Here is a 57,671-nt window from a genome sequence, read left to right as displayed (position 1 = left end):
CCGGGTGCGGGCGGCGATCTGTTCGAGCTGGGCGACCAGGCCGTCCTGCGGGGCGGCGACCAGGTAGTGCGGCAGCACGAGGAGCGCGTCGGCGCCGGCGTCCTCGGCGATGCGCGCGAACCGCACGGCCTGCGCCCAGCCGTATCCGATACCGGCCACGACGGGGACGCGGCCCGCCGCCTCCTCGACGGTGATCGTGACGACCTGCCGGTACTCCTCCTCGTCCAGCGAGAAGAACTCGCCGGTGCCGCAGGCGGGGAAGACGGCGCCGGGCGAGGCGGCGAGCCGCTCCGCGACGTAGGCGCGGAAGCCGTCCGGGTCGAGGGTGCCGTCGTCGCGGAAGCTCGTCAGCGGGAACGACAGCACGCCACCGGCCATGCCGTCCCGCAGCCGCCGCGCGACCGCTTCCGGTCCAGCGCCAGCGCTCACGGTCATCTCCTTATGTAGACGTCATCTATATATGAGAATGGCGGTTGGATACGCGAACGTCAACCGCCCGGGCCCGCCCGATTACGATCGGCTCATGTCAGACACAGGGGGCGTCCGCGAAGTGAAGTCCGCGGCGCGCACGGTCGAGCTGCTGGAACTCCTCGCGGCACGCGGCGACCGCCCGGCCCGGCTGCAGGAGCTGGCCGACGAGCTCGGCGTACCGCGCAGCTCGATGTACGCCCTGCTCCAGACCCTGATCTCGCACGGCTGGGTCCGCACCGACGTCACCGGCTCCCTGTACGGCATCGGCATCCATGCCCTGCTCACCGGCACGAGCTACCTCGACTCCGACCCCCGGGTGCGGGCCGTACGGCCGCATCTCGACGAGGCGTCCGAGGCGCTCGGCGAGACCATCCACATGGGGCGCCTGGACGGCCGGGACGTGGCCTATCTGGCGACGCGGGAGTCGCACGAGTACCTGCGCACGATCAGCCGGGTGGGACGCCGGCTGCCCGCCCACGCCGGGGCCCTGGGCAAGGCGCTGCTGGCCGAACGCCCGGACGAGGAGCTGCCCGAGGGGCCGTACGAGGCGCTGACCCCGAACTCGCACACGAGCCGGGAGTCCCTGGCGGCCGACCTCGCGCGGGTCCGGGCCCGCGGCCACTCCGTGGACCGGGAGGAGGGCGTGAGCGGGATCGTCGGCTTCGGATTCGCGCTGCGCTACGACTCCCCCGCACTGGACGCGATCAGCTGCTCCGTCCCGGTCGCCCGGCTCACCCCGGAGCACGAGGAGAGGATCGTCGCCGTGATGCGGGAGATCCGGGCGAAGGCCGAGGCGACGGTCCCGGCGGGGCCCGGATCGGTGCACTGGCGCTAGCGGGAACACCCGCCGCCACCTGGCGAAAGGCGCTCGTTTACCCGGGCTTCACCACGCCAAACACAACGTGATCCAGATCACGCTCTCTCAGTTCACGCGTTCGACTGCTTGCTTGATACAAATTGCCCGCGCGTTCCTGTCCGTCGACGGTCGTCGCCCCTCCCCCCTCTTCCCGCTCCTTTCGCATGCCCTGGGAACGCCCGTGTTCGCCCCCCGCACCACTCCCTGGTCCCTCGTCGCCCTTTTCACGGCCGGGTACCTCGCTCCGTATCTGCTGCCGACCACCGTCGGCAGGCTCGATTCGGGCCTTCCGCTCTCCGCCACACAGGCCGGCGCCGTCGGCAGTGCGCTGCTGCTGAGTTCGGCCGCCGCCGGATTCGTCCTGGCCTCACGGGTCGAACGGATCGGCGCCCGCACCCTCGCCCGCATCGGACTCGCCCTGGCCCTGATCGGCTACGGAGGCGCCGCCCTCACCACCACTGTCCCGGCCGTCGTCGCCGGGGCCGTCCTCGGCGGCTTCGGCTCCGGCACGGCCACCACCGTCGCCGCCACCCTCATCGCCGGACAGCGGGACCCGCACCGGGCCTCCACCGCCGGGCTGCTCACCGTCTCCGCCCTCGCGGGTGCCGTGTATCTGACGGTCCCGCACCTCGGCCCGGGGCACGGCCTGCCGCTGGCCGCGATCGCCCTCACGGCCCTGGTCGTATGGCCGCTGACCGGCCGTCTCCCCGCCCGTGTGCCCGCCGCGCCCACCCGGCACGACAAGGCCCGGTTGCCGCACGCCCGTTCGGGACTGGTGCTGGCCGCCGCCATGCTGTGCTGGTCGCTCGCCCAGAACTCCCTGTGGGGCGTGAGCGGCCGGATCGGCCTCGACCAGGCCCACTTGAGCGAGGCCACCGTCGGTGCCGTCTTCGCCGTGGCCCTGGGCGCAGGCCTGACCGGCGTCCTGGCGGCGGGCGCGCTCGGCGCCCGGCTGGGACGTGCCGTGCCCATCGGCGCGGGCACGGTCCTGATCGCCGGCTGCATCACGCTCAGCGCCTCCTCCAGCGACCTGACGAGCTTCGCGACCGGCGAGATCGCCTGGAACACGATGTACCCGGTGGTGCTGTCGTATCTGATCGGGCTCGCCGCCTCGCTCGACCCGCGCGGCCGCTGGGCGGTGCTGGTCGGCTCGGCGTCCTCGCTGGGCACGGCCGCCGGACCGCTCACCGGCAGTGTGCTGTCGGCGCAGGCCGGGTTCCCGGTCATGGGCGCGATCCTGGCCGCCGGGCTGCTGGTCATCGCCGTGCCGATGACCGCCGTCGCCCTGCACACCGGCGGACGCCCGCTGCTGCCCGGCGCGATCCGCCGCCGCGGCGGCCACCCGGCCGCCCTGGTAGCCGCCGCCACGGGCACGCCCAGCGGCGCGGTCCCCGAGATCGGCGCCCCGGAACAGCCGGTCGTGGAGATCCCCGTGGAGGCCGCGGCGATTCCCACCCAGCGGGCCTACGACAAGGCAGGACCCCGGCAGGCGGGTGCCTCACCGGGGTCCGGAGCCCTGTAGCTCTGTAGCTCTGTAGCTCTGTAGCTCTGTAGGTCAGCCGAGAGAGCCACGGGCGCGTCGGTACACGACCCAGCCCGTGGCCGCCAGGGCCGCCGCCAGCGCGGCCACCGTCAGGACGGTGACGCCGGTGGAGGCGAGGCTGCCGGAGGACCCGGTGGCCGACGTCCCGGTGCCGCCACTCGTACCGCCGGTGCCGCCCGTCGTGCCGGTGCCGCCGTCCGTACCACCGCCTCCGGTGCCACCGCCGGTGCCGCCCCCGGTACCCCCGCCGTTTCCGTCGTCGGTGTCCACCGGGTCCTGGCCGACGAAGGCCACCGGGACCTTGACGTCCTGGGAGCGGTCGCCGGAGAGGGTGTGGTCGGCGCGGGTGGCCAGGACACAGGTCGCCTTGAAGCAGTCGGTGTACTCGTCCTTGGCGTCCACCGTCAGCTCGACCTCGAAGGTGCCGCCCTTGCCGTACGGGGTCGCCAGCTCCTCCCCGTAGTCCGGCGGGTTGGAGGAGATCCAGGCCGAGGAGTGCGAGGTGCCGGACATGTCGACGCCGCCGATGCACGGAGTGGGCAGTTCGCCCTCGCCGTTGTCGACGCACAGGGCGACGTAGACGCCCTTCTTCTCGTCGTAGCCGGAGCCGGTGATCTTGAGGGTCTGGTCCTCGGTGGAGAGGTGGTTGACCGGGGTGACGGTGAGCTTCTGCCCGTTCGGACCGGTCACGGTCCTGGTGCCGGACGGCTCGGTGTCCTCACCCCCGTCGCCGCCCCCGGGACCGCCCCCGGCCTCCTTCACTGTCAGGGTGATCGGGGAGGTGCGGGTGGTGCCGGCGGTGTTCTTGAACTCGGCGCGGTACCGGTAGCCGTTCTGCCCCGCCTGCGCCGTGAAGGAGTACGAGGTGCGTGTCGCGCCCTCGATCGCGGACCAGGTCTGGCCGCCGTCGGTGCTGACCTGCCAGCGCACGGTCGGTCCCGGAGTGCCCTCGGCCGCCGCCACGAAGGTGACCTTGTCGCCCGGGGCCACGGTCTGGTCGGTCGGGGCCTGGGTGACCTTGGGCGAGACCCGGCGGTCGAACCGGAGGACCGAACTCTCCGCCTGGTGGGTGAGATAGACGGAGGCGGCACCCGGGGTGACGGCGACGCCGCCGAAGCCGCCCGCCAGGCTGCCGGGCAGGGCGACGGGCAGGGCCGCCTGCTGGAAGGTGGTGCTGTCGTACACCTCCAGGACGCCGTTGTTGTCCGCACCGTCCTCCGCGCTGCCGTAGTCCTCACGGAGGAGGAACGCCTCACCCGTGGTCTTGTCGAAGGCGACCGCGGTGGGCCGGTCCTTGCCCTTGAGGGTGGTCAGGAGCTTGGCGTCCTTGTCGTAGACGAGGACCGAAGAGCCCGTCCCCACCCAGACGTTGCCGGTCTCGGGGTCCACCTCGACGAAGGCGAGGATCTCCCCGGGCAGGACGGCTTCGGCGGTCACGGCGAGAGACCCGGCGTCGATGCGGCGGAGTTTGCCGCCGGTGGCCTCGGCGGACCAGAGGGTCTTGCGGGCGGTGTCGGCCGCGAGGTCGCCGCCGCCGTCGAGGGTGACGGTCCGCTTGACGGCCCCGGTGGCGGTCTCCACCTCGGACAGGGTGGCGCCCTGGGAGATCAGGACGGTGTCCGTGCCGCTGCCCGGAGCGGCCCCGGTGACCGCGCCGCCGGGCGGCCAGACGCCCTTCGCGGCCGTGTCGCCGTCCTTGGCGGTGCCGATGCCGCGCACCGGGTACTGGAAGACGACCCCGTCACCGGCGAGCGGCGCGATGATCCGCTGCACGGCTCGGGGCTGCATCGTGCCGGTGGAGCCGGGGGCCTGGGCGACATGGCTGAGCAGCCTGCCGTCCTCGGGGTTCAGGACGTAGAGGCCCGCCTCGTTGACGTCGGCGGTGTCGGGGATGTTGTCGGAGCCGACGTACAGCTTCTTGGAATCGGGGTGCAGCAGAAGGGCGTTGGGGCGGCCGACGGTGGTGATCTCGGCGGAGCGCGTGTAACTGACGGTTCCGGCCGGGACGTCCACGCCGTCGCCGTCGCCGCCACCGGGCTCCTGGCCCTTGAAGGTGATCGGGATCCGGACGTCCTGGGAGCGGTCGCCCGCGGCCCGGTGATCGACGCGGGTGACGACCGAGCAGCCGACCTGGGTGCAGTCGAGGCCGCCGTCCTTCGCCTCGGCCTCGATCTCGACGTCGAAGGTGCCGCCGTCGCCGAAGGTCTCGGTGAGCGGGCCCTCGTTGGCATCGCCCTTGGGGACGATCCACTTCGAGGCCCCGCTGCCGCCGCTCTGGTCGGCGCCGCCGAGGCAGGGGGTGGGGATGCGGTTGTCGCCGTTGTCCTTGCACACGGCGACGTAGATGCCCCTGTCGGTGCCGTAGCCGGAACCGGTGACGCGCAGGGTCTCCCCGTCCGGGTCGAGGTTCGCGGAGGCGGAGACGGTGAGTCTCTGGCCGTTCTTGCCGAGGCCCGTCCTCGGGGTGTCGGCGGCCTGCGCGGCGGTGCCGGCGCCCACGGCGACCGAGGCGGCCACCAGGGCGGCGACGCCGAGCAGCGCCGCCGGGCGTCTGTGATGCATAAGCAGTTCCTCACTTGGTCGGGTGGGCCCGTACGGACGCCGAGGGCCGGGCCCCGGAGTGCCCCGGGGCCCGGCCTGTCGGTGGGTCAGTCAGCCGTCACTGGAAGGTGACCGGGACGTGGACGTCGTACTTGCGGTCGCCGCTGTCGAAGTGGTCGGCGCGGGTGACGACGGCACAGGTGACGTCCTCACCGCAGACCTGGCCGTTGTCGAGGGTGGCCTTGACGAAGATGTTCACGTTGAAGGTGCCGCCGGCGGTGAACTTGGAGCTGTTGGCGAACATGCCGCCGAAGGTGTTGTTCACCCAGTGCGAGGCGCCGGTGGAGCCGCTCTCGTCCTGGCCGCCCAGACAGGGGGTCGGCTTGGCGGCCCCCGGAGCGCCCGAGACCACGCACAGGCCGACGTAGATGCCCTGGCCCGGGTTGAAGCCGGAGCCGGTGACGTTGATGACCTGACCGGCCGCGGAGGCCGTGTTCGGGGCGGTCACCGACAGGTTGTACGTGGTGCCGCCGTCGGTGATGGTGCGGGTCGAGGTGGCGGCGGAGGCCGAGCCGGCCAGGCCCAGGGTGAGGGCGGCGGACGCGGCGACGGCCACGCCGGCACGGGCGGCGGTACGGGCGGAGAAGGCGGATCTCATGGGGTACGAGCCCTTTCTCATCGGTCGACCTCGCTGGTCGACAGCGAGCAAAGATTAGGTAAGCCTTACCTAACTAAGCAAGAGTCAATTCGCCGTACGGACCGTGAACTGCGCTACAGCGGCACCCTGTTGCCCGGTCACGGCCGACAACTCGACCGTGTGCCCGCCCTCGACGGCCGTGGCGTACACCGGGAAGGCCCGGGCGACACGGCCGTCCTCGTCGGCCACCGCCTGGTAGCGGGTGTCGCCGTCGATCGCCACGAGCACGACCGCGCCGGGCGCGAAGCCCTCGCCGGTGACCCGCTGTTCCTCGCCGGGAGCGAGGGCGGAGTGGGCGACGGAGGCCACGGGCGCGCTCGTTCGCTCCCGCTGAGGTTCGGGCGCGGGAGTGTCCGGGGTCGTGGGGGTCGGCGACGGCGGTACGTCACCGGAAGCGCCGTCCCCGGCCCCGGTCCCGGCCGTCACGTCCAACACCCCCAGCGCGTCCCCCGACGCGAACCGCTCCCCGCTCCAGTCGGACAGCAGCACCGCCCCCTCGTCCGTGAGGGACGCCCGCAGGCCGGTCCAGGTCATCCCGCCCGCACGGACGGCGGGTTCGGCGCCGCCCGCCGCGAATTCGGCGAGCGTCACCTCCTGGGCTCGTCCGTCACGTACGGCCCGGACATGCAGCGCACCGCCGTCCCCGCCGCCGCTCAACTCCAGCCGCAGGCCGCCCAGGACGAGGGGATCGCCCGGCCCGGCGGACCGTTCGAGACGGGCGATGCCGCCCAACTCGACCTCCGCCGCCCCGGTTCCGGGATCCGCGCCGCCTCCCGTCGCCGGGAACGAGGACCGATCGGCCGCCCCCTGTACGGCCGGCCGGTCCGCGGTCAGCGCGATCCCTCTGCCGGTGAGGCCGGGCACGTCCGTGTCCCAGTTCGCGTACCCTCCGGACACCTCGCGCGGAAGGGCCTCCCCCTCCTGCGCGGCCGCCGCGCCCGGCGACAGCACCGCGCACAGGGCGGCACCGACGGCCAGGGCGACGGCGCCGGGTCTTTTCGCCATCTTCGTATCCCCTTCCGGGACATGCCGTGCCGGGACGGCAGTCGAGTCAGCTCACGTCCGTGCGCCCGGCGACCCGGCGCCTGCGTGCCCAGAACCAGGTACCGGTCCCGGCGGCGACCAGCCCGCCCGCGGCCAGCCCGAGCGGCAGCGCGGCGGAGCCGGTACTGGCCAGTGGACCGCCGGAGCCCTCGTCGCCGCTCCCGCCGCCACCACCGCCGCCGTCGGAACTCCCCGTGCCGCCCCCGCCGGTCGTGCTCGCCCCGGCGGTCGCGCTCGGCGTCGCCGACGCACCGCCGTCCCCGGACGAACCGCCGCCGAAGGTCACCGGCACCCGGACCGTCTGGCTCTGGTCGCCACCGCGCGTGTGGTCGTTGCGCGTGATGACGGCACAGGTCACGCCGGTCTTCGTGCAGTCGGTGTTGGCGTCCTTGGCGCGCACCTTGAGTTTCACGCTGAAGGTGCCGTCGTGCCCGCTGCCGCCGTACGGCTTCGCCAACCCGTCCCCGTACGAGGGCGGGTCGGAGGAGATCCAGGCCGAAGCGCCGGACTCGCCGGACATGTCGACGCCGCCGACACAGGGAGTGGGGGTCTTGCCCGGGCCGTTGTCCACACAGAAGGCGACGTAGATGCCCTTCTCCGTGTTGTAGCCGGAGCCCGTGACGGTCACCGTCTCGCCCGCCGATTTCAGGCCGGAGGACTTGGAGACGGTGAGTTTCTGCCCCTCGGGACCGGTCGCCGAACCACCTGCGGCAACGGCCGGAGCGGCGGCCGAGAAGAGCAGGGCCGCGACGGCGCCCACTGTCCCCCAAGCTCCCCGATATCGGGCAACTTCCTTGCGGCGCAGGCCACTTGACGATGGCATGAAACACCCCCACCACGGATTATTAAGGTGAGCCTAACCTAAACTAACCGTCAATTGTGCGTCGCGAGAGAGGAAAAGTGGAGCCATGCTCAACTCAGCGAGATGCCGTCCCCCCGCCCGCAGGCGCACCCTCGCCGCACTCGCCCTCACCCTCGGACTGCTGACCGGCGCCTGCGGCTCGGGCGGCGGCGCATCGCCCTCGGGCGGCTCGGACGCCTCACCGGCCTCCGCGAGCGCCCGGGCCGCCGCGGCCGAGAAGCAGCTCGCGAAGAACACGATCGTGCCCCTGAAGGGCAAGGCCCCCACCCCGAAACTGCCGGTGACCGTCGACTCCTCCGACGGCCGGAAGGTCACCGTCGAGGACGCCTCCCGCATCCTGCCGCTCAACGGAGGCGTCGCGGAGATCGTGTTCACGCTGGGTCTCGGCGACCAGGTCGTGGGCCGCGACATCACCGCCACCTTCGCCGAGGCGAAGAAACTCCCCCAGGTCACCAAGGCGCACGATGTGAGCGCGGAGAGCGTGCTGTCCCTGCGGCCGACCGTGGTGCTCGCCGACACCGACACCGGCCCCGACGAGGCCCTTGAGCAGATCCGGGACGCCGGCATCCCCGTCGTCGTCCTCGACCCGGCGACGAAGCTGTCCGACGTCACCACGCGCACGACCCGTATCGCCGAGGCCCTCGGCGTCCCCGACGCGGGCAAGGCGCTCAACCGGCGGATGAGCTCCGACCTCGCCGCCGCCCGGGACGCCGTGCCCGCCGGCAGCAAGCCCAAGGTGGCGTTCCTCTACCTGCGCGGCAGCGCGGCCGTCTATCTGATCGGCGGCAAGGGCTCGGGCGCCGACTCCCTCATCGAGGCGGCGGGAGCGGTGGACGCGGGCACCGAAGCCGGCCTGGACAAGCCCTTCACCCCCATCACCACCGAGGCCCTCGCCCAGGCCCAGCCGGACGTCATCCTGATGATGTCCAAGGGCCTGGAATCGGTCGACGGCATCGACGGCCTCGTCAAGATCCCCGGCATCGCCCAGACCCCCGCCGGCATGAACCGCCGCGTCGTCGACGTCGAGGACGGCGTGCTGCTGGGCTACGGCCCGCGCACGCCGCTGGTCATCGACATCCTGGTGGACCGCATCCACGAGAAGTGAATAAACCGCACCGGACCTACAGGAAGGTGTAGGCCTCCACCTCGGCGAGATACCGCGCCCGCAGCTCCTCGTCGTCCTCCAGGAAGGAGGCGAGGAAGGAGTTGCGGGCGAGCTCGCGCAGCCGCTCCTCGCTGAGGCCGAGGGTGGCGCGCACGGCGTCGAAGTTCTCTCCGGCGTACCCGCCGAAGTAGGCCGGGTCGTCCGAGTTCACGGTGCACATGAGCCCGGCGTCCAGCATGGCGGGCAGGGGGTGGTCGGCGAGGGTGTCGACGGTCCGCAGCCGTACGTTCGACAGCGGGCACAGCGTCAGCGGCACCCGGTCCCGCACCAGCCGCTCCACCAGCGCCGGGTCCTCCACACAGCGCAGGCCGTGGTCGACCCGCTCCACGCCGAGGATGTCCAGCGCCTCGGTGATGTACTCCGGCGGCCCCTCCTCACCGGCGTGCGCGACCCGCCGCAGCCCGAGCGCGGCGGCGGCCTCGTAGACCTCGCGGAACTTCACCGGCGGGTGCCCGACCTCGGCCGAGTCGAGGCCGACGCCGGTGATCCGGTCCAGGTACGGCTTCGCCGCGTCCAGGGTCGCCAGGGCCGACTCGGCGGACTCGTCGCGCAGGAAGCACAGGATCAGCCGGGTCGAGACACCGTGGTTGGCCTCGCTGCTGCCCAGCGCCCGCCACAGCCCCTCGACGACCGTGCCGATCTCCAGCCCGCGGCTGGTGTGGGCCTGCGGGTCGAAGAAGATCTCGGCGTGCCGGACCCCCTGGGCGGCGGCGCGGGCGAGGTATGCGTTGGCCAGGTCCTCGAAGTCGCGCTCGGTGCGCAGGACGGCCATGAGCTCGTAGTACAGGTTCAGGAAGGACTGCAGGTCCTCGAACCGGTACGCCTCGCGCAGCTCGTCCGTGTCGGCGTACGGCAGCGTGACGCCGTTGCGCGCGGCGAGCTCGAAGGCGAGTTCCGGTTCCAGGGTGCCTTCGATGTGAAGGTGCAGTTCGGCTTTGGGGAGGGACATCAATTCATCGTACGGCTGATTCACCGACGCTTCGGAACCGGCACTCTCAGTAGATCGTGCGCGACGGTCAGCTCACCCTCGTAGCCGGCGGCCCGCGCCTGCCGCTCGAACTCCTCCGGGTCCGTGTACCGCTGACTGAAGTGGGTCAGCACCAGATGCCGCACCCCACCGTCCCGCGCCACCCGCGCGGCCTGCCCCGCCGTCAGATGCCCGTGTTCGACGGCGAGTTGCTCGTCCTCATCAAGGAAAGTCGACTCGATGACGAGCATGTCGCAGCCCTCGGCTAGCGCATACACCCCGTCGCACAGCCGGGTGTCCATGACGAAGGCGAACCGCTGCCCGCGCCGCACCTCGCTCACCTCGTCGAGCGCGACCCCGCCGAGCGAGCCCTCCCGCTGGATCCGTCCGACGTCCGGCCCCTTGATGCCGTGCGCGGCGAGCCGCTCGGGCAGCATCCGGCGCCCGTCGGGCTCGACGATCCGGTAGCCGTACGACTCCACGGGGTGCGACAGCTTCCGGGCGTCCAGCGTGTAGGTGCCCGTACGGGCGAGGGGCCCGTCGGCGGAGACGGGCGACTGGGTGATGTCGACGGTCTCGCGGTAGGCGGTGGCGTACCGGAGCCGGTCGAAGAAGCGCTGCCCGGAGCGGGGGTAGTGCGCGGTGATCTCGTGCGGCACCTTGTCCAGGTTGATGCGCTGGATGACGCCGGCGAGGCCGAGGCTGTGGTCGCCGTGGAAGTGTGTGACGCAGATCCGGTTCAGGTCGTGCGCGGCGACCCCGGCCCGCAGCATCTGGCGCTGCGTGCCCTCCCCGGGGTCGAAGAGGATGCCCTCGCCGTCCCAGCGCAGCAGGTAGCCGTTGTGGTTGCGGTGCCGGGTCGGCACCTGGCTGGCGGTGCCGAGGACGACGAGTTCACGTACGGACAAGGCGCACTACCCGGGGGGCCATTCGAGGCCGCGGCCGCCGAGCACATGGCCGTGCACGTGCCAGACGGTCTGGCCGGCGCCGCTGCCGGTGTTGAAGACGAGGCGGTGGCTGTCGAGCTTCTCCTCGTCGGCGACGGCCTGGGCCTCGCGGATCACGTCCGCGGTGAGGCCGGGGTCGGCGGCGGCGAGGGCGGCGGCGTTCTCGTAGTGCGCCTTGGGGATGATCAGGACGTGGGTGGGGGCCTGGGGGTTGATGTCGCGGAACGCGACGGTGGTGTCTGTCTGCCGCACGATGGTCGCCGGGATGGTGCCGGCGACGATCTTGCAGAACAGGCAGTCTTCCTGGGGCTCCCCTGCCATGTCTCCTCCGGAGGTTGGGCCGTGTGGTCCGACTTGGGCATCGTATCGTCGTCGGGTGCGGGTGCGTTGTGGCTGGTCGCGCCCACGCGGCGGAGCCGCAAATCGACACAGCCCCGCGCCCCTAGAGGGTTGGCACAGCCGGGGGCGTTTTTGCGGGACTGGCTTCCAGTGCCTCCAGTGCCAGGCGGATTGCCTCGTCCAGTTGGGTGTCTCTGCCCGCCGCGTAGTCCTGGGGGCGCTGGACGACCTCCACATCCGGGTCCACCCCGTGGTTCTCCACTCCCCACTCGTAGCCCTCCAGCCAGAAGGCGTACTTGGGTTGGGTGACGAGGGTGCCGTCGACGAGGCGGTAGCGGCTGTCGATGCCGATGACGCCGCCCCAGGTGCGGGTGCCGATGACCGGGCCCAGGCCCAGGGCCTTGATCGCGGCGTTGACGATGTCGCCGTCGGAGCCGGAGAACTCGTTGGCGACGGCGACGACGGGGCCGCGGGGGGCGTCCTCCGGGTAGCTGTAGGGGCGCATGCCACGAGGCACGGCCCAGCCGACGATGCGCCGGGCGAGTTTCTCGATGACGAGCTGGGAGGTGTGGCCGCCGCGGTTCTCGCGGATGTCCACGACGAGGCCCTCGCGGGCGACCTCGACGCGCAGGTCGCGGTGGATCTGGGCCCAGCCGGGCGCCTGCATGTCCGGGACGTGCAGATAGCCGAGGCGGCCGCCGGACTTCTCGTGGACGTAGGCACGCCGGTCGGCGACCCAGGCGTGGTAGCGCAGTGGCTCCTCGTCGGCGACCGGGACGACGACGGCGTGCCGGGGGTCTCCGCCGCCGGACGGGGAGATGGTCAGCTCGACCGGCTTGCCGGCGGTGCCGATCAGCAGCGGGCCGGGCCCGGCGACCGGGTCGACCGGCTGTCCGGCGATGGCGAGGATCGCGTCCCCGGGGCGTACGGCGACACCGGGTGCGGCGAGCGGGCTGCGGGCGTCCGGGTCGGAGGTCTCCGAGGGCAGGATGCGGTCGACGCGCCAACTGCCGTCCTCGTGGCGGGAGATGTCCGCGCCGAGCAGGCCCTGACGGGCGCCGCGGCCATAGCCGCCGCGCGGGGTGACATAGGCGTGCGAGGTGCCGAGTTCGCCCTGGACCTCCCAGAGCAGGTCGACCAGGTCGTCATGGGTGGCGAGGCGGTCCACGACCGGGCGGTAGCGGTCGAGGACGCCGGACCAGTCGACGCCGCTCATGTCGGGGCGCCAGAAGTGGTCCCGCATGATGCGGCCGTTCTCGTCGAACATCTGCCGCCACTCGGCGGCCGGGTCGACGAACTGGCGTACGCGGCCGAGGTCGACGGTGATGTTGGAGTCGCTGTCGTCGTCGTTCGAGGCGCGCCGGTCGCTGGGGACGACCTTCAGCCGCCCGTCGGTCCACAGCAGCACCCGCTTGCCGTCGCCGCTGACCTCGAAGTGGTCGGCGTCGACGGCGAGATGCTCGACCCGCTGCTGGGCGAGGTCGTAGCGCTCCAGCTCGGACTTGGGCTCGGGGTCGTCGGGGGTGGCCCTGGAAGCGCCGAGCACCCCGGAGACGGGGTGGCGCAGCCACAGGACGCCGTCCTTCGCGGCCCGCAGGTTGGAGTAGCGGGCGGCCTCGACCGGGAAGGGCACGATGCGGTCGGCGAGGCCTTCGATGTCGATGCGGGTGGTGGGGGTGCCCTCGCTGTCGGGGGTCTCCTCCCGGTCGGGCGTCTCGAAGGACCGGCCGTGCCGCTGCGGCCCGAAGGGCGACGGCGTGGTCGCCGCGAGCGTGATGAGATGCGGCCTCGCCCCCTCCACGAACGCCAGGTCGAAGACGTGCTCGTCGTAGACCGGGTCGAAGGAGCGGGTCGACAGGAACGCGAGGTGCTTGCCGTCCACGGTGAACGCGGGCGCGTAGTCCTGGAAGCGCAGCGGGGTGGCCTCGGTGACCGACAGGTCGGTGGTGTTGGCGAGCTTCAGCTGGCTCAGGGGACGCGGCCCGGGATGGGACCAGGCGAGCCATCCGGAATCGGGCGAGAAGACGAGCCCCGACACATCACCGTCCTCGCTGCGGTCCACCTCCCGCACCTCGCCCGTCTCCCGCTCGACGAGCAGCAGCCGCCCGTCGTGCGAGGCGACGGCCGCACGGCTGCCGTCGGGCGCCATGGCGAGGTCCAGCACCCGTCCGAGCTGCCCGGCGGCGAGCCGGCGCGGCGTCGCTCCCGGGGCGAGCCCGGTGGCGGGCGCGAACTCCAGGGCGTCGTCGCCCTCGGCGTCCGTCACCCACACCACCCACTCCTCGCCGTCGGCGCGGAAGGCACGCGGCTGGCGGGCCCGCACGCCGGGCGTGGCAGCGAGGGCGCGGGCGGGGCCGGCGCGGTGGGTGACCCAGTGGACGGAGCCGCGCACGGAGACGGCACTGCCGCGCGCGGTGTGGTCCGGGGACGCCGACCCGAACGACCGGGAGGCATGCAGCGGAAACGGCTGAAGATCGACGCGCTGTCCCCCCAGCCGCACATCCAGCCGACGCGGCTCGGCCCCGTCCAGATCATCGAGGACCCACAGCTCACCGGCGCTGGAGTACACCACCCGGGCGCCGTCGGTCGCCGCGTGCCGGGCGTAGAACCCGTCGAGCGGCGTGTGCCGCCGCAGATCGGCCCCGTCGGCAAGGGAGGAGTACAGCGCGCCGACGCCCTCGTGATCGGACAGAAAGGCGATCCGCTCCCCGACCCACAGCGGATACTCGACGTTCCCGTCCAGCTCCTCATGCAGCCGTACGAACTCCCCGTCCCCTTCCCGGTCGATCCACAACTTCCCCGCGCCGCCACCCCGGTACCGCTTCCACCAGGCGGCCTCACGCCCCATCGGCGCGGACAGCAGAACCACACTCGGCCCATAGGCGACATCACCGACGGGCCCGTACGGCAGGGTCGTGGCCGGACCACCGTCGAGCGGAACGGCACGCGCCCAACTGCGGCGCAGGCTCGCCTGCCCCTGGGTGCTGACGGCCAGGACCTCGCCCTCCGGCGTCCACCCGCGCACCTGGGTCTTCGAACTCCCCCAGTACGTCAGCCGCTTGGCCGGGCCGCCGTCGACCGGGGCGATATGCACCTCGGGAGCGCCGTCACGGGTGGAGGTCCACGCGACGGTGGTGCCGTCGGGCGAGATACGGGGCTGGGCCACCGGCACGTTGTCGGCGCTGACCCGCCAGGCCCGGCCGCCGTCGAGAGGGGCGAGCCACACGTCGTCCTCGGCGGTGAAGGCGACCAGGTCGCCGTGCACGTGGGGGAACCGGAGGTAAGCAGGCGATGCGGACTGAGTCACCCGATCACCCTATGCAGGGACGGCCCCACGCGGACAGACTTCGGATCACTTGCCCTCGACAGGACGGCAGTCCGGATACTTCTCGCACCAGATGGTCTGCGTGACGGTCACGGTGACGGCGGGCCCGGGCTGCCCGTTGGTCGGCCCGCCTCCCACCGGCGACGGAGTGGCATCACAGTTGCCGAGCCCGTCCACCTCGAACCACACCTTGCCGTCGACCTTGGCCGTGATCTTCCCGCGCACACATTCGCCGTCCACCGCGTGAGTGACCCTGCCGGTGACGGTGATGTCCTTCCCGTCCTCGGTCTCCCCCTCACAGTCGACGGTCGCCACGGTCTTCTCACGCGCCGAGGGCGATGCGTTCCCGCCCTTGCCGGAGTCGCCGTACGAGGCGGTACACGTCAGCCAACGCACGCCCGCCTTCTGCCGGTTGAGCTCCTTGGTGACGGTTTCGTCAGTGGTGTACGCAACAGCCGCCGAGCTGATCCCCGCCCCGGGTTCACAGGCGACAGCACCGCCCACGCCGACCACCGCGAACGCGGCCACGGCCGCGACCCTTTTCAATGCCCCCATGAAGGGCAGCCTCCCACCGACGGGGTCGGGACGGTAGAGGGCAACTGGCCACCAAGGCATCACCGCCGGGGCCGGGTGGGTCCGCAACCCGGCGCAGCGGGGTACCGCTGCGCCCACCCGTGCCGCCCCTAGCGGCACGCATGCCCGCAGCTAGGCGGGATGGGGCGGCGCCCGCAGCGGCGGCCTGCGGCAGCTAGGGCGGGTGCGGCGGCCCGCGGCTGGGCCGGAAGGCGGGAGCCGGTACGCGCCCGCAGCCGCCGGATCACGGAAGGGGACGTGTCGGGGGGGTGTCCGCCCGCAGCGGTTGGCGCGTCAACGGACAGTCAATTGGTCCCCGACCCCATCGCGCCGTTCCGAGGACGGACACCCCCCGACGCGGCCCCGACCCACCACCGGCGACCAGGCGCGGACGCGCACCCCCACCGAAGCAGCCACAGGGGACTCAGGACCACCGACCGGTCCGAGCCAGCAGCACAGCCGCAGCCGCCGTCCCCGCAGTCGACGTGCGCAGCACACTGCGCCCCAGCCGATACGCCTTCGCCCCGGCCTCCCCGAACAACGCCAACTCCTCGGGCGACACGCCCCCTTCGGGCCCCACGACCAGCACGATCTCACCGGAGGCCGGCAGTTCAGCGGTCGCCAGCGCCTCATCCCCGCTCTCATGGAGCACCGCGGCAAAGTCGGCCCCCGCCAGCAACGAAGCGACCTGCTTGCTCGTAGCCACCTCCGCGACCTCGGGAAACCGCACGCGGCGCGACTGCTTCCCGGCCTCCCGAGCCGTCGCCCGCCACTTGCCCAGCGCCTTCAGCCCCCGCTCGCCCTTCCACTGCGTGATGCACCGCGCAGCGGCCCACGGCACGACCGCGTCGACACCGACCTCGGTCATCGTCTCGACGGCCAACTCCCCCCGGTCCCCCTTGGGCAACGCCTGAACGACGGTGACCCGGGGCTGCTCCAAGGGCTCCTCGATCACCGAGTCCAGCTGGACGATCAGCCGGTCCTTGCCCTCCGTATCGAGCACGACGCAGTCCGCCCAACGCCCGGCCCCATCCGTGAGAACAACGTCCTCACCGGCCCGCAGCCGCTTCACGGAAACAGCGTGCCGCCCTTCCGGACCATCAAGGACATACCGCCCGCCACCACCCGCGTCGAAATGCTCGACCACGAACACCGGCGCCGTCACAGGACGCCGCCCCCACCCGACAACACCGCACGCGCCGTGGCGAGTTCACCGGCCAGCACCTCCACCAACTGCCCGGCGGGCAGCTCGCGGGCCATCCGGTGCCCCTGCCCGGCCCAGAGGGCCATGCCCTGCGCGTCCCCGGCCTTGGCGGCAGCCTTGCGCAGCGGCGAGGTCAGGTGATGGATCTCGGGGTAGGCGGGAGGCGCGTACGGCCCGTGCTCACGCAGGAACCGGTTGACAAGGCCACGCGCCGGCCGCCCGGAGAACGCCCGGGTCAACTCCGTACGTACGAACAGGGGGTTGGTCAGCGCCTGCTTGTGGAGGGCGTTCGCGCCCGACTCGTGCGTGGCGAGGAACGCGGTGCCGAGCTGGGCCGCACTCGCGCCGGCCGCGAGGACCCCGGCGATCTGGCCGCCGCGCATGATGCCGCCGGCGGCGACGATCGGGATGCTCACGGTTTCCCGGATCTGGGCGACCAGCGACAGCAGCCCGATGCCGGAACCGTCCGTCTCCGGTATGTCCCGGTGCGTGCCCTGGTGGCCGCCGGCCTCGACGCCCTGCGCGATGACACCGTCCGCACCGGCCAGCTCGACGGCCCGGGCCTCGTCGGGGGTGGTCGCGGCGGCGAGGACGAAGGTGCCGACGCGGTGCAAGCTGTCGATGACCTCACGGCTCGGCACGCCGAAGTGGAACGACACGACCGGCACGGGGTTGTCGCGCAGCACCGCGAGCTTGGTCTCGTAGCCGTCGTCACGGCCGCTGTCGGGGTCGCCGAGCTCGGCCTCGTACCAGGTGGCCTCACCGGCGAGCTGGTGGGCGTAGACATCGACGGCGGCGGGGTCGGCGTACTCGGGCTGCGGCATGAACACGTTCACACCGAAGGGCCTGCTCGTGAGGCTCCGGAGCTGCTTGATCTCCTGGTACACCCCGTCGGCGGTTTTGTACCCGGCGGCGAGGAATCCGAGCCCGCCCGCCTCGCACACGGCGGCGGCGAGCTGCGGTACGGAGACGCCGCCCGCCATGGGGGCCTGCACGATCGGGTGCGGAAAGAGATCGGTCAGCGCGGAGGACATGACCGCATGTTGTCACGTCCTCCGAACAACTCCGAAACCGGCCTGCCGTGTGGCATAGACCAGAGGAAAAGGCGCCCGAAGAAACCGATCAGCGCCCGTTGAAGGCGTCCTTCAACCGCGAGAACAGCCCTTGCTGCCCAGGCTGGAACTGCCCCGTGGGCCGCTCCTCACCCCGCAGCTTGGACAGCTCGCGCAGCAGCCGCTCCTGCTCGGGGTCGAGCTTCGTCGGCGTCTGGACCTCGACATGGACGATGAGGTCGCCGCGCCCGCCACCCCGCAGGTGCGTGATGCCCCGGCCGTGCAGCGGGATCGACTGGCCGGACTGGGTGCCCGGGCGGATGTCGACCTCCTCCATGCCGTCCAGCGTCTCCAGCGGCACCTTCGTGCCGAGGGACGCCGCCGTCATGGGGATCGTCACCGTGCAGTGCAGGTCGTCGCCGCGCCGCTGGAACGTGGAGTGCGGGAGTTCGTGGATCTCGACGTAGAGGTCACCGGCGGGACCGCCACCGGGCCCGACCTCGCCCTCGCCGGCGAGCTGGATGCGCGTGCCGTTGTCGACACCGGCGGGGATCTTGACGGTCAGGGTCCGCCGGGAGCGGACGCGGCCGTCGCCGGCGCACTCCGGGCACGGCGTCGGCACCACGGTCCCGAAGCCCTGGCACTGCGGGCAGGGCCGGGACGTCATGACCTGGCCGAGGAAGGACCGGGTGACCTGGGACACCTCACCGCGGCCGCGGCACATGTCACACGTCTGCGCGCTGGTCCCCGGCGCGGCACCCTCGCCGCTGCAGGTGGTGCAGACGACGGCCGTGTCGACCTGGATGTCCTTGGTCGTACCGAAGGCGGCCTCGTCGAGCTCGACCTCGATACGGATCATCGCGTCCTGGCCGCGGCGGGTGCGCGAGCGCGGACCGCGCTGCGACGCTGTGCCGAAGAACGCGTCCATGATGTCGGAGAAGTTCCCGAAGCCACCGGCTCCGAAGCCGCCCGCGCCGCCGCCGGCGGCCTGCGAGAGCGGGTCGCCGCCGAGGTCGTAGACCTGCTTCTTCTGCGGGTCCGACAACACCTCGTAAGCGGCGTTGATCTCCTTGAACCGCTCCTGGGTCTTCGGATCGGGGTTGACGTCCGGGTGCAGCTCGCGTGCGAGCCGCCGGAAGGCCTTCTTGATCTCTTCCTGCGACGCGTCGCGGCGCACGCCGAGTACGGCGTAGTAGTCCGTGGCCACTACGACTCCGCCAGGATCTGTCCGACGTACCGTGCCACTGCGCGTACCGCTCCCATCGTTCCCGGGTAATCCATGCGGGTCGGTCCGACCACGCCGAGCTTGGCGACTGCCTCGCCGCCCGAACCGTAGCCGACCGACACGACGGACGTGGAGTTGAGTCCTTCGTGGGCGTTCTCATGACCGATTCGCACGGTCACGCCCGGATCCTTCGCCTCGCCGAGCAGCTTGAGGAGCACGACCTGCTCCTCGAGTGCCTCCAGCACCGGCCGGATCACCAGGGGAAAGTCATGCCCGAAGCGGGTGAGATTGGCGGTGCCGCCGATCATCAGCCGCTCCTCGTTCTCCTCGACGAGCGTCTCCAGAAGCGTGGAGAGCACCATGGAAACCGTACCCCGGTCCTCGTGCTCGAACGCCTCCGGCAGATCCTCCACCAAACTCGGCACATCCGCGAAACGGCGGTTCGCCACACGGCTGTTGAGCCGCGCGCGCAGATCCGCGAGCGAGGCCTCGCCGAAGGGCGCCACGCAGTCGACCACCCGCTGCTCGACCCGCCCGGTGTCCGTGATCAGCACGAGCATCAGACGCGCGGGCGCGAGGGAGAGCAACTCCACATGCCGCACGGTCGACCGGGTCAGCGACGGGTACTGCACGACGGCCACCTGTCGGGTGAGCTGCGCGAGCAGCCGCACCGTACGGGCCACGACGTCGTCGAGGTCGACGGCGCCCTCGAGGAAGTTCTGGATCGCGCGCCGCTCGGGCGCGGTCATCGGCTTGACGCCGGCCAGCTTGTCCACGAACAGCCGGTAGCCCTTGTCGGTGGGGATGCGCCCGGCACTGGTGTGCGGCTGGGCGATGTATCCCTCGTCCTCGAGGGCCGCCATGTCGTTGCGGACGGTGGCCGGGGAGACGCCGAGGCTGTGCCGCTCGGTGAGGGCCTTGGAGCCGACGGGCTCCTCGGTGCCGACGTAGTCCTGGACGATGGCGCGCAGCACCTGCAGCCTGCGTTCACTGAGCATCGCGCACACCTCCAGAAGTCGTCCGTCTGCTGCCCTGCCTGTCGTGGCCTGGCACTCTGCGCGTGCGAGTGCCAGCATTCCCCGGCCCAGTGTACGGCGGTGGGGTGCGCCGCGGGCAAGGCTGGTGGTGCGCTGTCGTGCCCGGAGCGGGGCGCACCCGCTAGCGTCGCCGTATGACGGTGACTTGGGAAGACCTCGGATGGGAGCGCTTGGCCGCCGGTGTGGGGCGGTGCCGGCTCCCAGTGTGGGACTGCACGATCGGGCTGGTCGCCGGCGAGGGGGCGGTCCTCATGATCGACGCGGGGTCCAGCCTGGCCGAGGGCGCGCAGTTGGGGGCGCAGGCGCGGGCACTCACCGGTCACCGTGTGACACATCTCGCGCTGACCCATCCGCACTTCGACCATGTCTTCGGCGCCGCGGCGCTCCCGGACACCGAGGTGTTCGGCGCGGTGGGCGTGGACGCGCTGCTGACGCGGGTGCGGGACCGCGAGGAACTGCGCGAGGACGGGGTGCGCCAGGGCCTGGCGGCGCCCGCTGCCGAGGAGGCGGCGGAGCGGCTGGTCCCGCCCGGCCATCTGGTCTCCGGCGAGTGGACGCTCGACCTGGGCGGCGGGCGGCAGGTGCTGCTGGCGAACGTCGGCCCCGGACACACCGCGCACGATCTGGCGGTGCTGGTGCCCGGTGATCCGGAGGTGGTGTTCTGCGGCGATCTGGTCGAGGAGTCCGGAGAGCCCCAGGCGGGCCCCGACGCCGTGCCGTCGCAGTGGCCTGCCGCGCTGGACCGGCTGCTCGACCTGGGCGGTGAGGACGCGCTGTACGTGCCCGGTCACGGAGCGGTGGTGGACGCGGCGTTCGTCCGGGCCCAGCGGGACGCGCTGGCGGCGCATTTCGGCGTGTCGCGGTGATCGCCGTACGCCTTCTCCTATCGTCATTCGAATGCGCCAGTACTCCGCCGATCTGACCCCGCCGTGGAAGAAGCCGAAGCCGGTGCCCGAGGTTCCGGCGGATCCGGGCCTGGTGGTGGAGGAGCCCGGGAGCGGCTTCTGCGGGGCGGTGATCCGCTGCGAGGCGGGCACGGTGACGCTGGAGGACCGCTTCGGCAAGCACCGTGTGTTCCCGATGGAGCCGCGCGGTTTCCTGCTGGAGGGCAGGGTGGTGACGCTGGTCCGCCCGGCGTCCGGCCCCGCCCGCCCCACGCGCACCGCCTCCGGCTCGGTGGCCGTCCCCGGCGCACGCGCGCGTGTCGCCCGCGCCGGTCGCATCTACGTCGAGGGCCGGCACGACGCCGAACTCGTCGAGAAGGTGTGGGGCGACGACCTGCGCATCGAGGGCGTGGTCGTGGAGTACCTGGAGGGCGTCGACGACCTCCCCGCGATCGTCTCCGACTTCGCCCCCGGCCCGGACGCCCGCCTCGGCGTCCTGGTGGACCACCTGGTCCCGGGCAGCAAGGAATGGCGCATCGCCGAGTCGGTGACAAGCGAGCACGCCCTGGTGGTGGGCCACCCGTACATCGACATCTGGGAGGCGGTGAAGCCGTCGGCCCTGGGCATCGATTCCTGGCCCCGCATCCCCCACGGCCAGGACTGGAAAACGGGCGTCTGCCGGGCCCTGGGCTGGCCGCCCAACACGGGCGCGGCCTGGCAGCGGATCCTGTCGGGGGTGCATTCGTACAAGGACCTGGAGCCAGAGCTGCTGGGCAGGGTCGAGGAACTGATCGACTTCGTAACGGCACCGGCGTAGCTGCCGCTGCGGCCGCCGAATCCGCCTGTGCCGCGCGCCACGGAACCCCGCTCAGCCGCGGACCGCTGCTCCCGCCTAGCTGCGGGCATGCGTGCCGCTAAGGGCGGCACGGGTGGGCGCAGCGGCACCCCGCCACGCCGGGCTGCGCACCCACCCGGCCCCAGCACGAACCCCGAGCACCTCAGTCGACGAGGTCCCGCACAACCCCATCCGCCAGCAACCGCCCCCGCAAGGTCAACACCGCACGCCCCTCCCCATACGGCCCTTCCTGAAGCAACCCCTCGGACAGCGCCCGCCGCGACGCGGCAAGCCCCTCCTCCCGCAGCAACGCCAACGGCACCCCCTCCCGCAACCGCAACTCCAGCAGAATCCGCTCGACCCGCCGATCCTCCTCCGCCAGCACCTCACGCCCGGCCCCCGGCGACCGCCCCGCCGCAAGTGCCCCCGCATAAGCGCCCGGATGCTTGACGTTCCACCACCGCACGCCCCCCACATGGCTGTGCGCCCCCGGCCCGGCCCCCCACCAGTCGGCCCCCCGCCAGTACAGCTCGTTGTGCAGACACCGCCCGGCCTCCGAGGTCGCCCAGTTGGACACCTCGTACCACTCGAAGCCCGCCGAGGACAGCGCCTCCTCGGCGATGAGATAGCGGTCGGCGTGGACGTCGTCGTCCGTCATGGGGACCTCGCCCCGCCGGATACGACGGGCCAGCTGCGTCCCCTCCTCGACGATCAGGGCGTACGCGCTGACATGGTCCGGCCCCGCCCCCAGCGCCGCGCTCAGCGTGGCCCGCCAGTCGTCGTCGCTCTCCCCCGGCGTGCCGTAGATCAGATCCAGATTGACGTGCTCGAAACCCGCCGCCCGCGCCTCCGCCACACACGCCTCGGGCCGCCCGGGCGTATGCGTACGGTCCAGCACCTTCAGCACATGCTGCCGCGCGCTCTGCATGCCGAACGAGATCCGGTTGAAGCCGCCCTCCCGCAGCGCCTCCAGATACGCCGGATCCACCGACTCCGGATTCGCCTCCGTCGTGATCTCGGCGTCCGGCGCGAGTCCGAACTCGTCACGGATCGCGCCCAGCATCCGTACGAGATCACCGGCGGCCAGCAGCGTGGGCGTCCCCCCGCCCACGAACACCGTACGGACGGGCCGCGGATCATCGCCCAGCGCCTTGCGCGCCAGGCGGACCTCCTCAACGAGCGTCTCGGCGTAGTTGTCGCGGGAGGCCAGCACACCGCCGCTGCCGCGCAGCTCGGTCGCCGTGTAGGTGTTGAAGTCGCAGTAGCCGCAGCGGGTCGCGCAGTACGGGACGTGCAGATAGAACCCGAGCGGGCGGTCGGCGGCCCCGGCGAGCGCGGAGGCGGGCAGCGCGCCGTCGTCGGGGACGGGCTCGCCGTCGGGAAGTGCGGAAGGCATGCCTTCCATTGTCCAGCACCGGGGCACTCACTCCGCCTGGAGCACCAGCAGCGCGAGATCGTCGGCCGGCGGCCGCGCCCCGAACTCGTGCACCAGCCGCTTGATCCGCTCGGCTATGAGCTCGGCGTCCAGCCCCGCGCACCCGGCCAGCGCCGCCGCGAGCCCGTCCTCGTCGTCGAACTGGCGGGAGCCGGAGCGGCGCTCGGTCACACCGTCGGTGACGCACAGCAGTGTGTCGCCGGGCCGCAGCTCGAAGGTGTCGCTGGTGTACGTGGCGTCCTCGACGACGCCCAGGAGGGTCTGCGGCTGCGCTGTCGTGTTGACCTCGCCGCCCGCCCCGAGCAGCAGTGGGAGCGGGTGCCCGGCGGAGGCGACGGTGCAGCGGACGCCGCCGTCGAAGGGGACCAGTTCGCCGTAGAGCAGGGACAAGAAGCGCGTCTGGGGGCCGTCGCCGGGCAGGGTCGGCCGGGCGCCCGCGGCCACCAGCGCCCGGGCCGCCGCGTCGGCGGCCTCCGTGGCGTCGTCGAGCAGGAGCTGGTTGAGGCGGTCGAGGACGTCGGCGACCCGGTAGCCCTCGCGGGCCAGCAGCCGCAGCCAGGGCCGGGCCAGGCCGATCACGACGGCCGCCTCGGGCCCCTTGCCCTGGACGTCGCCGACGGCGAAGCACCAGCGGCCGTCTCCGGCCGGGAACAGGTCGTAGAAGTCGCCGCTGGGCCCGCCCTTGTCGTACGGCTCGTAGACGAGGGCGCTGCGCACCCCGGGGATCTCGGCGACGGCGCCGGGCAGCAGTCCGCGCTGGAGTACGGCGCTGATGGTGGCCTGGCGGGCGTACTGGCGGGCGGCGCCGATGGCGAGGGCGACGCGGCGGCTGAGGTCCTCCACGAGGCCGGTGATCTCGTCGGGGAAGCCGGCGGCGCCGGAACGGCCGATGACCAGGGTGCCCAGCGGGCGTCCCCCGGCGACCAGCCGGTAGGCGAGTGCCGAGCCCGGTTCGCCCGGCGCGTCACCGAGCGCCTCGCCCGGCCAGGGGTAGTCGACGGGCCCGGACCCGGGCGGGTCGGACGGGTGCGGCGGGTCTTTCTCCAGGGCCCGGCGCAGCTCCTCGATGCGGTTCTCGCTGCCGTGCCAGACCCGGGCCAGTCGCGCCCCGCCTCCTGCCCCGCCGCTCCAGCCGCCGGTGGCCTCGTCCTCCAGCCACACCGCGCACCAGTCGGCCAGCCGCGGCACGATGAGCTGCCCGGCGAGGGCGGCGACCAGATCCTCGTCGAGCTGTCCGGCGAGCAGGTCGGAGGCCTCGGCGAGGAAGGAGAGGGCGCCGCGGCCCAGCCAGGCACCGTCGCGTCCCTCCCCGCCGCCCTCGTGGCGGTCCCGCCAGTCCCGTACGTCGTTCCAGTCACGCCAGTCCCGTAAGCCGCGGGAGTCCCGCGGGTCGTGACGGTCGTGCCGGTCACGCCACCGCCGCCCGGTCTCCCCCGTCTGTCCCGGCTCCTCGGTCTCCCACCCCTCGGGCGGCTCAGGCGCCAGGATCTCCGCCACCCGCAGCCCGCGCGCCAGCGCCTGCTCCTCGGCGTACGCCTCGATCTGCTCGCCCGCCGCGCACCCCGCGGCGGGCAACCGCGCCCACACGGTCTTGCGGCCCGTGCGGTAGGTGATGCCCCAGGCCTCGGAGAGCGCGCCGACGAGCCGCAGGCCGCGCCCGTACTCGGGCATGTCGTGCGGTGTCTCCGGTTCGCCGCCGCGCGGGGCGCGCGAGGGATGGTGGTCGCAGACCTCTACGACGAGGGCGGCCGTCCCCTTGCCATCCCTGTCATCGCCGTCACCGTCCTCCAACCGGCACTCCAGCTCGACGTCCGTGCCGGCGTGCACGACGGCGTTGGTGACGAGTTCGCTGACCACGAGCGTGGCGTCGTCGGCGAGGCGGTCGGTGAGGTGCTCGGTGCCGGGCAGGCCGAGCCGGGTCCACTCGGCGAGCGCCGAGCGCACGAGGGCGCGTGCGGTGCCCGGCGCGAGCGAGCTGCCGGACAGGGTCGCGTGCGCCCGCGCGCGCTCCTGTGCGGGCGCCTCGGATATGGGTGCGGGCGCCGCGCAGGCCGAGGCGCACGCGTCGGGCGTGAGCATCTCGGCAGTCGGTGCGGGCTTCTCGGAAACGGGCTCGTCCTCAACGGACACAGGCGTCTCCGAGGCGTGTGCAGGCGCCTGCGAGGCACGGGAGGCGGTCTCCCGTTGCGTCGGAATGGCCCCCATGGACAGCTCCCCGGGCAGTTCGTACGAATACGCCACAGTCGATGCCGACAGAGTGACAGACTGGCCACGCCCATAAGCGCCGAGTTACCGAAGTGGGCCGCCATGAGTGAGAACACAGCTACTCCTGTGGTCGAAGACTGGTACGAAGACGGTCAGATTCGTACATCCGATCTGCGTCCACTCCTCGCCGCGATGACCGCCGCACGCGACGGCGACTTCACCAAAGTGCCGGAATCAGGCCACGGGATGGTGGCCGAACTCACCGCGGTCTACAACCAGATCATGGATCGCAGCGTCCACTTCACCACCGAGGTGCAGCGCGTCCGACGGGAGCTGGTGCGGCACGGCCGGCTCGACGAGCGCCTCTCCGCCAGCCCGGGCCAGGGCCTGTGGACCTCCCGCGTCAACGACGTGAACCAGTTGCTCGACGCCCTGGTCGCGCCCGCGGCGAACGCCACGCGCGTGCTGGACGCGGTGGCCGGGGGCGATCTGACCCAGCGGGTCGATCTGCACGACGGGACCCGGCAGTTACGCGGCGACCTGCGTCGTCTCGGCCGGGCCGTCAACACGATGGTGGACCAGCTGTCCCTGTTCACGGGCGAGGTGACCCGGGTCGCGCGCGAGGTCGGCACCGAGGGCCGGCTGGGCGGCCGGGCCAATGTGCGGGGCTTGTCGGGCAGTTGGCGGGACGTCACCGAGGCCGTCAACACCATGGCGTCCCGGCTGACGGCGCAGGTGCGGGACATCGCGGCGGTGACGACGGCGGTGGCCCGGGGCGATCTGACCCGCACGGTGACGGTGGAGGCGACCGGTGAGCTGCTGGAGCTGAAGCTGACCGTGAACACGATGGTCGACCAGCTCTCCGCCTTCGCCGACGAGGTCACGCGCGTGGCCCGCGAGGTCGGCACCGAGGGCCAGTTGGGCGGCCGGGCTCAGGTGCGGGGTGTGTCGGGGGTCTGGAAGGACCTCACCGACAACGTCAACTTCATGGCGTCGAACCTGACCTCCCAGGTCCGCAACATCGCCCAGGTGACCACGGCCGTCGCCAACGGCGACCTGTCCCAGAAGATCACGGTCGCCGCGCAGGGCGAGATCCTGGAGCTCAAGTCGACCATCAACACGATGGTGGACCAGCTCTCCGCGTTCGCCGACGAGGTCACCCGCGTGGCCCGCGAGGTCGGCACCGAGGGCAATCTCGGCGGCCGGGCTCAGGTGCGGGGCGTCTCCGGGGTCTGGAAGGACCTCACCGACAACGTCAACTTCATGGCGGACAACCTCACCTCCCAGGTGCGGAACATCGCCCTCGTCTCCACCGCCGTCGCCCAGGGCGACCTCGGCAAGAAGATCACGGTGGAGGCCAAGGGCGAGATCCTGGAGCTGAAGTCCACGATCAACACGATGGTCGATCAGCTCTCCGCCTTCGCCGACGAGGTCACCCGCGTGGCCCGCGAGGTCGGCACGGAAGGCAACCTCGGCGGTCAGGCCCAGGTCCGGGGCGTCTCCGGCGTCTGGAAGGACCTCACCGACAACGTCAACTTCATGGCGCTGAACCTGACCTCCCAGGTCCGCAACATCGCCCAGGTGACCACGGCCGTGGCCAACGGCGATCTGTCGAAGAAGATCACGGTCGACGCCCGCGGCGAGATCCTGGAGCTGAAGGACACCGTCAACACGATGGTGGAGCAGCTGCGCGCCTTCGCCGACGAGGTGACCCGGGTGGCCCGCGAGGTCGGCACCGACGGCCGGCTCGGCGGAAGGGCCCAGGTGCTGGGTGTCTCCGGGGTCTGGCGGGACCTCACGGACAACGTCAACTACATGGCCGACAACCTCACCTCCCAGGTCCGCAACATCGCCCAGGTGGCGACGGCCGTGGCGCAGGGCGACCTGTCCCGGAAGATCGACGTGGACGCGCGCGGCGAGATCCTGGAGCTGAAGACCACCATCAACACGATGGTCGACACCCTGTCCTCCTTCGCCTCCGAGGTCACCCGCGTGGCCCGCGAGGTCGGCAGTGAGGGCCAACTGGGCGGCCAGGCCCGGGTCGAGGGCGTCTACGGCACCTGGAAGCGCCTGACGACGAACGTCAACGAACTCGCGCTCAACCTCACCACTCAGGTCCGCGCGATCGCCGAGGTCGCCTCCGCGGTGGCCCAGGGCGACATGTCCCGCTCGATCACGGTCGAGACGCGCGGCGAGGTCGCCGAGCTGAAGGACAACATCAACCTCATGGTGGCCAACCTCCGCGAGACGACCCGCGCGAAGGACTGGCTGGAGTCCAATCTGGCCCGCCTGGCCGCCCTGATGCAGGGCCATCGCGACCTGATGGAGGTCGCCGACCTGATACTCAGGGAGCTGACCCCGCTGGTGAACGCCCAGTACGGCGCGTTCTACCTGGCCGACCCGGACGAGGACGGCGCGACCCTGCGCACGACCGTGCCGATCAAGGGCCTGGCCTTCATCGCGGGCTACGGCGCCGCCCAGGACGCGACGGTGGAGACCGGCGGCCTGCCCGTGCACGGCCTGGTCGCGCAGGCGGCCCGGGAGAAGAAGCGGATCCTGGTGGAGGGCGCCCCGCCCGACTACATCAAGATCAACAGCGGACTGGGCGAAGCCGCCCCGACCACGATCGTCATCATCCCGATCCTCTTCGAGGACAAGCTCCTCGGTGTCATCGAGCTCGCCTCGTTCTCCCGCTTCTCCGATGTGCACCTGGCGTTCTTCGACCAGTTCGTCAACACCATCGGTGTCGCCATCAACACGATCATCGCCAACTCCCGCACGGAGTCCCTGCTCGGCGAGTCCCAGCGCCTCGCCATGCAGCTCCAGGAGCGCTCGGACGAACTCCAGAAGCAGCAGGGCGAGCTGCAGCGCTCCAACGCCGAACTGGAGGAGAAGGCCGCCCTGCTGGCCACGTCCTCGCAGTACAAGTCGGAGTTCCTGGCGAACATGTCGCACGAGCTGCGCACCCCGCTGAACTCCCTGCTGATCCTGGCCCGGCTGCTCTCCGACAATCCGGACGGCCGCCTCTCCGACCAGGAGGTGCAGTTCGCGACGACGATCCACCGCTCGGGCTCGGACCTGCTCCAGCTGATCAACGACATCCTCGACCTGTCGAAGATCGAGGCCGGCCGGATGGACGTACGCCCCAAGCGGCTCCCGCTCATCAAGCTGCTCGACTACGTCCACGCCACGTTCCGCCCCCTCACCATCGACCGGGGGCTCGCCTTCGAGGTCGCGGTCGGCGAGGACGTACCGCGCGAGATGTACTCGGACGAACAGCGGATCCAGCAGATCCTGCGCAATCTGCTGTCCAACGCGATCAAGTTCACCGCGTCGGGCAAGGTCGAGCTGCGGGTCGACCGGGTACAGGACGCCGAGCACCGACGGGGGTCGCCCCGCACGAGCGAGGCCGAGAGCGGGGGCGTCAGGGACGCCGATGACGTCGTGGCGTTCGCCGTGTCCGACACGGGCATCGGCATAGCGCCGGAGAAACTCCCGGTGATCTTCGAGGCGTTCCAGCAGGCCGACGGCACCACCAACCGCAAGTACGGCGGCACCGGCCTCGGTCTGTCGATCAGCCGGGAGATCGCGGGCCTGCTCGGCGGCCGGATCGTCGCCGAGAGCGAGCCCGGGAAGGGTTCCAGGTTCACCCTGTACGTCCCGGTCGTCAGCCCCGGCCACACGGCGCCGCCGGTCCTGGTCCCGGAGGAGCGCGCGGCCCTGCCCCTGCCCCTTCAGTCGACGGTGGGCCCCTATCCGGCCGCGCACGACACGGAGGACTCCTGGCCGGCGCCGACCAAGCTGGAGGCGTGGACGTCCGGCAGGCCGGGCCGGATACTGGCCGGGCGCCGGGTGCTGATCGTCGACGACGACATCCGCAACGTGTTCGCCCTGACCCATGTCCTGGGCCGGGTCGGCATGACCGTGCTGTACGCGGAGAACGGCCGCGAGGGCATCGAGACCCTGGAGCGCAGCGCGGACGTCGAGCTCGTCCTGATGGACATCATGATGCCGGAGATGGACGGCTACGAGACCATCTCCGCCATCCGCCGCGCACCCCGCTGGACGGGCCTGCCGATCGTGGCGCTGACCGCGAAGGCGATGCCGGGCGACCGGGAGAAGTCCATCGCCCGCGGCGCCAACGACTATGTGCCCAAGCCGGTGGACATCGACCGGCTGCTGACGGTCGTGTGCGAACTGCTGGACCCGGACCACGCGATGGACGCAGAAGACCCGGCGGAGGAGACCCGACCGTCATGAGCACCCAACACGCCGGAATCCTCCTGGTCGACGACATGGAGGACAACCTGACGGCCCTGGAGGCCGTCCTCGCCTCCCTCAACGAACCGCTGGTGCGCGCCCGTTCGGGCGAGGAGGCGATGAAGGCCCTGCTGCGCCAGCCCATCGCACTGGTCCTGCTCGACATCCGCATGCCGGGCATGGACGGCTTCGAGACAGCCGCCCACATCAAACGCCTGGACCAGACCCGAGACGTCCCGATCATCTTCCTGACCGGAGCGGACGACGACTCGGGCTACGCCTTCCGCGGCTACGCGACAGGCGCCGCGGACTACTTGACCAAGCCTTTCGACCCCTGGGTCCTGAGAGCAAAGGTCAGCGTCTTCCTGGACCTCTACCGCAAGGGCAGAGAGGTGGAACGCCTGAGAAAGGAGATCCAGAACTTGCGAAGCCGGGTGGGGGACGCACCCTAGGGGCGCGGGGAACTGCGCGAGCAACCACGAACAACCCGCAGCCGCCCGCGCTCATTCACCACTCCCTACGCCTCGCGAGAGCCCTCGTACATCTCCTCGATCAGATGCTTGTACTCCCGCTCCACAACCGGCCGCTTCAACTTCAGACTCGGCGTGATCTCCCCGTGCTCCACATCAAGATCCCGCGGCAGCAACCGGAACTTCTTGATGGTCTGCCACTTCTGAAGCCCCTCGTTGAGCTGCTTCACATACCCGTCGACCATCCCCACCGTCGCGGGCGCGGCCACGATCTCGGCGTACGACTTCCCCCCGAGCCCGTTCTCCTTCGCCCACTCGACGATGGCCAACTCGTCCAGAGCGATCAGCGCCGTGCAGAAGTTCCGGTCGGCCCCGTGCACCAGGATGTTGGACACGTACGGGCACACCGCCTTGAACTGCCCCTCGACCTCCGCCGGCGCGATGTACTTGCCGCCCGAGGTCTTGATGAGGTCCTTCTTGCGGTCGGTGATCCGCAGATACCCGTCGGCCGACAGCTCCCCGATGTCCCCGGTGTGGAACCAGCCGTCCGACTCCAGCACCTCGGCGGTCTTCTCGGGCAGCCCGTGGTAGCCCTCCATGATGCCGGGCCCGCGCAGCAGGATCTCCCCGTCGTCGGCGATCCGCACCTCCGTACCGGGCAGCGGCTTGCCGACCGTACCGGTGCGGTAGGCCTCGCCCGGGTTCACGAACGAAGCGGCCGAGGACTCGGTGAGGCCGTAGCCCTCGAGGATGTGGATGCCGGCGCCGGAGAAGAAGTAGCCGATCTCCGGGGCGAGGGCGGCCGACCCGGAGACACAGGCGCGCAGGTTGCCGCCGAAGGCCTCACGGATCTTGGCGAACACCAGCGCGTCGGCGACCTTGTGCTTGGCGCCGAGACCGAAGGGCACGGACAGGGTGCCGGTGCGCCGGAAGTTGTCCTGGGAGACCTTGGCGTACTCGCGGGCGACCTCGGCAGCCCACTGGAAGATCTTGTACTTGGCCCCGCCGCCCGCACGGGCCTTGGCGGCGACGCCGTTGTAGACCTTCTCGAAGATGCGGGGGACGGCCGCCATGTACGTGGGCTGCACGACCGGCAGATTCTCGATGATCTTGTCGACGCGGCCGTCCACGGCGGTGACGTGGCCGACCTCGATCTGGCCTGAGGTGAGCACCTTGCCGAAGACGTGCGCGAGGGGCAGCCACAGGTACTGCACGTCCTCGCTGCTGACCAGGCCGGTCGCGGCGATCGCCTTCGCCATGTACGACCAGTTGTCGTGCGGCAGGCGCACGCCCTTGGGGCGGCCGGTGGTGCCGGAGGTGTAGATGAGGGTGGCGAGCTGGTCCTTGGTGATGGCGCCGACCCGCTCCTTGATCAGGTCGGGGTCCTTCTCCAGACGGGCCGCGCCGCGCTTCTCCAGCTCGTCGAGGGTGAGGATCCAGTCGGCGCTCTCCTCGCCCGCCAGACCCGCCGGGTCGACGACCACGACATGGGTCAGCTCGGGCAGCTCGGCGCGCTTCTCCTTCGCCTTGGCGAGCTGCTCGACGTTCTCCGCGATGAGCACCCGGCTCTCGGAGTCCGACAGGATGTAGGCGGACTCCTCCGCGTTGGTCTGCGGATACACCGTGGTGGTCGCGGCGCCGGCGCACATGATGCCGAGGTCGGCGAGGATCCACTCGATCCGGGTGCTGGAGGCGAGCGCGACGCGCTGCTCGGCCCGCACGCCCAGCTCGATCAGTCCCGCCGCGATGGCGTAGACGCGCTCGGCGGCCTGCGCCCAGCTCAGCGACTTCCACTCCTCCGGTCCCTGACCCGAGGACGATGGGACCGGGTACCGATAGGCCTCTGCGTCAGGCGTGGCCGCCACGCGCTCCAGGAACAGGCCCGCCACCGACGGCGGACGGTTCTCGATCAGGGTCTGTGTGTCGCTCACGACGTCCTCCGGGGCCCGCGTCAGGCGGCTGGCTCAGGTGCGGCTGGTTTTACTCGCGAGCCGTTGTTTAACTCGCGAGTAACTATCGAGCAGGGATCAGAGTAAAGGCCGACCGGTCCCCGCGTAAGGGCCCGCGGCCTGTCTCTTCGTACAGACAGCTACCCCACGTACGCACAGGGGCCCGCCGCGCTCTCACACGACGGGCCCCTGTTCTACCCGGTTTGCGGTGTAACCCACGGTAATCCGTGATTACTTCTTGCCCTTGCCCGACCCCGCGCTGTCATCGCTGGACAGGACGGCGATGAAGGCCTCCTGCGGAACTTCCACGGAACCCACCATCTTCATCCGCTTCTTGCCCTCCTTCTGCTTCTCCAGCAGCTTCCGCTTACGGGAGATGTCACCGCCGTAGCACTTGGCGAGGACGTCCTTGCGGATGGCGCGGATGGTCTCGCGGGAGATGACCCGGGAGCCGATGGCCGCCTGGACGGGGATCTCGAAGGCCTGGCGCGGGATCAGCTCGCGCAGCTTGGCGACGAGCCGCACGCCGTACGCGTACGCCGCGTCCTTGTGCGTGACCGCCGAGAAGGCGTCCACCTTGTCGCCGTGCAGCAGGATGTCGACCTTGACGAGACTGGAGGCCTGCTCGCCGGTGGGCTCGTAGTCGAGCGAGGCGTAGCCCTTGGTCTTGGACTTGAGCTGGTCGAAGAAGTCGAAGACGATCTCCGCGAGGGGAAGCGTGTAGCGGATCTCCACGCGGTCCTCGGAGAGGTAGTCCATACCGAGCAGCGTGCCGCGCCGGGTCTGGCACAGCTCCATGATCGCGCCGATGAACTCACTCGGGGCGAGGAGCGTGGCGCGTACGACCGGCTCGTACACGTCGTTGATCTTGCCCTCGGGGAACTCGCTCGGGTTGGTCACCGTGTGCTCGGTGCCGTCCTCCATGACCACGCGGTAGACCACGTTCGGAGCGGTGGCGATGAGGGCGAGCCCGAACTCGCGCTCGAGCCGCTCGCGGATGACGTCGAGGTGGAGAAGGCCCAGGAAGCCGACGCGGAATCCGAAGCCGAGGGCCGCGGAGGTCTCCGGCTCGTAGACCAGCGCGGCATCGTTGAGCTGGAGCTTGTCGAGGGCCTCGCGCAGCTCCGGGTAGTCGGATCCGTCGAGGGGGTAGAGGCCGGAGAACACCATCGGCTTGGGTTCCTTGTACCCGCCGAGGGCCTCGGTGGCGCCCTTCTGCAGGCTGGTGATCGTGTCACCGACCTTGGACTGGCGGACGTCCTTCACACCGGTGATGATGTAGCCCACCTCGCCGACACCGAGGCCGTCGGCGGACAGCATCTCGGGCGAGTTCGTCCCGATCTCGAGCAGCTCGTGCGTGGCGTTGGTGGACATCATCCGGATGCGCTCACGCTTGTTGAGCTGACCGTCGACGACTCGAACGTACGTGACGACGCCGCGGTAGGAGTCGTAGACCGAGTCGAAGATCATCGCGCGGGCAGGCGCGTCCGCGACGCCGACCGGGGCCGGCACCTCGGCGACGACCTTGTCGAGCAGCGCGTCGACGCCCACGCCGGTCTTCGCGGAGACCTTGAGGACGTCCTCCGGGTCGCAGCCGACGAGGTTGGCGAGCTCCTCGGAGAACTTCTCCGGCTGGGCGGCCGGGAGGTCGATCTTGTTCAGTACAGGGATGATCTTGAGGTCGTTCTCCATCGCCAGGTAGAGGTTGGCGAGAGTCTGGGCCTCGATGCCCTGGGCCGCGTCGACCAGGAGGACGGTGCCCTCGCAGGCGGCGAGTGACCGCGAGACCTCGTAGGTGAAGTCGACGTGGCCCGGGGTGTCGATCATGTTGAGGATGTGCGTGTTGCCCGGCTCCTCGGTGGGAGCCCACGGCAGACGCACCGCCTGGGACTTGATCGTGATGCCGCGCTCACGCTCGATGTCCATGCGGTCGAGGTACTGAGCGCGCATCTGCCGCTGCTCGACCACTCCGGTGAGCTGGAGCATCCGGTCGGCGAGCGTGGACTTGCCGTGGTCGATGTGCGCGATGATGCAGAAGTTGCGGATCAGAGCCGGGTCGGTACGGCTCGGTTCGGGCACATGGCTAGGGATCGCGGGCACGCAGGGTCCTGATTCTTGAGGCGTCCGCAGTGTCTGCGGTCTCGGGTCGGATCGATACGTAGCCTCCATGGTCCCACGGAAGGGGACCACCGACGGGTTTGGGCCGTGGATGGGCCCGCTGGTACCGTGGGGGGCTGTGCCTCATGCCCTCTCAGCAGGAGGCGCTACCTCAAGAAATCATCGGTGCGGGTCCCGCGCGGTCCCGTGCCAGAACCTGAAAAGGCTCATTCGTGGCGAACATCAAGTCCCAGATCAAGCGGATCAAGACCAACGAGAAGGCGCGGCTGCGCAACAAGGCCGTCAAGTCCTCCCTCAAGACCGCGATCCGCAAGGCCCGTGAGGCTGCTGCCGCGGGTGACGTCGAGAAGGCCACCGAGTACCAGCGCGTCGCCGCGCGTCAGCTCGACAAGGCCGTCTCCAAGGGCGTCATCCACAAGAACCAGGCTGCCAACAAGAAGTCGGCGCTGGCTCAGAAGGTCGCCGCGCTCAAGGGCTGACATCTGATGTGACGCCGGAGGGAATCGAGCGGGCCCTCTCTATCCGCTCCCGTCCGGCACCCCTTACGGATCCGCGCGCGGCCTGCGTTCGCCACGCGGGCGCGGATCCAGCAGCTTGAATCGAAGGCCGGGTGCCTCTCCCGTTCCCCATGGGAGGGTGCCCGGCCTTCGGCGTGCCGGTCCTCGCTCCGGGCGTCGCTCGCGGCACAGTGGAGAGATGACCGGAGACGACAGGGACGTTCTGGCCGGGGCCCGCGTGGCGACCAGGCTGCCCGCCCAGGACCTGGACCGGGCGCGGCGCTTCTACGCCGAGAAACTCGGCATGGAGCCCGCCGACGAACGCCCCGGCGGGCTGCTCTACCGCTGCGGCGGCGGGGAGTTCGTGCTCTTCCGCTCGACGGGCGCCTCGCCCGGCACCTTCACCCAGATGGCGTTGGAGGTCGACGACATCGACACCGCCGTGGCGGAGCTGAAGCGGCGCGGTGTGGTCTTCGAGGAGGTCGACGTACCCGGCCTGCGCACACGGGACGGGATCGCCGAGGTCGAGGGCAACTACCCGAGCAAGGGCGCCCGCGGCGAACGCGGCGGCTGGTTCCACGACAGCGAGGGCAACCTACTGGGCATCGGCCAGCCTGTCCGCTGAAGGGAAACCTGCTGGGCGTCGCCCCGCCCGTCCCCTGAGGAGCCGGCCCCTACCCTCGCCCCTCTGGACCTGGCCGGCCGGGGGACAACCCGGCGGCTGGTCCGGGACAGCGAGAGAAGCCGCTGGGCATCGGCTCGCCCGTCTGAGGAGCCGGCCCCTACCCTCGTCCCCTGGACTTGGCCGCCCGGCGGAAAAACCCCAGCGGCTGGTCCGCGACAGCGAGAGAAACCGGCCGGGCATCGACGCCCCCGTCCCCTGAAAAGCGGCCCCTAGCCCCGCCCCCGGGACCGGGCCGCCCGGGCGATGGCGACCACCGCCTTCTCCAGGGCGTACCCCGGGTCGTCGCCGCCGCCCTTTACTCCCGCGTCCGCCTCGGCCACCGCTCGCAGCGCCACGGACACGCCGTCCGGGGTCCAGCCGCGCATCTGCTGCCGGACCCGGTCGATCTTCCAGGGCGGCATCCCCAGCTCGCGGGCGAGATCCGCCGGCCGGCCTCCGCGGGCCGAGGAGAGCTTTCCGATCGCCCGGACGCCCTGGGCCAGCGCGCTGGTGATCATCACCGGTGCCACGCCGGTCGCCAGGGACCAGCGCAACGCCTCCAGCGCCTCGGCCGCCCGCCCCTCGACCGCCCGGTCGGCGACCGTGAAGCTCGACGCCTCGGCCCGGCCGGTGTAATACCGCCCGACGATCGCCTCGTCGATCGTCCCCTCGACATCCGCGACCAGTTGCGAGACCGCCGACGCCAGCTCCCGCAGATCACTGCCGATCGCGTCGACGAGCGCCTGGCACGCCTCCGGCGTGGCGGACCTGCCCGTCGCCCGGAACTCGCCCCGCACGAACGCCAGCCGGTCCGCCGGCTTCGTCATCTTGGGGCAGGCCACCTCGCGCGCCCCGGCCTTGCGCGCCGCGTCGAGCAGCCCCTTGCCCTTGGCCCCTCCGGCGTGCAGCAGCACGAGGGTGATCTCCTCGGCGGGCGCCCCGAGGTAGGCCTTGACGTCCTTGATCGTGTCGGCCGAGAGATCCTGCGCGTTGCGCACGACCACGACCTTGCGCTCCGCGAAGAGCGAGGGAGACGTCAGCTCGGCGAGCGTGCCGGGCTGCAACTGGTCCGGGGTCAGGTCCCGTACGTCCGTGTCGGCGTCGGCGGCCCTCGCCGCGGCCACCACCTCCTGCACGGCACGGTCGAGCAGCAGCTCCTCCTGGCCCACGGCGAGCGTCACCGGGGCGAGAGGGTCGTCATTCGCAGTCTTCCTGGCCATCGCGACAAGCATCCCACGCGCCACTGACAACGGGCCCGAACGGACCGGGGCGTACGCGGGGCCGCTACGGCTCTTCCCGCCAGCCGTCCCACTCCCCGGCGAACCGGTCCAGCTCCCCGGCGTCCAGCCGCCCGGCCTCGTCCCTCAGGACGACCAGCCACTGCGCGTCCTCGGCATCGTCCTCACCGGCCAGCGCGTCCCGCACCAGCTGCGGCTCCTCGACGACCCCGAACCTCTCCCCGAGCGCCTCGACCACCTCTTCCGCGGCATCACGGTCGGGCAGCACCAGCACATGTCGCACATCACTCACGCCGGACATTGTCCGACACCGCGTCGCGGCCCGGTCCGCCGGATCCGCCCGGCTCAGCCCTTGCGGACGACCTGCACATCGAGGTCGATCCTGATGCTCGGCCCGACCACCGCGATGCCCCGCGCCAGCATCGTCTGCCAGCTCACGGTGAAGTCGTCCCGGTGCAGCTCGGTCGTGGCCCGGCAGGCCGCCCGCACCTCGCCCTCCATGCCGTTGCCCAGCCCCAGGTACTCCGTGTCCAGCGTCACCGTCCGCGTGACGCCGTGCAGCGACAGCGCCCCCGTCACGGCCCACCGGTTCGCGCCCTTGTGCACGAACCGGTCGCTGTAGAACTCCAGCGTCGGGAACTTCGCGACGTCCAGGAAGTCCGCCGACCGCAGATGGTCGTCCCGCATCCTCACGTTCGTGTCGATGGACGCCGCGTCGATCACCACATGCATCGCCGACCGCTCCAACGGCTCGGCGACCCGCATGACACCCGCGAACGACTTGAACTGCCCGTGGATCCGGGCCAGTCCGATGTGCCGCGCGGTGAACGCCAGCGAGGAGTGCGCCGGCTCGATCTCCCAGTCGCCGGGCCCGGGCAGCTCCGGCGGCCGGGCCACCTGCAGCGTCACGTCCCCGAGCGACGCGAGCGTGTTCTCGGCTACCTGCGTGGTCGCCCGGTACGGCGTGTACCCCTCCGCCGACACCGCGAGCCGGTACTCCCCCGCGGGCACCGTCGTCACGAACGACCCGAACGGATCCGCGCCCCCGCTGACCACCGCCCGCCCCATGGCGTCGGTGACCGCGAACTCCGCGTGTCTGACCGGCTCGTTGACCGGATCGAGCACCCGGCAGCTCAGCACCCCCGCGCTCGGCGGCGTCGGCACCGCCGCCAGGGGACTCGTCCGTTGCACCCGGTTGGGTCGGCTTCCCCGCCAGCGGCCGATCATCTCGAAAGCCTCCTGGACACCTCGTGCGACTCGAAGTCAGCGGTTCGATCACTGTTCATCGAGGACGCATTCGACCACCGATGAGGCTTTCGAGGCAACACGCGACCACATCACGGGAATCCAGCAGATGTGATGGGACTACTCCCGAGTAGCACCGACTGGAACCATGTGGACCGTGTGTGAACGGTGTGCACCTTCTGGACCGAATCAGCCCCGTCCGGGTCCGGGTCGACCCCCGGACGGATGCGAGTCCGCCCCCGGACGGGTTCGGGTCCGCCCCCGGACGTGTCCGAGTCCGCCTCCGTCCGGTCCGGCTCAGCTCTCCCGACCGGCGCCCCGCACCACCGGCACCGCGTCGAGCTCGATCCCGAACCTCTCCCGGTACACCCCCAGCACCTCCTCGTCCCTCTCCAGCTCCCTCTCCTCCCGCGTCCCGTCGGCCGCTGTCACGGTGAACTTGCGTCCGCTGAGCGTGATCCGCCCTCCTTCCTCCGTGACCCGCGAACAGACCAGCGACCGCGTGAAGTGCGACTCCGGCGACGTGCTGTGCCACCACGCCCCGGCCACGAAGTCACCGAGCACCCGCGGCCGCACCTCCAGGCGGTACTGCGGCCTGCCGTCACGGATCACCTGCAGGTCCGCCACCTCCACCCTGTCGTGTCCACCACGCACCCCGGCCGCGTCCGGCCCCGCCTCCACGATCCGGAACGTGCCCCCCGGGTCCTCCTGTTCTCCCCGCTCCCGGAACGCCAGCGGAAGATGGCTGTGCGCCCCGAATCCGACGTCGGCCAGCCAGTCGCCCCCGTCCACCGTCCGCACCCGCAGTGCGAGATGGTCGTACGGGATCCCGAGCCGCTCCTCGTCCCCGTACACCCGCCCCGCGAGCAGGGCCACCTCGTAGCCCAGGGCGGCCAGCAACGCCCCGAAGGATCCGTTGAGTTCGTAGCAGAACCCGCCCCTCCTGGCGCCCACCACCTTGTCCAGCAGCCGCTTCTCCTCCAGCACGATCTCCTCGCCGAGGTGGATGGAGAGGTTCTCGAACGGCACGGTCCGCAGATGCCGCAGATGCAGCTCGCGCAGCGCGTCGACCGTGGGCCACGCCGGGGGCTCGACCCCGAGGCGGCGGAGATAGGCATCGACCTGGCTTGAGTTCATGCCCTCAGTCTCGCGCCACCGTCAGCTCTCCGCCCTCTCCTACGACCGCCAGTGCGCCGTCCCGGTCCGTCCGCAGCACCGTCGCACCCCCGGCGCGCAGTGCCGCCACCGTGCCGGGCGCCGGATGCCCGTAGGTGTTGTCGGCACCGCAACTGATGAGGGCCAGCCGCGGTGCCGCCCGGCGTATGAGTCCGGGGTCCTGATAGGCCGAGCCGTGATGGGCGACCTTCAGCACGTCCACATCGGCCAGCGCCCCGGCCGCCGGCGACCTCGCCAGCGCCCGCTGGGCCGGGGGTTCGAGGTCCCCGAGGAGCAGCAGCCGCAGCCCCGCCGTCCGGACCAGCATGGCCACACTGGCGTCGTTCGGCCCCTCCGGCACCGGGTGGGCCGGGAGCACCTGCGGATGCGAGCCCGGCGAAGCGCCCGCCGACGGCGGTGGCGGGCTCGGGGGCGGCCACACCACCTGCCAGGACAGCCCGCCCGCGCGGCGCTGCTCCCCGGCGGCGGCGCTCGTCACGGGCACCCGCCGGGCCGCGGCCTGTCTCCTGACGAACGCGGCCTGGTCCGCGGGCTCCTCGAAGCCCGTCGTCTCGATCGCGCCCACGGACCGCCCGCGCAGCACACCGGGCAGCCCCGCCACATGATCGGCGTGGAAGTGGGTGAGCACGACCAGCGGAATCCTGGTGATGCCGAGTGCGCGCAGACAGTGGTCGACGAGCTGCGGATCGGGCCCCGCGTCCACCACCACTCCGGCGCCCTCACCCGCCGCGAGCACCATGGCGTCCCCCTGCCCGACGTCACACATCACCAGCCGCCAGCCCGGCGGCGGCCAGCCCGTGATCACCCGGGTCAGCGGCGGCGGCTGCACCACCGCCAGCGCCAGCAGCAGCCCGCAGACCCCGCACCACCACGGATGCCCGAGCAGCCGCCGCCCCACGAGCAGCACCACCAGAGTCACGGCCGCGAGCAGTGCCGCACCCGCCCAACTGCCCGGCCAGTCCACGCCCGCCCCCGGCAGCGCCGCCCCCGTCCGGGCGATCTCCGCGATCCATTCGGCGGGCCAATGCGCGCACCACGCCAGGGCCTTGGCCACCGGCATCCCCACCGGTGCCGTGGCCAGGGCCGCGAAGCCCAGCACGGTGGCGGGCGCGATCGCGAACTCCGCGAGCAGATTGCACGGCACCGCGACCAGGCTCACCCGCGCCGACAGCACGGTGACCACGGGCGCGCACAGCGCCTGCGCGGCGGCAGCGGCGGCCAGCGCCTCGGCGAGCCTGGGCGGCACCCCGCGCCTGCGCAGCCCGGCGCTCCACCGCGGCGCGAGCGTGAGCAGCGCCCCGGTGGCCACGACGGACAGCAGGAACCCGTAACTCCGCGCCAGCCACGGGTCGTACAGCACCAGCAGCAGGACCGCCGTCGCCAGCGCCGGGATCAGGGACCTCCGGCGGCCGGTCGCCAGGGCAAGCAGCGCGACGGCTCCGCAGGCCGCGGCCCGCACCACGCTCGGGTCGGGTCTGCACACCACGACGAACCCGAGACAGAGCGCTCCCCCGAGCACCGCCGTCCCCCGCAGGGAGATACCGAGGCGAGGCGCGATCCCCCGCCGCTCGGCATGTTGCGCCAGGCCCGGCGGCCCGAGCAGCAGGGCGAGCATGATCGTGAAGTTGGCCCCGGAAACAGCGAGAGTGTGTGTGAGGTCGGTTTCCTTGAAGGCCTCCTCCAGCTCCGGGGTGATCCGCGAGGTGTCCCCCACCACCAGTCCCGGCAACAGGGCCCGGGCATCCGCCGACAACCCGCTGGTCGCCTCCCGCAGCCCGGCCCGCAACCGCCCGGCGAGCCGCTGGGCGTCCGACGGCCCTCCCACCACCTCCGGTACGCCCTGATGCCGCACCCGCAGCACGGCCGCGACCCGGTCCCCGCCCGCCATCGCCGGCGCCAGCCGCGCGCTGACCCGCAGCCGTGTCGACGGCAGCAGCCCGAGCCACGGCGACCGCACCCGCTCACCGGCCGCCGACCACGGCTGCGCACCGCCGGCACCCCCGGCACCCCTGTCACCCCCGGCACTCTTGGCGCTCCTGGCACCCCGGTGGTCCGACCTCACGTCGACGATCATCAGCACCGGCGTCCGCGTCACCGCTGTCCCGCCACCCGCCTCGTGGACCCGTCGCACCTCGGCGTCGATCAGCACGGCGGTGGGAGCCACGTGATCGCCCCGGACCTTGGGGCGGGTCAGCCGTGGGTCGGAGGTGAGCTCGACCTCGGCGGTCACCGTCGCGTACTCCCGCGCCAGGCCGGGCACCGGCCCCCGGCGCAGATCCGCCCCGTGCAGCCCGGCCGAGGCGGCGGCAGCGGCGACGCAGAGCAGCACGGCGGCGGCCGATACACGCGGCCAGGACGCCGACCCAGCTCGCCGAGCCAGCGGCAGCAGCGCGACGGCGAGCAGACAGCCGGCCACGATGCCCGCGGCCCACCCCGGCGATGCGCCCAGCACCAGTGCCGCCGTGCCCCAGGCCGCGAGGGCGGGTGGCACGAGCCGCAGGTCGGTGGGGCCCTCCTGCCGAGGACGGGCGCTGCCGAGCCGCTTCCCGGAGGAGGCGTGCACGGACGACCGGGCCGGTTCGGGCGGCGCGCCCGTGGGAGTGGCCTCGTCGCGCCGCACCGGCGAGTCAGGTGCCGTCCTCATGGCCGTACGAGATTGCGCAGGTCGGCGAAGCGGCGGTCGCCGATGCCGTTCACGTCGCGCAGTTCGTCCACGGAACGGAAACCGCCGTGCCGCGTGCGGTAGTCGATGATGTGCTGCGCCAGCACCGGGCCGACGCCCGGCAGGGTGTCGAGCTGGTCGGCGGTGGCCGTGTTGAGGGAGACCGGAGCCGCCGGCATCGCACCGCCCGCCGCCGCACCGGCTGGGGCGCCTCCAGTGGCCGTACCGCCCGCCCCGGTTCCCCCGACGGGGGCCGGTCCGCCGACGACCACCTGTTCGCCGTCCACGAGGAAGCGGGCGCGGTTGAGACCGTCGGTGTTCGTCCCAGGCTTCACACCGCCCGCCGCGCGCAGGGCGTCCGCGACGCGCGAACCGCTCGGCAGCCGGTGGATTCCCGGCTCACGGACCTTGCCGCCGACGTCCACGACGATCTCGGGCGGCCCCGAGGCACCTGTCGTCTTCGCCGCCCCCGCGGGCACACCCGGCCCTCGCTCCTCTTCGGCCTGCCCGCCCTGTCCTCCCTGCTCCCCGAACGGCGCCGCCGCCCGCACCACCTCGGGCGGCCGCACCGACTGGGTCCGGCCGGTCCAGAAGTGCTGCACGGCGAACGCCGCGGCCACGAAGAGCACCACGCTCAGAGCGAGCACACTCCGCCGCTCCAGCCCACACCTGGTCTGCAACCACAGCGGCATCCGCTCCCGCAGCGCGAGCCCCGCCCGCTCCCGCCAGGCCCCTTCCGCGACCCGACCGGCCACTCCGCTGTCCGACTCAGCGAGGACGGCGTCGGCTTCCACGCCGGGCTCCAGGCCCGGCCGGAACCCGGATTCCACAACCGACCCGTGCCGCTCCCGCCCCTGCGGAGCCCGATCCCCATCAGCCGCCCCCACGGCAGCCGCCTCCACAACAGCCCACGAAGGCCGCCCCCGAGCCGACGGCCGCTCCCCCGGCTCCCCCGACTCCCGCCACTCCCCGACCGATTCAGCAGGCCTGCCCCGTTCTGCAAGCCCACCCCGCACCCCAGCCCCGACCCGCTCAGCAGGCCCAGCCCGTTCACCATGCTCCCCGAACAGCACCCCCGCCCGTCGACGCAACTCCTCCGCCGAAGCGTGCCGATGCCGAGCCCGGCCCCGCACAACCGCAGGGCGTCGACGGTGCCGGACGCGGCCGTCGGACGCGGGCCCCCGCCCCGGGCCGCTGGTCACCGTCGCTGAACGTGAACGTGATCGAAGTGCCATGCGACGAGGATCGGCCACCTCGGCCCACCCGCGATGATCATGGTCGATTCCCGGGGACAACCCCCCGGCTGTGGACAACTCCGCCACTCACACGGGTGATCGGAGCCGACGGTCAGAGCCCCGCCAGAGCCCCGTCAGTGCCTCACAGCAACGTTCACCGCGGCGAAACCACAACTCCCAGCAGCCCGGGCCCCGTATGTGCCCCGATCACCGCCCCGACCTCGCTGACATGCAGCTCGGCCAGCCCGGTCAACCGTGTCCGCAACCGGTCGGCGAGGGCCGACGCCCGGTCCGGGGCGGCGAGATGGTGGACGGCGGCATCGACCTGCCCGCTGCCCGCCCGCTCGGCCGCGATCTCCTCCAGTCGGGCGATCGCCTTGGACGCTGTCCGCACCTTCTCCAGAGGTTCGATGCGGCCGTCGGACAGTTGCAGCAGCGGCTTCACCGCGAGGGCCGAACCCAGCAGGGCCTGCGCGGCACCGATACGGCCACCGCGCCGCAGGTAGTCGAGGGTGTCGACGTAGAAGTAGGCGGACGTGCCCGAGGCCCGCTTCTCCGCGGCCATGACCGCCTCGTCCACCGTGCCGCCCGACTCCGCGACCTCCGCCGCGGAGAGCGCGCAGAAGCCGAGCGCCATCGCGATCATGCCGGTGTCCACCACCCGCACGGGCACCGGCGCCTGCCGGGCGGCCACGACGGCCGCGTCATAGGTGCCGGAGAGCTCGGCGGACAGGTGGAGGGAGACGATGCCGGTGGCGCCGGACTCGGCGACCTTGCGGTACGTCTCCTCGAAGACGGCGGGGCTGGGCCGCGAGGTCGTCACAGGGCGCCGCTTCTGCAAAGCCTGGGCGAGCGCACGGGTCGAGATCTCGGTGCCCTCTTCGAGTGCCCGGTCGCCGAGGACCACCGTCAGGGGCACCGCTGTGATGCCGTGACGCTCCATCGTCCGGGTCGGCAGGTAGGCCGTTGAATCGGTGACGATCGCGACATGGCGGGACATGAGCTGGAGGTTACCTGCCGTAGTGCCCGTGTGGCAGCCCGGGCCCGGTGCCCCGTGGCGCGAGTGGCCGGATCAAGTGGTGCTCTCGGGGCGGGCCTTCTTCTGCCAGGAGTAGGTGGGGCGCGGTCCCGGCGGGGTGATGGCAGGGCGGGCCGGCTCCTGCTCGGGGCTCGACTGAGGCGTCTCCGGCCAGGTCTGCCCGGCTGTGGTGGCGTCGGCGGCGGGCGCTTCGGGCCAGGGTCGCGAGGTCGGCTCGGGCTCCGGCGTCGTCCAGTGCCGCAGGGCCCCGGCCTCGACGTCGATCTGTGCGCTGAGCGTGTCCAGGTCGTCCTCGGCGAAGCGGCGGGCCCGGTCGCGGGCGGCCCAGCGCAGGGCGTCCGCGGACTGTGTGATGCGCTCGGTGCGCTCGCGCAGCCCGGGCAGCCGCTGGGTCAGCGCGCCGCGGTCCGGCTCGGTCTCCAGGCGCTTGAGCTCGTCGTCCAGCTCGTGGCCGTGCGCGCTGAGCCGCTGGAAGAGGCCGATGGACTCCTTCAGGGACTCGTCCTCGGCGACGGACGCGTGCAGCGCGTCCTGGGTGGCGCGCATCGAGGTGCGCAGTTTCAGCCGGAGCTGGGCGATTTCGCCCGCGGCGCCGGGCTGGGCGAAGGACTTGGCCCGCAGGGTGTGGTCCTCGACGGTGCGGCGGGCCTGGGTGAGGCCGCGGTCCACGCCGCGCTTGGCGGCACCGACCACCTTCACGGTCGCGTAGACGCCGAGCCCGAGAAACAGCACGAAGAGCAGGGCGAATACTGCGATCACTGCTTCCACCGGCTCCTCCTCAGGACATCGCGGCACACCTCACGTCGCTCTTCAACAGTAAACGCAACGGGCAGGCCCGGAGTTCCGGAAGAACCCCGAACCTGCCCGTAGAGGACCATCAGAGAACCACTAGGGGACCGCTAGGGGATCGCTGGGGGACCACCCCGAAAGCGGTCCCCAGGCCTCCGCCTCCAGGCCTCCGCCTCCAGACCTCCGCCTCCAGGCCTCCGCCTCCAGACCTCCGCTTCCAGACCTCCGCCTCCGGACCCCGCCCCTACGCCGGAACGATGTTCACCAGCTTCGGCGCCCGCACGATCACCTTCCGGATCCCGGCCCCGCCCAGCGCGGCGACGACCTTCTCGTCCGCCAGCGCGACCTTCTCCAGCTCGTCGTCGGAGATGGCCGGCGAGACCTCCAGCCGGGCCTTGACCTTGCCCTTGATCTGCACGACACAGGTCACGGTCTCGTCGACCACGTACCGCGGGTCGGCCACCGGGAAGTCGTGGTGGACCACCGAGTCCGTGTGCCCCAGCCGGCGCCACAGCTCCTCGGCGACATGCGGGGCCAGCGGGGCGATCATCAGCACCAGGGCCTCGGCGACCGGACGCGAGACGGCGCTGCCCGCCTTGGTCAGGTGATTGTTCAGCTCGGTGACCTTGGCGATGGCGGTGTTGAACCGCATGCCCTCCAGGTCACCGCGCACCCCGTCGATCGCCTTGTGCAGGGCGCGCAGCGTCTCCTCGTCCGGCTCGGTGTCGACGACCGTCACCTCGCCGGTCGTCTCGTCGACGACGTTGCGCCACAGCCGCTGCAGCAGCCGGAACTGGCCCACCACCGCGCGCGTGTCCCACGGCCGGGAGACGTCCAGCGGGCCCATCGCCATCTCGTACAGCCGCAGCGTGTCGGCTCCGTACTCGGCGCAGATCTCGTCCGGAGTGACGGCGTTCTTCAGGGACTTGCCCATCTTGCCCAGCAGCCGGGAGACCTTCTCGCCCTGGTAGAAGTAGGCGCCGTCGCGCTCCTCCACCTCGGCGGCCGGTACCGCGATGCCACGGCTGTCGCGGTACACGTAGGCCTGGATCATGCCCTGGTTGTACAGCTTGTGGAACGGCTCGGCGGAGGAGACGTGTCCCAGGTCGTACAGCACCTTGGACCAGAAGCGCGCGTACAGCAGGTGCAGTACGGCGTGCTCGGCGCCGCCGACGTACAGGTCGACACCGCCGTGCGGCTGCCCCTCGCGCGGGCCCATCCAGTACTGCTCGATCTCGGGGTCGACCAGCTTCTCGCTGTTGTGCGGGTCCAGGTAGCGCAGCTCGTACCAGCAGGAACCGGCCCAGTTGGGCATGGTGTTGGTCTCGCGGCGGAACGGGCGCGGGCCGCGGCCGTCGCCCAGGTCCAGCGTGACGTTGACCCAGTCCTCGTTGCGGGACAGCGGCGTCTCGGGCCGGGTGTCGGCGTCGTCCGCGTCGAAGGTGCGGGGCGAGTAGTCCTCGACCTCGGGCAGTTCCAGGGGCAGCATCGACTCGGGCAGGGCGTGGGCGATGCCGTCCTCGTCGTAGGCGATCGGGAAGGGCTCGCCCCAGTAGCGCTGGCGGCTGAACAGCCAGTCGCGCAGCCGGAAGTTGACGGTGCCCTCGCCGACGCCTGAGCGCTCCAGCCACTCGGTGATGCGGGCCTTGGCCTCGGCCACGCCCAGGCCGTCCAGGGAGACGCCTTCACCAGAGGAGTTGATGATCTTCGCCTCGTAGGACGAGAACGCGTCCTCCCACGTGGAGGTGTCCGTACCCCGTCCGTCCGTCGGCTCGACGATGCAGTGGATCGGCAGCTCGAAGGCGCGCGCGAACTCGAAGTCGCGCTGGTCGCCGGCCGGGACGGCCATGATCGCGCCGGTGCCGTAGCCCATCAGCACGTAGTCGGCGATGAAGACCGGGACCTGCTCGCCGTTGACCGGGTTGGTGGCGTAGGCGCCGATGAAGACGCCGGTCTTGTCCTTGGCCTCGGCCTGCCGCTCCACGTCGGACTTGGAGGCGGCCTGCGCGCGGTAGGCGCTGACGGCCTCGCCGGGGGTCGCGTGGCCGCCGGTCCACACCTCGTGGGTGCCCTCCGGCCAGGCGGCCGGGGTGAACTTCTCGACCAGCGGGTGCTCGGGGGCCAGCACCATGTAGGTGGCGCCGAACAGGGTGTCGGGGCGGGTGGTGAAGACGGTGATGTTCTCGCCGTCGATGGGGAAGTCGACGCGGGCGCCCTCGGAGCGGCCGATCCAGTTGCGCTGCTGCAGCTTGATGGCCTCGGGCCAGTCCAGCTCCTCCAGGTCCTCCAGCAGCCGGTCGGCGTAGGCGGTGATGCGCATGTTCCACTGGCGCAGCTTGGACTTGAAGACCGGGAAGTTGCCGCGCTCGGAGCGACCCTCGGCGGTGACCTCCTCGTTGGCCAGCACGGTGCCCAGCCCGGGGCACCAGTTGACCGGCGCGTCGGAGGCGTAGGCCAGCCGGAACTCGCCCAGGACGTCGGCCTGCTCGGCGGCGCTCAGCTCGCTCCACGCACGCGTGTGTCCCGGAACGGGCCGCTCACCGGAGGCGAACTGCTCGATCAGCTCGGCGATCGGGCGGGCCCGCCGGGCGTCGTGGTCGTACCAGGAGTTGAAGATCTGCAGGAAGATCCACTGGGTCCACTTGTAGTAGTCCGGGTCGATCGTGGCGAACGACCGACGCTTGTCGTGGCCCAGGCCCAGCCGGCGCAGCTGGGACTTCATGTTCTCCATGTTGGCTTCGGTGGACACGCGCGGGTGCGTGCCGGTCTGCACCGCGTACTGCTCGGCGGGCAGGCCGAAGGCGTCGAAGCCCAGGGTGTGCAGGACGTTGTGGCCGGTCATCCGCTGGAAGCGGGCGAAGACGTCCGTGGCGATGTAGCCCAGGGGGTGGCCGACGTGCAGGCCCGCACCGGAGGGATACGGGAACATGTCCATGATGAACTTCTTGGGCTGGGCGACGGCCTCCGGCTCGCCCGCCAGGTCACCCTTCGGATTGGGCGCGCCGTAGGTGTTGTCGGCGTCCCAGAAGTCCTGCCAGCGTGCCTCGATGTCGGCTGCCATGGCGGCCGTGTAGCGGTGCGGCGCCGCCACCTCGGCGGCGGCAGCGGGGTTCGTCTCGCTCATGATCCTCAAAGCTCCATCGATCGTCTCTGCCTGCGGCTGTGGGTTCGAGAAACGAAAAATCCCCTCGCACAGGAGGGGACGCCGCGCCGATTCCGGCCACTCGACTCGTCCGGTGGCCGGGACTGATCAGCGCGGCCCGCTAAGCAGAAGGCGTACGGCACGCATGGCGTTAGGGTACCGCAGGCCCCCAGCGCGCCGCGACGCGCTTCTGGACGGCCGTTCGGTACCCGAAAAGCTGAACCAGGGTCAAAGGTTACTTCGCGTAATAGTCACTAAGGGACATCGCAACATCCATATTGTCCTTTGATAACAACGCAATAACTCAAACCTCGTACCCATCGGTATGGCTCCGCTTAGAGTGCGGCAGCGGGACCGCTTTCCCGAACCGCTCGGAGTTGCCCCCATGAACCCTCATCGCAGTAACACCTCGCCATCCCCGGCCACCGGGACGCGGGGAGGCCGGCCGTGAACCCTTACGACTCCACGGCGGACGACTCGTTCGCCGAGTTCCTCAACTTCGGCGCCGGCGTGCTGTCCCTCGTGTGCCTGTCCTGCTCGGTGATCTGGGGACTCGTCGCCCAGGACCGGGTCCTGCTCGACACGCGCAGGCGCATCCTGGCGCAGGCCGTGCACCGGACCACGGCGGTCGCCTCGATCGTCTTCCTCCTGGTCCACATCGGCGTGAAGCTGGCACTGGCCCACACCTCGTGGGTCGCCGCCGTGATCCCCTTCGGGCTGCTCCTGACCGGTGAGGAAGACGCCACGGGCAGGGCGTTCCTCATCGGCCTCGGCACCGTGGCCAGCATGCTCATGATCTTCGTGGGCGTCACCGGCGCACTGCGCAACCGCTTCGCCTCCCCCGCCCCCGTCGCCGCCCGCTGGCGGGCCATGCACATGCTGGCCTACCCGGCCTGGTGCGCCGCCCTGGTGCACGGGCTCTACGCGGGTCGCGCGGCCAAGCCGATCTTCGTCATCCTCTACGGCCTGTCCCTGGTCGGAGTGGCCGCCGCCCTCGCCCTGCGCTCCGCCCCGCGCCCGGTCAAGCGCAAGATCGCCGACAAGTTCGCCGATCTCATAGGCCCCGGGGAGTCCTCGGCCCGCAGGGATCTGGAGGAGAGCCGGGCCCGGGCGACCGGCGGCTCCGCGCTGCCCGGCTACGAGAGCCGGGACGCGCCCCGCAGGCCCGCGGGGTCCCCGTCGGGCCCGCTGTACGAGAAGGCGGAACGCCCCGCGACCAGGGAGCCCGCGGGCGGATTCGCGGCCGCCTACCGGGCCGTCTCGACCCCTCCCACGGGCCAGCAGGCCTTCGCCCCGGGGCCGACCACCCGCATGGAACTGCCGCTGGACATGCAGCCCACCGAGAGCATCCCGCTCGTGGACGGCCCCTCCAGCACCTCCGGCAACTGGCCGATCCCGTCCCCGCCCCCGGTCGGCGAGGCCCCGCCGTCGGCCTACGACCCCCTCCAGGACACGGGCTTCAACATCCCGCCCTACGACCCCCTGCAGGACACCGGACAAAGCATTCCGGCCTATGGCAATCCAGGCGCCTCCGGCTATGGATCGAGTGACGTGTACGACACGGGTGAGTCGAACGCCGCCTTCGGCACGTACTACCCGAACGACACGTACAACAGCGGTCCCGCCACTGAAACATCGCCCGGTGCGTCCTACGATTTCGACGCTCCGGGCTCGGGCGAACCTTGGAACACGCCTTCCGGAGGCTTTAAGTGAACGAGGCTCTGCCCGACGTACCCGAAGTCCGCGTGGTCGGGCTTCCTCAGCTCACGTCGGGCTTCGACCTTGTCGATCGGCTCGATCTGCCCATGCATCTCAAGGTGCACGGGCCGCTCGAGCCGATGGGCGGCGAGCAGCTCGCGCAACTCGCCGAACGCATCAACCTGAAGGGCCGCGGCGGCGCGGGCTTCCCCTTCCACAAAAAGCTGCGCTCGGTCGCCGAATCGGCGATCAAGCGCGGCATCCGGCCGGTCGTCGTCGTGAACGGAAGCGAGGACGAACCGGCCTGCCGCAAGGACACGGTGCTGATCAACCGTGCCCCGCATCTGATCCTGGACGGCGCGCTGCTGTGCGCCGAGGCCCTGGGTGCCCGCACGCTCGTGGTGGGGGTCACCCGTGAGTCGACACAGCGCTCCATGGAGGCGGCGCTCGCCGAACGCGGCCTGAACAACGGCCGCCGGTCGGCGCTGCGCGCGCGTGTCCAGCGCAATCCGGTCCGTATGGTCACCGGCGCCGCCGCGTCGCTGATCCGTTCGATCGACGGCGGCCCGGCCGTTCCGCCGGGCCGCAAGGTCAGCGCCTCGCAGACCGGCGTCGGCGGCGCCCCCACGCTGCTGTCCAACGCCGAGACCTTCGCCCAGCTGGCCATCGCCGCCCGCATCGGCCCGGAGCGCTACGGCAACACCGGCCTGTACGACGAGCCGGGCACCGTCATGCTCACGGTCTCCGGGGCGGTGGCCCGCCCCATGGTGATCGAGGTCCCGACGGGCGTGCCGCTGCGCTACGTCCTGCAGCTCGCCGGCGCTCCGCCGGTGCCGCAGGGTGTGCTCACCGGCGGCTACCACGGCAAGTGGATCGACGCGGCGACGGTCAACGAGGCGATCGTCTCCCGCAACTCCCTGGACGCGGTGGGCGGCGCGCTCGGCGCCGGAGCGATCCTGCCGATCACTCAGGACACCTGCCCGCTGGGCGAGTCGCTGCGGGTCGCCCAGTGGCTGGCCGAGGAGAGCGCGGGCCAGTGCGGCCCCTGCTACCTCGGCCTGCCGGCCGCCGCGCGCGGTCTGGAGGACATCCTCAACGGCGGCGGCCCTGCCGCCCTGGAGGCGGTCAAGCAGGTCGCCAAGAACGTCAAGCGGCGCGGCGCGTGCTCGCACCCGGACGGCTCCGCGATGTTCCTCGAGTCGACGATCAAGGCGTTCACGGACGACCTGGCCGCCCATGTGCTCGGCAACGGCTGCGGCAGGCCCGTGGAGGGCGTTCTGCCGCTCTTCGAGGGCGGCAGGGCCCCGACGGGCATCCCCGGCGGAGCCGAGTCCGAGGAGAACGGCCCCAGCCGCCAGAAGATCTACGTCGACTGGACGCTGTGCCGGGGCCACGGCCTGTGCGCGGACATCCTCCCCGAGGTGTTCCAGCTCGGCGCCGACGGCTTCCCCACCGTGGCGCAGGCCCAGGTGCCGCGGTACGCCGAGGCCAAGGCGCTGCGCGCGGTGCGGCGCTGCCCGGCGCTGGCCCTGCGCCTGGAGGAGGACACGCGCTCCCAGGGCGCGCCGTCGTCCCGCAACCTCCCGGTGCTCTCCCAGGGCCGCGGACGGCGCGCGCTCGGCCGCTGAGCAGACGTACGGCGGGCTTCCCTCCGGGGGAAGCCCGCCGTACGTATATCCACAGCAAGAAGGCGGGCCATCCGATCGGATGGCCCGCCTTCTCATCTTCTGTGGAGCTAAGGAGAATTGAACTCCTGACCTCCTGCATGCCATGCAGGCGCTCTACCAACTGAGCTATAGCCCCTCGCGTCTCCGGGTTTCCCCGGCGGCGACGCCAACTTTACTGGCCCATCGGGCCCAACACCAAATCGGTTTCACCTTGCCTGAAATGACCGTTTTGCCGATTCTCAAGCCGTCACGAACGAATAGAACCGCTTGAGCGTGCAGTGCTCCTCCAGAAGCCGGCCATAGATCGGCTCGCCCTCCAACTCGCGGTACGTCTCGATCGGGTCGCCTTTTATGATCAGCGCCCGCGCGCACTCCTCGCACCAGTACTGGTAGTCGGGATTGATCGGTTCCATGTCACGGACGATCGGAGTCCCGCTGCCGCACCAGTCGCACTTCCGCCTGTGTGCACCCATCGATCAGCTCCAGCTGTGGCCGCAGGCCGTGCACACGTAGGAGATCCCGCCGTTGTCGCCGAGCATCTGGGCCACGTGCCCGGAACCGCAGGAAGGGCAGCTGAGGCGGGTGGACATCTGCCGTCTCAACGCTGCTCCGAGGAGGTGGTCGACCTCCTCGAGGATGCTCGCAGGCATCGCTACTCCTCCCGTCGGGCCGCGCTCCCTTCCGGCCGTTTGATTCTGCCACGGCCGGACCGACACGGTCAGCGACGCCTCAGCACCAGTCCGGACACGGCGCGCGTCGTGACCGTAGAGGTATACGCCTCAGCAGGCCCGAGTGACTCAACCGGGGGCACGAAAAATCCCGCCCCCTCGACGGGAACGGGATCTTGACGTGGAGCTAAGGAGAATTGAACTCCTGACCTCCTGCATGCCATGCAGGCGCTCTACCAACTGAGCTATAGCCCCTCATGTTCCTTCCCCGCTGGCGGGGCGAACAAGAAGAACTTTAGCCTGCGACCTGCCGGAAAGTGAAATCCGGGTCAGTCGTCGTCACCGAGCACCGGTTCCGGCAGGGTGCCGGCGTTGTGCTCCAGCAGGCGCCAGCCCCGCGCGCCTTCGCCGAGGACGGACCAGCAGCAGTTGGAGAGCCCGCCGAGGCTCTCCCAGTGGTGGGGGTCCAGGCCGAGGAGACGGCCGATGGTGGTGCGGATCGTGCCGCCGTGGCTGACCACGACGAGCGTGCCGCCCTCGGGGAGCTTCTCGGCGTTGCGGACCACCACGGGAGCCGCGCGGTCGGCGACCTCGGTCTCCAGTTCGCCCCCGCCGCGGCGCACCGGCTCACCGCGCTTCCACGCGGCGTACTCGTCGCCGTAGCGGCCGATGATCTCCTCGTGCGTCAGGCCCTGCCAGACGCCCGCGTAGGTCTCGCGCAGGGCCTCGTCGTGGGTGACGTCGAGGCCGGTGAGCGCGGCGAGCTCGGCGGCCGTGTTCGCGGCCCGTCGCAGGTCGGAGGCGACGATCGTGTCCGGCTTCAGGGCGACCAGCAGCCGGGCGGCGCGGCGGGCCTGGGCGACGCCGGTCTCGGTGAGCTCGACGTCCGTGGTGCCCTGGAAGCGGCGCTCCACGTTCCACGAGGTCTGGCCGTGCCGCCAGAGGATGACGCGGCGGCCCCGTCCCCTGCTGCCGGCCTCGCTGAAGGAGCTCACCGCCAGTCTCCGTCCAGCTCCGCCGCCTCCTCCGCCGCCTGCAGCTTGGCGTGCTCCTCGGCCTTGCCGCGGGTGGCCTTGGCGTCCTCGGGCAGGTCGAGCTCGGGGCAGTCCTTCCAGAGCCGCTCCAGGGCGTAGAAGACGCGCTCCTCGCTGTGCTGGACGTGGACGACGATGTCGACGTAGTCGAGCAGGACCCAGCGGGCCTCGCGGTCGCCCTCGCGGCGCACGGGCTTGGCGCCGAGTTCCTTCTGGAGCCGCTCCTCGATCTCGTCGACGATGGACTTGACCTGGCGGTCGTTGGGTGCCGAGGCCAGCAGGAAGGCGTCCGTGATGGACAGCACGTCACTGACGTCGTAGGCGACGATGTCGTGCGCCAGCTTGTCGGCGGCCGCCTGGGCGGCGGTGATGATGAGCTCGTGAGAGCGGTCGGTCGCGGTCACTACAAGGCTTTCGATCGGCGGACACTTGCCACCAAGGGTCTCACGGACGGCCGTGGGCCCCCCACGTGATGACGGGGATCACGTAGGGGGCGGACAGCTGCCTCCTGCTCGGACTACGGCTTGTAGTCCTGGCCGAGGACCACGGCGACGTCGGCGTTCGCGGAGATCTTGCCCTTGGTGACGGAGCCCGCGGGCAGGCCCAGGGTCTTGGCGACCTCGGTGGCGTTCGCCTTGTCGCCGGCGTCGGCGTAGACGACCTCGGACGTGGCCTGCGCGGCGCCGGCCGTGCCGCCCTCCTGGAAGGTGAAGCCGCCGTTGAGGAGCACGACGCGGGCCTTCTCCGTGTTGTCCTTCGCACCGGTGGCGTTCCGGACGGAGACGCTGACGGCGGCGTCCTTGTCGGGGCTCTTGGCGGTGCCGCCGAGGACGTTCCTGACCACGCTCGCGCTCGCCTGGTCGCTGAGGGTGCCGTCGGCCTGGACGGGCAGCAGGTCGGTCTTGTAGTCGCCGCCCTTGGCGAGGTCGGAGAGCCCGGCGAGGAACGAGCCGAGGTCCTTGTCGGTCAGGGACGGGTCCAGGATCTGCGCCAGGGTCTGGATCGTGGTCGTCGCGGCCCCCGGGTCGGAGGACACCTTGCGCAGGACGCCCTGCATGACCTGCCCGAAGCGCTCCAGCTGGGCGTTCTGGGCCTCGCCGGGGGCGCGGTAGGTGGCGTAGGCGACGGCCATCTTGCCGCTGAGGGTCTGGTCCTTGCCCTGGTTGACGAGGGGGGCCGTGCCCTTCTTCTTGGCGGCGGGGTCGGGGACGTCGGTGTCGGTGTCGACGTCGACGTTGCCGACGAGGTCGACGAGGTTCTGCAGGTAGGGGGTGTCCAGGCGCCAGGTGCCCTGGATGTCGGTGCCGAGGGCCGAGTCGAGCGCGTCGCGGGTGCCGTCGGAGCCGTCGTCCTCGACCGACTTGGCGAGGGTCGTGGTGGTGCCGTCGTCGCTGGTCAGGGCCAGGGAGTTGGGCACGAGGACGGTGGTGCCCCGCTTGGTGGTGGTGTTGTCGACGAGGAGGGCCGTGGAGGTGGGGGCGCCGTTGGTGTCGTGCAGGTGGAGGACGATCACGTCGCGCTTCTGGGCGCCCGCGGCCGTCGCGGTGCCCGTGGCGGAGTCGTCGGAGGACAGGCCGGGCAGCTTCCCCGCGTACCCGAGGTAGCCGATGCCGCCGGCCGCGGCGAGCGCGAGGACGACGGCCAGGGCGACGATCCGGCTGCGGGCGCGGCGCCGGGCCTCCTCACGGCGCTCGGTGCGGTTCTCGGTGAACTTCAGCCAGTCGATGACGTCTTCGGAGTTGGCGTCGGGTTCCTCGACGAAGGCGAACTGCTCGGTGTGGTACTCCGGTTCCGCCCGGGCGGGGGTCTCCTCGTCGGCCGGGCCCGCCTGCTGCGGGATGTGCGCGGTCTGTTCGGCGCCGCGGGGCTGCCGGTCCGTACCCGCGCCGGCCGCGTTCTGCCCGTAGGGGTCCTGGGACGCGGGGCCGCCCTGGTGGGTGCCGGTGGTACCGGTGGCGTACGGGTCGTAGGAGCCGTAGGAGGGGCCTGGCTGCTGCGGTCCGGTCCCGTAGTCGTACGACGCGGGCTGCTGCCCGCCCGTCGCGTACGGGTCGTAGCCGTAGCCCTGCTGCTGCCCGTGCTGTCCCTGGTGTCCCTGCTGGGCGTACGGGTCGTAGGTCTGGGTCTGTTGCGCCGGGACCTGGCGGTAGACAGGCTGGCCGTACTCGTCGTAGCCGACGAGTTCGTACTGCTCGGCCTCGTATCCCGCGGCCCCCGGGTCGTATCGGTCGTTCACCGGTGCCCCTCTCGGCTCACTCGCCGCGGTACAGCTCTCGCTTGTCGATATAGCGCACGACTCCGTCCGGCACCAGATACCAGATCGGGTCGCCCTTGGCGACTCTCACCCGGCAGTCGGTGGAGGAGATGGCGAGGGCGGGGACCTCGACGAGGGAGACGCCGCCCTCCGGGAGTCCGGGGTCGTTCAGATGGTGGCCCGGGCGGGTGACCCCGATGAAGTGCGCGAGGGAGATCAGCTCCTCGCTGTCCCGCCAGGTGAGGATCTGGGCGAGCGCGTCGGCGCCGGTGATGAAGAAGAGGTCCGTGTCCGGGTTGAGCGCGCGCAGGTCGCGCAGGGTGTCCACCGTGTAGGTGGCGCCGCCGCGGTCGATGTCGATGCGGCTCACGGAGAACTGCGGGTTCTCGGCCGTCGCGATGACCGTCATCAGATAGCGGTCCTCGGCCGGGGAGACGCTGCGGTGGCTCTTCTGCCAGGGCTGGCCGGTCGGGACGAAGACCACCTCGTCGAGGTGGAACGCCGCGGCGACCTCGCTGGCCGCGACCAGGTGCCCGTGGTGGATCGGGTCGAAGGTGCCGCCCATGACGCCGAGGCGGCGCTTGCCCGCCCGCGCGGGGCCGTCTCCGGGGCCGTCGGCGTCGCGGGGCTCCGAGGCCTCACGACGGGGCTCCGTGGCGGCACGGCGGGGCTCCGAGTGTCGCTCGGTACCGCTCGCCGTGCCCTGTGCCGGGTCGCGCGGCGTCTCGTTCGCCGGACCGGTAGGCATGTCCTGCTCTCCCATGCGTGCAGACCCTACCGGCCCCGCCTGAGGGCTCCGGCCGCCCCCGTGGTCCCCGGGATGCCCGGCGCGGGGCACCCTGCCGGGCTCAGCGGTCGCGGTTGAAGCGGGTGGTGATCCACAGCAGGAGCAGCAGGATGAAGAGGGCGGCGCCACCGGTGAGGTAGGGGCTCAGGCTCTCGTGGTTTCCGCCGTGCTCCTCGCCCTCGGCGGCGAGGGTGACCAACTGGGCAGCGGTGCTGTGGAAGCTCATCTTCGGCAGGACCTATCGCGTGTGGGCGGCATAAAGACGTCGGCTCATCGTAAGCGGGCGCCCCGAACGCGATCACCCCGACTCCGCATGTCGGTGCCGGGGAACCTTCCCGGTGCCTCAGTCGTCCTTCCGTCCGTAGCCGCGCAACAGGAACCACCCGGTCAGCACACAGCCCACGATCATCACGATGAGGACGATCCGGAGCATCCCCGGTCCTTGCCGCTCGGCGGCGCTCGCGGCCTCGGCGAGCCAGGCGGATGAGGGGTGGTGCTCCATGACGGTGGTTCCCTTCGCTGTACTGCCCGACCACCGTAACTCCGCCTAGGCTGGGCTCTGCCTCGGGGAAGCAAAAGGCCGCACAAGGGGCCGCAAAGGTCACACAGACGCATGGGGGAAGACATGTCCGACGGCCACGAGCACAGCGGGCACGAGCACGTGCCCAGCAGGCAGCGCAGGCGCTTCCCCGGAATCTCCTCGCGCACGTACGAGCATCCGGCCGACCGCTCCGCCCTGGTGGCGCTGCGCAAGCTGAGCGGTTTCGACACGGTGTTCAAGGCGCTCAGCGGTCTGCTGCCCGAGCGCAGTCTCCGGCTGCTGTTCCTCTCCGACTCGGTGCGCGTCTCGGACCAGCAGTTCTCCCATCTGAACGTGATGCTTCGGGACGCCTGCTACATCCTGGACCTGGAGAAGGTCCCGCCGATGTACGTGAACCAGGACCCGACGCCGAACGCGATGTGCATCGGCCTGGACGAGCCGATCATCGTCGTCACCACCGGCCTCGTCGAGCTGCTCGACGAGGAGGAGATGCGGGCGGTCGTCGGCCACGAGGTGGGGCACGCGCTGTCCGGCCACTCGGTCTACCGGACGATCCTGCTGTTCCTGACCAGCCTCGCCGTCCGGGTCGCCTGGATCCCGCTGGGCAACCTCGCGATCATGGCGATCGTGACCGGGCTGCGGGAGTGGTTCCGCAAGTCGGAGCTGTCGGCGGACCGGGCCGGGCTGCTGGTCGGGCAGGACCTGACGGCCTCCATGCGGGGCCTGATGAAGATCGCGGGCGGCAACCACCTGCACGAGATGAACGTGGACGCTTTCCTCGCCCAGGCCGAGGAGTACGAGGCCGGGGGCGACCTGCGGGACTCCGTGCTGAAGATCCTGAACGTGCTGCCCCGCTCCCACCCCTTCACCACCGTGCGCGCGGCCGAGCTGAAGAAGTGGGCCGAGTCGCGGGACTACCAGCGGATCATGGACGGCCACTACCCGCGGCGCGACGAGGACAAGGACACCTCGGTCCGGGACTCCTGGCGGGACTCGGCGAACCACTACACGAGCCATGTGAAGAGCTCCAAGGACCCGCTGATGAAGCTGGTCACGGACCTCGCCGGCGGCGCCGGTGACCTGGGCGACCGCGTCCGCCGGGGCTTCGGCGGCTTCACGAACTCCGCTCCCGAGGCGCCACAGGACCCGCAGGGTCCGCAGGGTCCGCAGGGTCCGCAGACACCGGGTACGTCGGACTCCCCGGGGGACGACCAGCCGCCGCGCGACAAGGGCTGAGGCGCCCGAGCAGCCCCGCCCCCGTCTCACACCTTCGGCTGCGCGCTCGTCGCCAAGGAACCGCACAGGGCCGTCGCACTGCCCGTGGCATAGGG

The 57,671-nt window shown here is 71.4% G+C and carries 48 protein-coding genes and 2 tRNA genes (2 of these 50 cut by a window edge); 12 read left to right on the top strand and 38 right to left on the bottom strand.

Features of this window, described 5'->3' with window-relative positions; genetic code table 11:
- Positions 1-435, bottom strand: partial view of a 5-dehydro-4-deoxyglucarate dehydratase gene (locus NNW99_RS25780; RefSeq protein ID WP_215121491.1) — the beginning only. The gene continues 519 nt to the left of window position 1, outside the view; only the first 435 of its 954 coding nucleotides appear in the window; its start codon is at positions 433-435; its stop codon lies off the left edge, out of view.
- A gap of 88 nt (positions 436-523) precedes the next feature.
- On the opposite strand from NNW99_RS25780, the gene NNW99_RS25775 reads away from it, so the two are divergent.
- Positions 524-1,306, top strand: coding sequence for an IclR family transcriptional regulator (locus NNW99_RS25775; protein WP_215121490.1), 783 nt, complete (start codon positions 524-526; stop codon positions 1,304-1,306).
- Positions 1,307-1,508: 202 nt separating this feature from the next.
- Positions 1,509-2,849 (top strand): MFS transporter, encoded by a 1,341-nt coding sequence (locus tag NNW99_RS25770; RefSeq protein WP_215121489.1) that lies wholly within the window; start codon positions 1,509-1,511, stop codon positions 2,847-2,849.
- Between the two features lie 33 nt (positions 2,850-2,882).
- On the opposite strand, the gene NNW99_RS25765 is transcribed toward NNW99_RS25770, so the two are convergent.
- The 4 genes from NNW99_RS25765 to NNW99_RS25750 form a co-directional block, all read right to left on the bottom strand.
- A complete protein-coding gene (locus NNW99_RS25765; protein WP_215121488.1) occupies positions 2,883-5,432 on the bottom strand; it encodes an immunoglobulin domain-containing protein in 2,550 nt (849 codons plus the stop codon).
- A 97-nt stretch (positions 5,433-5,529) separates the two neighbouring features.
- Complete coding sequence (locus NNW99_RS25760) at positions 5,530-6,069, bottom strand: hypothetical protein (protein ID WP_215121487.1); 540 nt, start codon at positions 6,067-6,069, stop codon at positions 5,530-5,532.
- Positions 6,070-6,153: 84 nt separating this feature from the next.
- Positions 6,154-7,113, bottom strand: a complete 960-nt coding sequence (locus NNW99_RS25755) for an HtaA domain-containing protein (protein WP_215121486.1) — start codon at positions 7,111-7,113, stop codon at positions 6,154-6,156.
- Between the two features lie 46 nt (positions 7,114-7,159).
- Positions 7,160-7,912 (bottom strand): hypothetical protein, encoded by a 753-nt coding sequence (locus NNW99_RS25750; RefSeq protein ID WP_251057937.1) that lies wholly within the window; start codon positions 7,910-7,912, stop codon positions 7,160-7,162.
- Between the two features lie 148 nt (positions 7,913-8,060).
- Here NNW99_RS25750 and NNW99_RS25745 point away from each other — a divergent pair, with 148 nt between their 5' ends.
- Positions 8,061-9,119, top strand: coding sequence for a hemin ABC transporter substrate-binding protein (locus tag NNW99_RS25745; protein WP_215121484.1), 1,059 nt, complete (start codon positions 8,061-8,063; stop codon positions 9,117-9,119).
- Positions 9,120-9,135: 16 nt separating this feature from the next.
- Here the strand turns inward: NNW99_RS25745 and NNW99_RS25740 are convergent, their stop codons facing one another.
- From NNW99_RS25740 to hrcA, 9 genes are all read right to left on the bottom strand, one after another.
- The gene (locus NNW99_RS25740) at positions 9,136-10,128 is read right to left on the bottom strand and encodes an adenosine deaminase (protein ID WP_215121483.1); all 993 of its coding nucleotides are present in this window, start codon (positions 10,126-10,128) and stop codon (positions 9,136-9,138) included.
- A 20-nt stretch (positions 10,129-10,148) separates the two neighbouring features.
- On the bottom strand, positions 10,149-11,054 hold the full coding sequence (locus NNW99_RS25735) for a ribonuclease Z (RefSeq protein WP_215121482.1): 906 nt from the start codon (positions 11,052-11,054) through the stop codon (positions 10,149-10,151).
- A gap of 6 nt (positions 11,055-11,060) precedes the next feature.
- Positions 11,061-11,414: a histidine triad nucleotide-binding protein gene (locus tag NNW99_RS25730; RefSeq protein ID WP_215121481.1), complete on the bottom strand. Its 354-nt coding sequence runs from the start codon at positions 11,412-11,414 to the stop codon at positions 11,061-11,063.
- A gap of 121 nt (positions 11,415-11,535) precedes the next feature.
- Positions 11,536-14,739, bottom strand: a complete 3,204-nt coding sequence (locus tag NNW99_RS25725) for a S41 family peptidase (protein ID WP_215121480.1) — start codon at positions 14,737-14,739, stop codon at positions 11,536-11,538.
- Between the two features lie 45 nt (positions 14,740-14,784).
- A complete protein-coding gene (locus tag NNW99_RS25720; protein ID WP_215121479.1) occupies positions 14,785-15,312 on the bottom strand; it encodes a hypothetical protein in 528 nt (175 codons plus the stop codon).
- Positions 15,313-15,754: 442 nt separating this feature from the next.
- Positions 15,755-16,495, bottom strand: coding sequence for a 16S rRNA (uracil(1498)-N(3))-methyltransferase (locus NNW99_RS25715; protein ID WP_215121478.1), 741 nt, complete (start codon positions 16,493-16,495; stop codon positions 15,755-15,757).
- A complete protein-coding gene (locus tag NNW99_RS25710; RefSeq protein WP_215121477.1) occupies positions 16,492-17,568 on the bottom strand; it encodes a nitronate monooxygenase in 1,077 nt (358 codons plus the stop codon). The genes NNW99_RS25715 and NNW99_RS25710 overlap by 4 nt, the downstream gene beginning before the upstream one ends.
- 88 nt (positions 17,569-17,656) lie before the next feature.
- Positions 17,657-18,793, bottom strand: a complete 1,137-nt coding sequence (dnaJ, locus tag NNW99_RS25705) for a molecular chaperone DnaJ (RefSeq protein ID WP_215121476.1) — start codon at positions 18,791-18,793, stop codon at positions 17,657-17,659.
- The gene (gene hrcA, locus NNW99_RS25700) at positions 18,793-19,809 is read right to left on the bottom strand and encodes a heat-inducible transcriptional repressor HrcA (protein ID WP_215121475.1); all 1,017 of its coding nucleotides are present in this window, start codon (positions 19,807-19,809) and stop codon (positions 18,793-18,795) included. Before hrcA ends, dnaJ begins: the two co-directional genes overlap by 1 nt.
- Before the next feature lie 173 nt (positions 19,810-19,982).
- Between hrcA and NNW99_RS25695 the strand changes: the two genes are divergently transcribed.
- A complete protein-coding gene (locus NNW99_RS25695) occupies positions 19,983-20,714 on the top strand; it encodes an MBL fold metallo-hydrolase (protein ID WP_215121474.1) in 732 nt (243 codons plus the stop codon).
- A 31-nt stretch (positions 20,715-20,745) separates the two neighbouring features.
- Positions 20,746-21,549, top strand: a complete 804-nt coding sequence (locus NNW99_RS25690; protein WP_215121473.1) for a DUF3097 domain-containing protein — start codon at positions 20,746-20,748, stop codon at positions 21,547-21,549.
- A 181-nt stretch (positions 21,550-21,730) separates the two neighbouring features.
- Here the strand turns inward: NNW99_RS25690 and hemW are convergent, their stop codons facing one another.
- A complete protein-coding gene (gene hemW, locus NNW99_RS25685; RefSeq protein WP_215121472.1) occupies positions 21,731-22,963 on the bottom strand; it encodes a radical SAM family heme chaperone HemW in 1,233 nt (410 codons plus the stop codon).
- Positions 22,964-22,990: 27 nt separating this feature from the next.
- Complete coding sequence (locus NNW99_RS25680) at positions 22,991-25,081, bottom strand: SpoIIE family protein phosphatase (protein WP_215124458.1); 2,091 nt, start codon at positions 25,079-25,081, stop codon at positions 22,991-22,993.
- Positions 25,082-25,309: 228 nt separating this feature from the next.
- On the opposite strand from NNW99_RS25680, the gene NNW99_RS25675 reads away from it, so the two are divergent.
- Both NNW99_RS25675 and NNW99_RS25670 read left to right on the top strand, forming a co-directional pair.
- Positions 25,310-29,467: a HAMP domain-containing protein gene (locus NNW99_RS25675; RefSeq protein WP_215121471.1), complete on the top strand. Its 4,158-nt coding sequence runs from the start codon at positions 25,310-25,312 to the stop codon at positions 29,465-29,467.
- Entirely contained in the window at positions 29,464-29,919 is a 456-nt protein-coding gene (locus NNW99_RS25670) for a two-component system response regulator (protein ID WP_215121470.1), read from the top strand. The genes NNW99_RS25675 and NNW99_RS25670 overlap by 4 nt, the downstream gene beginning before the upstream one ends.
- Before the next feature lie 65 nt (positions 29,920-29,984).
- Here NNW99_RS25670 and NNW99_RS25665 read toward each other — a convergent pair whose 3' ends face one another.
- A complete protein-coding gene (locus NNW99_RS25665; protein ID WP_215121469.1) occupies positions 29,985-31,868 on the bottom strand; it encodes a long-chain fatty acid--CoA ligase in 1,884 nt (627 codons plus the stop codon).
- Positions 31,869-32,117: 249 nt separating this feature from the next.
- Positions 32,118-33,986 (bottom strand): translation elongation factor 4, encoded by a 1,869-nt coding sequence (lepA, locus tag NNW99_RS25660; protein WP_215121468.1) that lies wholly within the window; start codon positions 33,984-33,986, stop codon positions 32,118-32,120.
- Positions 33,987-34,216: 230 nt separating this feature from the next.
- Between lepA and rpsT the strand changes: the two genes are divergently transcribed.
- Together rpsT and NNW99_RS25650 are read left to right on the top strand one after the other, a co-directional pair.
- Positions 34,217-34,483, top strand: coding sequence for a 30S ribosomal protein S20 (gene rpsT / locus NNW99_RS25655; protein WP_033306356.1), 267 nt, complete (start codon positions 34,217-34,219; stop codon positions 34,481-34,483).
- 217 nt (positions 34,484-34,700) lie between these two features.
- A complete protein-coding gene (locus tag NNW99_RS25650; protein ID WP_215121467.1) occupies positions 34,701-35,126 on the top strand; it encodes a VOC family protein in 426 nt (141 codons plus the stop codon).
- A gap of 269 nt (positions 35,127-35,395) precedes the next feature.
- On the opposite strand, the gene holA is transcribed toward NNW99_RS25650, so the two are convergent.
- The 9 genes from holA to leuS all read right to left on the bottom strand — a co-directional run bounded on the left by holA (position 35,396) and on the right by leuS (position 47,673).
- Entirely contained in the window at positions 35,396-36,385 is a 990-nt protein-coding gene (gene holA / locus NNW99_RS25645) for a DNA polymerase III subunit delta (RefSeq protein ID WP_215121466.1), read from the bottom strand.
- Positions 36,386-36,449: 64 nt separating this feature from the next.
- A complete protein-coding gene (locus NNW99_RS25640) occupies positions 36,450-36,695 on the bottom strand; it encodes a hypothetical protein (protein ID WP_215121465.1) in 246 nt (81 codons plus the stop codon).
- A gap of 53 nt (positions 36,696-36,748) precedes the next feature.
- Positions 36,749-37,630: a YceI family protein gene (locus NNW99_RS25635; protein ID WP_215121464.1), complete on the bottom strand. Its 882-nt coding sequence runs from the start codon at positions 37,628-37,630 to the stop codon at positions 36,749-36,751.
- A gap of 315 nt (positions 37,631-37,945) precedes the next feature.
- Positions 37,946-38,785 carry an arylamine N-acetyltransferase gene (locus NNW99_RS25630; protein ID WP_215121463.1) on the bottom strand — a complete coding sequence of 280 codons (840 nt, stop codon included), beginning with the start codon at positions 38,783-38,785 and terminating at the stop codon, positions 37,946-37,948.
- 4 nt (positions 38,786-38,789) lie between these two features.
- Positions 38,790-41,468 carry a ComEC/Rec2 family competence protein gene (locus NNW99_RS25625; protein ID WP_215121462.1) on the bottom strand — a complete coding sequence of 893 codons (2,679 nt, stop codon included), beginning with the start codon at positions 41,466-41,468 and terminating at the stop codon, positions 38,790-38,792.
- Positions 41,465-42,721 carry a ComEA family DNA-binding protein gene (locus NNW99_RS25620; RefSeq protein WP_215121461.1) on the bottom strand — a complete coding sequence of 419 codons (1,257 nt, stop codon included), beginning with the start codon at positions 42,719-42,721 and terminating at the stop codon, positions 41,465-41,467. Before NNW99_RS25620 ends, NNW99_RS25625 begins: the two co-directional genes overlap by 4 nt.
- A 154-nt stretch (positions 42,722-42,875) precedes the next feature.
- Positions 42,876-43,721, bottom strand: a complete 846-nt coding sequence (locus NNW99_RS25615; RefSeq protein WP_215121460.1) for a DegV family protein — start codon at positions 43,719-43,721, stop codon at positions 42,876-42,878.
- Positions 43,722-43,793: 72 nt separating this feature from the next.
- Positions 43,794-44,528, bottom strand: coding sequence for a hypothetical protein (locus tag NNW99_RS25610; RefSeq protein WP_215121459.1), 735 nt, complete (start codon positions 44,526-44,528; stop codon positions 43,794-43,796).
- Positions 44,529-44,793: 265 nt separating this feature from the next.
- Positions 44,794-47,673, bottom strand: coding sequence for a leucine--tRNA ligase (gene leuS, locus NNW99_RS25605; protein ID WP_215121458.1), 2,880 nt, complete (start codon positions 47,671-47,673; stop codon positions 44,794-44,796).
- Positions 47,674-48,138: 465 nt separating this feature from the next.
- Here leuS and NNW99_RS25600 point away from each other — a divergent pair, with 465 nt between their 5' ends.
- Both NNW99_RS25600 and NNW99_RS25595 read left to right on the top strand, forming a co-directional pair.
- The gene (locus NNW99_RS25600) at positions 48,139-49,404 is read left to right on the top strand and encodes a cytochrome b/b6 domain-containing protein (RefSeq protein ID WP_215121457.1); all 1,266 of its coding nucleotides are present in this window, start codon (positions 48,139-48,141) and stop codon (positions 49,402-49,404) included.
- Complete coding sequence (locus NNW99_RS25595) at positions 49,401-51,017, top strand: NADH-quinone oxidoreductase subunit NuoF family protein (RefSeq protein WP_215121456.1); 1,617 nt, start codon at positions 49,401-49,403, stop codon at positions 51,015-51,017. The genes NNW99_RS25600 and NNW99_RS25595 overlap by 4 nt, the downstream gene beginning before the upstream one ends.
- Before the next feature lie 102 nt (positions 51,018-51,119).
- Here the strand turns inward: NNW99_RS25595 and NNW99_RS25590 are convergent.
- From NNW99_RS25590 to NNW99_RS25545, 10 genes are all read right to left on the bottom strand, one after another.
- Positions 51,120-51,192: transfer RNA gene (locus NNW99_RS25590), tRNA-Ala, on the bottom strand.
- Positions 51,193-51,295: 103 nt separating this feature from the next.
- Positions 51,296-51,529, bottom strand: a complete 234-nt coding sequence (locus NNW99_RS25585; protein ID WP_006136074.1) for a hypothetical protein — start codon at positions 51,527-51,529, stop codon at positions 51,296-51,298.
- A 3-nt stretch (positions 51,530-51,532) separates the two neighbouring features.
- Positions 51,533-51,706 carry a hypothetical protein gene (locus NNW99_RS25580; protein ID WP_215121455.1) on the bottom strand — a complete coding sequence of 58 codons (174 nt, stop codon included), beginning with the start codon at positions 51,704-51,706 and terminating at the stop codon, positions 51,533-51,535.
- A 200-nt stretch (positions 51,707-51,906) separates the two neighbouring features.
- Positions 51,907-51,979 (bottom strand) — tRNA-Ala (locus NNW99_RS25575).
- A gap of 74 nt (positions 51,980-52,053) precedes the next feature.
- The gene (locus tag NNW99_RS25570) at positions 52,054-52,725 is read right to left on the bottom strand and encodes a histidine phosphatase family protein (protein WP_215124457.1); all 672 of its coding nucleotides are present in this window, start codon (positions 52,723-52,725) and stop codon (positions 52,054-52,056) included.
- The gene (gene rsfS, locus NNW99_RS25565) at positions 52,716-53,162 is read right to left on the bottom strand and encodes a ribosome silencing factor (RefSeq protein ID WP_215121454.1); all 447 of its coding nucleotides are present in this window, start codon (positions 53,160-53,162) and stop codon (positions 52,716-52,718) included. Before rsfS ends, NNW99_RS25570 begins: the two co-directional genes overlap by 10 nt.
- Positions 53,163-53,275: 113 nt before the next feature.
- Complete coding sequence (locus NNW99_RS25560) at positions 53,276-54,994, bottom strand: LCP family protein (protein ID WP_215121453.1); 1,719 nt, start codon at positions 54,992-54,994, stop codon at positions 53,276-53,278.
- A 16-nt stretch (positions 54,995-55,010) separates the two neighbouring features.
- Positions 55,011-55,775 (bottom strand): nicotinate-nucleotide adenylyltransferase, encoded by a 765-nt coding sequence (gene nadD, locus NNW99_RS25555; protein ID WP_215121452.1) that lies wholly within the window; start codon positions 55,773-55,775, stop codon positions 55,011-55,013.
- A gap of 85 nt (positions 55,776-55,860) precedes the next feature.
- Positions 55,861-56,025 carry a hypothetical protein gene (locus NNW99_RS25550; RefSeq protein ID WP_094057638.1) on the bottom strand — a complete coding sequence of 55 codons (165 nt, stop codon included), beginning with the start codon at positions 56,023-56,025 and terminating at the stop codon, positions 55,861-55,863.
- A 117-nt stretch (positions 56,026-56,142) separates the two neighbouring features.
- Positions 56,143-56,301: a hypothetical protein gene (locus NNW99_RS25545; protein WP_215121451.1), complete on the bottom strand. Its 159-nt coding sequence runs from the start codon at positions 56,299-56,301 to the stop codon at positions 56,143-56,145.
- 123 nt (positions 56,302-56,424) lie between these two features.
- On the opposite strand from NNW99_RS25545, the gene NNW99_RS25540 reads away from it, so the two are divergent.
- Entirely contained in the window at positions 56,425-57,576 is a 1,152-nt protein-coding gene (locus NNW99_RS25540; RefSeq protein WP_215124456.1) for a M48 family metallopeptidase, read from the top strand.
- A gap of 26 nt (positions 57,577-57,602) precedes the next feature.
- Here the strand turns inward: NNW99_RS25540 and NNW99_RS25535 are convergent, their stop codons facing one another.
- Positions 57,603-57,671, bottom strand: the end of a protein-coding gene (locus NNW99_RS25535) for a hypothetical protein (RefSeq protein WP_215121450.1). It continues 1,002 nt past the right edge of the window; the window shows 69 of its 1,071 coding nt (coding positions 1,003-1,071); its start codon lies off the right edge, out of view — the gene reads right to left on this strand; its stop codon occupies positions 57,603-57,605.

Source organism: Streptomyces sp. CRCS-T-1, from assembly GCF_024442335.1.
Classification (GTDB): Bacteria; Actinomycetota; Actinomycetes; order Streptomycetales; family Streptomycetaceae; genus Streptomyces; species Streptomyces koelreuteriae.
This window is presented reverse-complemented; position numbering and strand designations above follow the sequence as displayed.

Coding starts and splice junctions, on each gene's coding strand:
- NNW99_RS25695 (WP_215121474.1), top strand. CDS start 19,983: ATGACGGTGACTTGGGAAGACCTCGGATGGGAGCGCTTGGCCGCCGGT.
- NNW99_RS25615 (WP_215121460.1), bottom strand. CDS start 43,721: ATGTCCCGCCATGTCGCGATCGTCACCGATTCAACGGCCTACCTGCCG.
- hemW (WP_215121472.1), bottom strand. CDS start 22,963: ATGCCTTCCGCACTTCCCGACGGCGAGCCCGTCCCCGACGACGGCGCG.
- NNW99_RS25755 (WP_215121486.1), bottom strand. CDS start 7,113: ATGGCGAAAAGACCCGGCGCCGTCGCCCTGGCCGTCGGTGCCGCCCTG.
- hrcA (WP_215121475.1), bottom strand. CDS start 19,809: ATGCTCAGTGAACGCAGGCTGCAGGTGCTGCGCGCCATCGTCCAGGAC.
- NNW99_RS25635 (WP_215121464.1), bottom strand. CDS start 37,630: ATGATCGGCCGCTGGCGGGGAAGCCGACCCAACCGGGTGCAACGGACG.
- NNW99_RS25740 (WP_215121483.1), bottom strand. CDS start 10,128: ATGTCCCTCCCCAAAGCCGAACTGCACCTTCACATCGAAGGCACCCTG.
- nadD (WP_215121452.1), bottom strand. CDS start 55,775: ATGGGAGAGCAGGACATGCCTACCGGTCCGGCGAACGAGACGCCGCGC.
- holA (WP_215121466.1), bottom strand. CDS start 36,385: ATGGCCAGGAAGACTGCGAATGACGACCCTCTCGCCCCGGTGACGCTC.
- NNW99_RS25620 (WP_215121461.1), bottom strand. CDS start 42,721: ATGGCACTTCGATCACGTTCACGTTCAGCGACGGTGACCAGCGGCCCG.
- NNW99_RS25550 (WP_094057638.1), bottom strand. CDS start 56,025: ATGAGCTTCCACAGCACCGCTGCCCAGTTGGTCACCCTCGCCGCCGAG.
- NNW99_RS25630 (WP_215121463.1), bottom strand. CDS start 38,785: ATGAACTCAAGCCAGGTCGATGCCTATCTCCGCCGCCTCGGGGTCGAG.
- NNW99_RS25540 (WP_215124456.1), top strand. CDS start 56,425: ATGTCCGACGGCCACGAGCACAGCGGGCACGAGCACGTGCCCAGCAGG.
- NNW99_RS25625 (WP_215121462.1), bottom strand. CDS start 41,468: ATGAGGACGGCACCTGACTCGCCGGTGCGGCGCGACGAGGCCACTCCC.
- NNW99_RS25690 (WP_215121473.1), top strand. CDS start 20,746: ATGCGCCAGTACTCCGCCGATCTGACCCCGCCGTGGAAGAAGCCGAAG.
- NNW99_RS25580 (WP_215121455.1), bottom strand. CDS start 51,706: ATGCCTGCGAGCATCCTCGAGGAGGTCGACCACCTCCTCGGAGCAGCG.
- NNW99_RS25670 (WP_215121470.1), top strand. CDS start 29,464: ATGAGCACCCAACACGCCGGAATCCTCCTGGTCGACGACATGGAGGAC.
- NNW99_RS25710 (WP_215121477.1), bottom strand. CDS start 17,568: ATGTCCTCCGCGCTGACCGATCTCTTTCCGCACCCGATCGTGCAGGCC.
- NNW99_RS25585 (WP_006136074.1), bottom strand. CDS start 51,529: ATGGGTGCACACAGGCGGAAGTGCGACTGGTGCGGCAGCGGGACTCCG.
- NNW99_RS25775 (WP_215121490.1), top strand. CDS start 524: ATGTCAGACACAGGGGGCGTCCGCGAAGTGAAGTCCGCGGCGCGCACG.
- NNW99_RS25545 (WP_215121451.1), bottom strand. CDS start 56,301: ATGGAGCACCACCCCTCATCCGCCTGGCTCGCCGAGGCCGCGAGCGCC.
- NNW99_RS25675 (WP_215121471.1), top strand. CDS start 25,310: ATGAGTGAGAACACAGCTACTCCTGTGGTCGAAGACTGGTACGAAGAC.
- NNW99_RS25680 (WP_215124458.1), bottom strand. CDS start 25,081: ATGCTCACGCCCGACGCGTGCGCCTCGGCCTGCGCGGCGCCCGCACCC.
- NNW99_RS25730 (WP_215121481.1), bottom strand. CDS start 11,414: ATGGCAGGGGAGCCCCAGGAAGACTGCCTGTTCTGCAAGATCGTCGCC.
- NNW99_RS25760 (WP_215121487.1), bottom strand. CDS start 6,069: ATGAGATCCGCCTTCTCCGCCCGTACCGCCGCCCGTGCCGGCGTGGCC.
- NNW99_RS25650 (WP_215121467.1), top strand. CDS start 34,701: ATGACCGGAGACGACAGGGACGTTCTGGCCGGGGCCCGCGTGGCGACC.
- NNW99_RS25745 (WP_215121484.1), top strand. CDS start 8,061: ATGCTCAACTCAGCGAGATGCCGTCCCCCCGCCCGCAGGCGCACCCTC.
- NNW99_RS25720 (WP_215121479.1), bottom strand. CDS start 15,312: ATGGGGGCATTGAAAAGGGTCGCGGCCGTGGCCGCGTTCGCGGTGGTC.
- leuS (WP_215121458.1), bottom strand. CDS start 47,673: ATGAGCGAGACGAACCCCGCTGCCGCCGCCGAGGTGGCGGCGCCGCAC.
- NNW99_RS25765 (WP_215121488.1), bottom strand. CDS start 5,432: ATGCATCACAGACGCCCGGCGGCGCTGCTCGGCGTCGCCGCCCTGGTG.